Here is a 54,094-nt window from a genome sequence, read left to right on the forward strand (position 1 = left end):
ATCCTCGGTGTGCTGCTCGTTCTGGAGGTGTTGGTACTTCTCGTCCTGGCGATCGCCGTGATCGCCCAAGGCGGAGCAAGCGGTCTGAACCTGCAGCCGTTCTACCCCGAGAACGTGTTCACCGGGTCGATGGGAGCGGTACTCGCCGTATCGTTCGCCGCGTTCGTGGGGTTCGAGGCAACTGCGCTGTTCCGCAACGAGGCCGTGCGTCCGGACCGGACGGTCCCGCGGGCGACGTATGCCGCGGTGATCTTCCTCGCGGTCTTCTACTGCTTCGTCGTCTGGATCGCGGTCATGGCGTTCGGTGCCGAGAACGCGGTCGCTGCTGCAGCGGCCGACCCCGCCGGGTTCTTCTTCACCGCAATGCAGACCTATGTCGGCAGTGCAGCAACGGATGTGATGCGCGTTCTGATCGTGTCCAGCGGACTCGCAGCTCTGTTGGCTTTCCACAACGCGATCACCAGGTACGGATACGCACTCGGTCGTGAAGGAATCTTCCCGGTGCGGCTGAGCTCCGTGCACAGCAAGCACCTGTCGCCCCACATCGCCAGTATCGTGCAGACGGTGACCGCAGTGGTGGCGATCCTGTGTTTCGGAGTCGCAAGCGTCGATCCCGTCCTACAGTTGGCCGCCTGGACAGCGAGTACAGGAACCGTGGGAATCCTTGCGCTGCAATGGCTCACCTCGCTGTCGGTAGCCGTGTTCTTCCTGCGAGGTAAAGAGGTGGCGCGCGATCTGGGCGCGGCGATCGCCGGGATCGCTGCCTTCGTGCTTATCGGCATCGCTCTGTACCTCGTCATCGACAAGATCGAAATTGCCACGCTGACGACCGATCCGGTGGTGAACACCGTCGCGTCCATCGGTTCTGTCGTGGTGTTCGCGCTGGGCTCGGCGCTGGCTCTGTGGATCCGAGCGCGTCGACCCCAGGTGTATGCACGCCTGGGCACCACCGACATCGATTCCGAAATACTTCCCGATACCCAGGCCGGCCCGTCGACCACATCGACCAGGACACGCGCCGACGATGCACGAGGAGTGCGACATGACTGACGCCACCCTGATTCTGATCAACGCAACCGTGCTCACCCAGGTGGACGGTGCGGAGCCGCAGCAAGCCGTCGCAGTCCGAGACAACCGGGTGATCGCGGTCGGCAGCACCGACAACGTCCTGGGATGCAGCGGTCCCGGAACGCAGATCATCGACCTGGCCGGCAGCACCGTGACGCCCGGATGGGTCGACGCCCACACGCACGTGGTGCAGGGCGCGTTGATGTCACTCGGGGTGGACTTCAGTCGATGCGAAACTCTGGACGACGTTCGTCGGGTGCTGCACGACGCGCAACCGACGGACGGCTGGATTCGCGGCTGGGGTCTGAACCACAACGTGTTCGGTGGGCAGGCTCCGAGTTTCGCTGCCATTTCCGAGTCGGTCACGACTCCGGTACTGATTCGGTTCTACGACGCGCATTCGTCACTGGCCAACCGGGCCGCACTCGATATCGCTGGAGTGAGCGGCCGAGAAACCTTCGACCACGGCGTTGCCCGAGTGGCGGTCGACGGTAGTGGAATCCCCACCGGTCACCTGATCGAAGAACCGGCCATCCATCTCGTCGAGCATGTGATGCCTGCGCAGAATGTCGGAGCGGCAAAGTCGCTGCTGCACAGCGTGACCGAAGAGATGGCGTCGGTAGGGCTGACCGGAGTGCACGTCATGGACGATCTCCCCGGGACCGTGGAGATGATTCGGGCGCTCGACCAGGACGACGCCGGACTGCGGTTCTGGGTGTACGGCTGGGTGCAGCCGGATCATCCTGCCGAACGGGTCGAGCAACTGGCTGCGCTGGTACACAGCACCGCCGGGACTCGGTGGCAGTACGCGGGCGCGAAACTGTTCATGGACGGCACCGTAGAAGGTGGGACGGCCTGGTTGTGCCACCCGGACCTGTACGGCGACGGGACCCGGCCGTCGTGGACCGACCCGGATCGCTACGCGGCCGTGGTGCGCGAACTCCACAGCCGCGCAGTGTCGACCACCACCCATGCGATCGGCGATGCCGCTGTGCACCACTGCGTGCAGACCCTGGCGGCCCTCGGTGACGGTGGGGTGAGGCATCGACTCGAACACCTCGAAACCGTCTGTCCCGACGATCTGACATCGATCGCCGCCGCCGGTATCGCTGCATCTATGCAGCCGACCCACTGCACCAGGTACACCCGGGCCGACGAGGCCGACGATTGGTCTCGGCGCATGGGCCGCGATCGGATCGACCGGGGCTGGCCGGTGGCAGAGCTTCTGGATCTCGGTGTCACCGTTGCGCTCGGGTCCGATTGGCCGGTAGCGCATTTCGATCCACGAGTCGTCATGGCCGATGCCCGGTTGCGCCGCCCGGCAGACCGACCGGAAGATCCTGCTCGTCAACCCCGGCAAGCGATCTCGGCGCGCCAAGCGCTTGATGGGTACACCAGTCACGCGGCTGCAGCGGCCGGTCTCACCGACGGCACCGGAACCATCGTGGTCGGCGGCCCCGCAGATTTCACTGCAGTGGGCGGAGACCTGATGGGCCCGGCGGACGGGATCCCCGAACTACCGATCATCGCGACGATCGTCGGTGGAAGCGTGGTCTACGAACGCTGATCAGCGTTCATGGCTCTACTCCCGTCCGGGGGCGATCGCTTGCAACGTCTGTCGTAGCTCTCGAACGGCGCGGTCGCCCAGGGCGGCCAGTATCTCGGACTGCGTCGACGCCAGCGCACGCTGCGCGTCGACGCACAGCGTGCGGCCGGCGTCGGTGGCGTCGATTCGCTTGTTTCGTCGATCTGCGGGGTCGACCCGTCGGCTGATCAGTTCGCGGGCCTCCAGATCGTCTACCAACGCCACGATCTGACTCGGGTCCAGGCCGAGTTCCTCGGCGAGCTGCCGTTGCCCGAGTCCGTCCGCATGCTCGCAGGCAAGTGCCAGCACGGAATACGACCGTACTCGCAGCTCGAAGGGTGCCAGTGCCGTTTTGGCGGCGGCGGTCAGCGACGTTCCTGCGCGCGTCAGCAGGAATCCGATGTCGTCGGACAGGGGGGCGATGTCGGTCATGGGGCTCCTCGTATCGACGACGATCCTAGCAAAAGTAAATCATTGACTTTATCAATTATTGATGGTTTTCTCAGTTCGGAAACCACGAAGAGGAGAGAGCTATGAATCTCGACAACAAGGTCGCCGTCGTCACCGGGAGCGGGCAGGGGCTCGGTCTGGCGTACGCCCAGGACCTCGCGCGCCATGGCGCAGCCGTCGTGATCAACGATGTGGACCAGGCGATCGCGGACGCCGCTGTCGCCTCGATCGTCGACGCGGGTGGCCGGGCAGTGGCCGTCGTGGCACCGGTGGGCAGCACCGAGACCGCACAGAAGTTGGTCGCCGCGGCGATCGAGTCGTTCGGTCGTCTCGACGTCATGGTCACCAACGCGGGGATCCTGCGCGACAAGGTGCTGTGGAAGATGTCCGACGACGACTTCGACGCCGTGGTCAACGTTCACCTTCGCGGCACGTTCACCTGTGCGCGTGAAGCAGCCGTCCACTTCCGCGCTCAGGGTGAGGGTGGCCGGATCGTGTGCATCGGCTCTCCTGCCGGCCAGCGCGGAAACTTCGGCCAGACGAACTACTCCGGTTCCAAGGCAGGCATCGTCGGCATGGTGCGTACCTGGGCGATGGAGCTCCAGCGTGCAGGCGTCACCGTGAACGCTGTCTGCCCGGTGGCGGCCACAGCGATGACCGAGACCATCCCGTTCCTGCAGCCGTACATCGAGGCCATGCGTAACGGAGATGCGTTGCCGCCCTTCGCCCGTCGTGAACTCGGCTTCGGAACACCCGCGGACGCCGCAGGAATCGTGTCGTTCCTGGCCAGCGACGCGAGTGCAGACGTGACCGGTCAGGCCTTTGCGATCGGCGGCGACCGCCTGGCGCTGTGGACGCATCCCGACATGATCGCCACGAGCTACCACGACGGCGGCTGGTCGGCCGAGGACATCGCCGATGCCTGGCCGGCGACCTTCGGAGACAGCCTCGAATCGGTAGGGGAGAACCTTCCCGTCGAGCCGGCCCGATGAGCGCGAAATACGAGTGCGCCATCGACTTCGACGCGATCGTCGCACTCGATGTGCACACCCATGTCGAGATCGACGGCTGCGGGCACCGATCTCTCGACGACGAGTTGATGGCAGCGTCGGAGAAGTACTTCAAGTCCGGTGAGGAGCGCACCCCCGGCATCGATGCGATCGCCGACTACTACCGGTCCCGAAACATGGCCGCCGTGGTGTTCACCGTCGATGCCGGTGCAGCGTCCGGGCATTCACCGAACTCGGTGGAGGAGATCGCCGAAGGGGCCGCCCGCCACAACGACGTACTGATCCCCTTCGGCTCGGTCGACCCCTGGCAGGGCAAAGCAGCAGTGCGGCGGGTGCATCGCCTCGTCGAGGAGTTCGGTGTTCGCGGCTTCAAGTTCCACCCCAGCATGCAGGGGTTCGAGCCGAACGATCGCCGCTTCTATCCGATCTACGAGGCCATCACCGAGGCCGGAGTGCCCGCGCTGTTCCACACCGGCCAAACCGGTATCGGCGCTGGACTTCCCGGTGGTCACGGCATCAAGCTGCGCTACTCCGATCCGATGCTGCTCGACGACGTCGCCGCGGATATCCCGGATCTGACAGTGATCATGGCGCACCCCGCGGTGCCGTGGGCGGATGCGCAGATCTCGATCGCCACACACAAATCGAACGTGTACATCGACCTGTCGGGGTGGTCCCCGAAATACTTCCCGCCCCAACTGGTGCGGGCGGCGAATTCCATGCTGAAGCGAAAGGTGTTGTTCGGATCCGACTTTCCGGTTCTGACGCCGGACCGCTGGATGAAGGACTTCGCCGCGCTCGACATCAAGGACGAGATTCGTCCACTCGTGTTCAAGACCAATGCACTGGCCGCACTCGGCCTGTCCGCCAAGGAGACATCATGACCACCCGCGTCGCCACTCTCGCCGAGTTGAAGAACCTTGAAGGCACCGAACTGGGTACCAGTTCGTGGATCGAGGTGCCCCAGCAGCGCATAAACACCTTCGCCGACGCCACCGACGACCATCAGTGGATCCACGTCGATCCCGAACGCGCCAAGGCAGAAAGTCCCTTCGGCGGGCCGATCGCGCACGGCTATCTGACTCTGTCGCTGATCATCCCGATGTGGGAGGAGCTGCTGGTGGTCGACAGCGTCACCACGAAGATCAACTACGGCTTGAACAAGGTCCGCTTCACCAACCCGGTTCCCGCCGGCGGCCGAGTTCGACTGGCCGCGACGCTGAAGAGCTACGAAGAACTACCCAAGGGCGGAGCCCAGCTGACCGTTGCGGCGACGATCGAACTCGAAGGCAGCGAGCGGCCCGCGGTCGTCGTCGAGGCCGTCTACCGCATGTTCGACTGAGATCACGGACCCGAGAGGAACAGATTTCAGATGCGTAATCAAGGAGTCGGGTCGTGGATCCGTCGACGCACCAGGCAGTGCCCACGAGCCACCGCGATCGAGTTCCGCGGGCAGAGTTCGACGTACGAACAACTCGACGAGCGCACCACCCGGCTCGCGCACGGTCTGCGCGAGCTGGGCGTGGCCCCCGGAGATCGAGTCGGACTGTTGTCCACCAATCATCCTGCCTATCTCGAAGTGCTGTTCGCCTGCGGCGTGCTCGGAGCGATCTTCGTGCCACTCAACGCACGGTTGACCGCACCGGAAGTTGCTTTCGCAGTAACGGACTCGGGTCTGTCGGTGTTGGTGCACTCGGAGGCGTTGGCGGAGACCGCGACCTCCGCCGTCGGTGACGGCCCCGCGCGCCGTCTGACGTTGGGCGAGGAGTACGAATCGCTGATCTCGGCGGCCCCCTCGACGCGCATCGACGAAGCGGTGGAGGGTGCGGATCTGTGCTTCGTCATGTACACCTCCGGCACGACCGGTAAGCCCAAAGGTGTCGCGATGACTCACGACAACGTGCTGTACGCCGTTCTCAACGCAGTCCTCGATCTCGACCTGTGCAGCGACGAGGTGGCACTGGTCTGCGCACCGCTGTTCCATACCGCTGCGCTCGACATGGTTGCCCTACCGGTCCTGTTCAAGGGTGGCTCGGTTGTGATCGAGGAAGGGTTCGATGCCGGACGCGTGCTCGATCTGGTCGAATCACGTTCGATCACGTATACGTTCGGAGTGCCGACGATCTTGGACTCGCTCGCGTCGCATCCCGCGTGGGACGATACGAATCTGAGCTCGCTGCGACGGGTGGTGGTGGCCGCCGCACCGGTACCGCCGCGCACACTTCGGACGTACTCCGAACGCGGCATCAAGATGTGCCAGGGCTACGGTCTCACCGAAAGTGGGCCTGGTGCAACGATGCTCGCTGCAATCGATGCCGAACGCAAAATGGGTACCGCAGGTGTGCCGCACACCTTCTCCGACGTCAGGATCGTCGACGCGATGTCGCAACCCGTCGGTCCGGGGGAGCGCGGTGAAATTCAGATCCAGGGCCCCAACGTCATGAAGGAGTACTGGGGTCGCCCCGAAGCGACGGCCGATGTGTTCGACGACGGCTGGCTGCGTACCGGCGACATCGGAATTGCCGATGCAGAAGGTTTCGTCACGATCGTCGATCGGCTCAAGGACATGATCATCTCGGGCGGGGAGAACATCTATCCCGCCGAGGTCGAGGCGGCACTTCTCGAAGTGCCCGGGATCGACAGTTGCGCGGTGTTCGGTGTGCCCGACGACAAATGGGGTGAGTCCGCCGTTGCCGCGATCACTGTGGTCGAGGGAGCAGCCGTCGAAATCGATTCGATCGCGGATGCGCTCGGCGGTCGACTCGCGCGGTACAAGATCCCCAAGCGCTACATTCTCGTCGACGAGATCCCGCGTAATCCGACGGGGAAGATTCGCAAGAACGAGTTGCGGGAGCAGTTCTCGAAACCTGCCCCCGCGTCCACTCAGTCTGCCTGAGCTTGCGGCTGATTCTGTGTGATGCAGTGAATTCCGCCCCCGCGGGCGAAGAGCGGCCGAGCATCGACGGTGACGACGGTGCGGTCCGGGTAAGCCGCAGAAAGAACGGCAGCAGCCTCTTCGTCCGCGGGATCGCCGAAGCTACAGGCGATCACGCCGTCGTTGACGACGTAGTGATTGATGTAGCTGTAATCGACGAAACCCTCCTCGTCGCGGAGAAGCTCTGGTGCCGGCACTTTCACGATGGTCCATTTTTCGCCGCGTGCGTCGGTACTGTTCTCGAAAATCTCGAACACGGTCTTGCTGACATCGTGATCGGGATGTTCCGGGTTGCGCTGGTCGTGGATCAGGACGACACCGGGCGAGGGGATGGCAGCGACGATGTCGACGTGACCCCGTGTTCCGAATTCTTCCGCGTCACGGGTGAGTCCCCGGGGAAGCCAGATCACCGTGGTGGCACCGATCGTGCGTGCCAGTTCCGCTTCGATATCGGCCTTCGACAGCGTGGGATTGCGGCCGGGATCGAGTTGCACCGTCTCGGTGACGAGAACGGTGCCCAGTCCGTCCACCTGAATACCGCCGCCCTCGTTGACGATCGGTGAATCGATCGCGTCGACACCGGATTTGTCGATGACGAGCGCGCCGATCTTCGAGTCCTTGTCCCAGCGCGCCCAGTCCTGCGCGCCCCAGCCGTTGAACACCCAGTCGACCCCGCCGACACGGCCGTCCTCGGACATCACGAACGTGGGCCCGATGTCGCGCATCCAGGCGTCGTTCAACGGCGCTTCGACGATGTCGATGGGAAATGCGGTGTCGGCGGCCAGATACGTTCGCGCGACGGCACTTTCAGCGGGATCGACGATGACGGTGACCGGCTCGAATCGAGCGACCGCCTGTGCAACCTGGGCCCACGTGGTCCGCGCCTCGTGCTGCTCCTCGGGCGTATCGCCCAGCGAATAGCCCTCGGACGGGTAGGCCATCCAGGTCCGTTCGTGCCGTGCACCTTCGGCCGGCATCGTCCACTGCATCACTGCCTCCCGAGCGTCGACGCGATGTCCGCGGCGGTGCGGTGACCCATACGAACGGCGCCGTCGACGTGCTGGTAGCCCTCTGCGGCAATGTCGGAGCAGGAGAAGTGAATCGGGCCGACGGGAGTGCGGCTGTCCTTGCCGTAACGGTGGAGCCCGCCGAGATCGAAGCTCGCTGCGTACGCACCGCGGGTCCACTCCTCCGAACCCCAGTCCGATTCGTAGTAGACCACCGGCTCGGTTGCCTTGGGCCCGAGGTAGTGCGCGATGGATTCGAGAATCTTCGCGCGGCGATCCTGCTCGTCGAGCTCGAACATCGCGTCGGCCTTGGCGTCGGACACGAAGCCGACCAGTGTGCCCCGGCTGTCCTGGTGGTTGGTGTTGTCGTAGACCTCCTGCACGATTTCGGAGGCACCGAAGCCGGTTCCCGACAACCCGTCCTCGCGCCAGAACGGAGTGTCGTAGACGGCGTGGACCTTGATGACCAACCCCAGCGACTGGTGCTGGTGCATCTGATGCTGTCGACGCGGCAGCGGTGGGTCGTAGGAGATGCGCGAGTACAGGTTCGGCGGAACGGCGAGGATGACACGCTTGGCGTGCACCTCGATGTCTCCGTCGGCCAATACCGTTGCGCCGTCGGAGTTCCACCCCACCGTGCGCACCGGCGCGTTCAGGAAGACGTCGTCGCCGAGCGCGGCTGCCATCCGGATCGACACCTGTTGCATGCCACCGACGACACGCTTGTCGAGGATGAAGTTCTCGTCCACCAAGTGTGAGAACGAACCTGCCGAGGCGGCCATCAGTACTGCTTGTAGAGCCGAGAACGCGTGGGCCGGTTTGGTCAGCATGCCGCCGGCGATGAACATGCCGATGTTGCCTCGTGCTTCGGGATCGTCCGATCGGTCCACGAGCCATTGCTCGAACGAGACCGTATCCAGTTCACGCGAGAGCGGATGTGCCCATGGCTCTTCGGGGCCGATTTGGGCGGCCAAGTCGTCGAGCAGTGCGATGAGCCGGTCCATTTCCTTCTCGGTCGTCTCGTCGACGGGGAAGGAGTCACCCGAATATCGGGTTCGCTCACCCGCGGCGGAGATGTAGACCGATTCGCCCTCGCGATACCGGTCGAACGTCTCGAGGCCGAGTTCGTCGATCAACGCGATCAGCGACTCCTGATCGGGAGAGACCCACTGGCCGCCGATTTCCAGGCTGGCCCCGTCGATGGTGTTCGTCCACGTGCGTCCACCGACGCGGTCCCGCGCTTCCAGCACCGCGACGGACAAGCCCGCCTTGCGTAGTTCGTTTGCTGCGGCCAGGCCGGAAGGGCCGGCCCCGACGATAGCGACGTCGCGTTCGAGGGTGGGCACTGACGAGCTCCTTTGGTTGCGGTACATCGGTTTCGGCCGATAGCACCTCGATTCTGTCCGGAATTCATCCGATGTGCACACGACGAAGTGGCTACTCGAGTACGGTCGTGCGCTCCGTTTCGGACAACCGCCGGTGCGCGATATGCGGTGCGAGTCAGTGCGCAAGGGGCGCAATTGCCTCGAGCACGTCGGCGAGGTGATCGTGCATTGCTTTACGAGCGCGAACCGGATCACGTTCTGCTATTGCGTGATAGATGCTGCGATGGGCATCGACGGAGCGCTGCATCCGTTGCTCGGTCTGAAAACTGGCCTGCCGCGACGGTGCCATCCATTCGTTCGTTTCGGTCACGAGTCTGGTGAGCATGGAATTGTGGGCGAGCCCGGCGATCGCGAGATGAAATTGCACGTCGCACAGTTGCATCACCTGCAGTGACGGTGGCCGATTCGCGAGCTCGCGTTCCGAGGTCTCGAGTGGAGTGCGCAGGGCATGCAGTTCCGACGTACGGTGGCGAACGGCGGCGCGTTCGGCGATGGGCGGTTCGACGACCGTACGTAGATCCATCACCTCGCGAACGGTGCGGTGGTCGCTGCTCATGCTGCCGAAGATGCTTCCTTCGGCAAGCGCGCGCATCTCGAGCGGTGCGACGATACGACCGGCGCGGGGCTTGCGCGTCAGATAGCCGCGTAGTTCGAGGTCCTGTAGTGCGTGACGGATCGAGATTCGCGATGCCCCGAGCATGGTGACCAAGGCGCGCTCGCTGGGTAGTTTCGATCCAGCTTCGACGCGACCGCTGTCGATGAGTTGCGCGATTCTGCCACTGAGCAATTCGGGGACCGACGCCGCCTCGACGTCGATTTCGGACCACGCTGTCATGGATAGCTCCGTTCCCCGGCGGTTACCAACTGGTCCTACCAAAATACCAGATGGGGTCTATTTCCCCAGTAAAGCTCGCTTGACGTGTAAATATCCTGCCCTTCACCTTGACGGTCTGGTCCTACCAGTTTTAGATCAAAGCACAGTGACTCCGGTCACTCATCTACTCGACCCAGCGTTTCTCGAACCCAGAGGTGGACCCGCATGACAACGGACGGAACTCTCGAAAAGCCGAGCGCGAGCGGAAAACGCGGTGCACTCGGCTCCACGTTCAAGGGTCAACCGCGCGGACTCGTGACGCTGGCCGGCACGGAGCTGTGGGAACGGTTCAGCTTTTACGGCCTTCAGGTGATCCTCGCGTACTACCTGTACTACTCACTCGTCGACGGGGGACTCGGACTCGACGTCGGAGTGGCCGTCGGGATCGCCGGATCGTACGGCGGTGCCGTCTACATCGCACAGATGGTCGGAGCCTGGGTTGCCGATCGTCTCGTCGCCCCGCGGACGGTGGTGCTCTACTCGGCCATCTCGATCATCCTCGGCCACGTGGTGCTGGCGTTGATCACGACGACGGCGGGTATGGGCGCGGGGCTGTTGCTGATCGTCATCGGAACGGGCGGACTCAAGGTCAACGTCACCGCGATGGTCGGAATGCTCTATGCGAACGACGACCCCAAGCGGGACTCGGGCTACTCGCTCTACTACATGGGCATCTCGCTCGGCGCCTTCCTCGGCCCGCTGCTCACCGGTGCCCTGCAGAGCTCGGCCGGTTTTCATATCGCGTTCGGTGCAGCGGCAGTGGGCATGCTGATCGGTCTGATCCAGTACGTGGTCGGCTACAAACATCTGCCCGAAGCAACCCGGACCGTGCCCAATCCTCTTCCGCGCTCGCGCCGGGCCACGGCCGCAGCCGTTGCCGTATCGGTCACCGTGGTCGTTGTTGCCGCAGCTGTCAGCGGGATCCTGAATCTCGACAATCTGGGAACCGTGCTGACTGCGATCATCGCCCTCGCCAGCATCGCCTACTTCGCAATGCTGTTGTCCTCCAAAAAGGTCGACGCCACCGAACACCGGCGAGTGCTCGCCTACATTCCGGTCTTCCTCAGCAGCTTGTTGTTCTGGACGTTGCTGTTCCAGTTGTTCACCACCCTGGCGGTGTACATGGACACCCGTGTCGATCTGACGATCGGGTCGTTGACGATTCCCGCGGCAACAGTGATCACGTTGGAAGGTCTGTTCGCCACTGTCATCGCACCGATCTACGCCGTCGTGTGGACTCGAATGGGTAACCGTCAGCCCAGTACCGGTACGAAAATCGTGGCGGGAATCGGTCTGCTGGCCGTGGCGATGGCCATGTTCGCGGCGATGGCAAGCACGTCCGGCGCAACGAACTCGGTCGCACTCGTACTTGTCGCCATGTTGCTGTTCGCTGCCGGTGAGATAGCCGTCGTGCCGTCCGTGCTCTCTGCCACTGCACAACTTGCGCCTGCCTCGCACAAGGCAGGGATGACGTCGCTGTACTTCTTGACGATGGCGGGTGGCTCGACGCTGGCCGGCTTGCTCGCTCAGAAGTACTCCGCAGCAACAGAACTGAGCTTCTTCGGTGCGACGGCGGTGGTGGCGATCGCGGCCGCCGCGGTGCTGTACGTTGCCTATCGAAAGCTCGTCGCACGCGCACTCTGACCCAACGCTTCTGGTCGAAACAGACAATTCTGCCCGGCCCGTCACCCGACCGGCCGTATCCGAAGGAGCTTTACATGTCCGAACATTCGGAATCGACGCCCGCAGTGGCGATCGCCGCGCCGCACACTGCGGCCGTCGACGCTGCCCGTACGATTCTCGAAGCCGGTGGCAACGCCGTCGACGCGGCGGTCGCCGCGGCTGCGGCTCTCACCGTGGTCTACCCGCACATGTGCAGTGTGGGAGGCGATGTCATCGCCTTACTGCGCACGAGCGACGGCAGCACCACCTGCATCAACGCATCGGGTGCGTACGGTTCGGCCGCGTCGGTCGACCAGCTTTTCGAGGCCGTTCCGACGATGCCGATCAACGGGCCGCTGACCGTATCGGTTCCCGGTGCAGTGTCCGGATGGGCAGCTCTGCTCGACGCAGGTGGCTCGCTGCCGTTGCCCAGTGTGCTGGCACCGGCGATCGTGCTTGCAACCGAAGGCTTTCCGGCGAGTCCCGGGCTCGTCGAAATGATCGAACTCGACCGAGATGCGCTGATAACGGACCCCGGTCTGCGCGCTGCGTTCTTCGTCGACGGTCACCCCATTCCGGTCGGACACCTGGTGGTCCAGCCCGAGCTGGCCCGAACGCTGACCGACCTGGCGACCGACGGCCTGGACTCCTTCTATCGTGGCCATACCGCGGACAGATTCGCAGCGGGATTGAAGAAGCTCGACGTTCCGGTTTCGCGAGAAGATCTCGATCGTCATCGTCCGAGCATCGAAAAGCCTCTGGTGAGAGAATTCGCCGGCTTCTCGGTAGCCACTGCACCGCCTAACTCGCAGGGATACACGCTGATTCGATCTCTCGGTGCCGCCCTCGCGGGTGGTACGTCTGCGGCCGATGTCGACGCCGGGGTGTTGGCCGAGATCTTCTACGACTCGGACGAACATCGCGACACCTATCTCGCGGATCCACGCTGTGCCACTCTGGAATTAGACGATCAACTTTCGACTGCCGGCTTCGCGGCGATTCACGGCGCGGCGGCTGCCCGGGTGGCGGGTGCCGAGCGACAGACATCGACGGCGTCGCCGCGTCCGGGCGGCGATACGGTCGGAATCGCTGTCGTAGCACGAGACGGCACAGCAGTGTCGTTGATACAGTCCGTTTTTCACTCCTTCGGCGCGCAGATTCTCGAACCCGACACCGGGCTGGTATTGCACAACCGCGCTGCATTCTTCACCCTCGATGCTGCATCGCCGAATCGCGTCGCAGCAGGCAAGCGGCCCGCGCACACCCTCGTTCCGGTCATCGTGGAATGGGCGGACGGAGCGGTGTCCGCCCATTCCACGATGGGAGGCAAAGCACAGTCGCAGATTCATACCCAGCTGATCCTGCGGGCCCTGAGTGGATGCGATCCGCAACAGACTGTCTCTGCGCCCCGATTCATCGTCGGCGGGCTGGAAGCAGGTACGACCAATGGTTCGGTGCTGTTGGAGCCGACACTGGAGGAGTCGGCCGTCGAGCAGATCTCGCGGACCGTGTTCACGGTGAAGCACGGCATCGAAATGGACAGCAATGCTGGACATTCCATGGTGGCCAGGGTTCGGGCCGATGGAACGCTCGAAGCCGGTGCAGATCCGCGTAGTGACGGCGGCGTGTCGGTGACCGAATGAGTGTCGACGAGTCGTTATCGGCTGCAGAACAATCTATGCCCACTACCGCCAGGCAACGTCTGCACAAGGCAGTGAGCAGCAACTTTCGGCTGTGGTCGATGATGGCGCTGACAATGGTGACCGGCATGCTCGACGCCGTCGGCTACCTGGGACTGGACCGAATCTTTACCGGGAACATGACCGGCAACATCGTCATCCTCGGTCTGGGGGTGGCAGGCGAGGACGGGCTGCCGATCGTCGGTCCGCTGGTAGCGCTGTTCGCATTCGTGCTCGGAGCCGCGCTGGCCGGCTTGACGCTGCGTTCGGCCGCCCCAGGATGGAATGTCCGGGTGACCGCGATCTTCACCGCGGGGACGGTAACGCTGGTGGCCGCAGGGGTGGTGTTGCTGGTGGTCGATGTGGAGGGCACCTCGCCGTTGGGTATCGCGATAGCCAGCATCATCGCCGTCGACATGGGGGCTCAGGCGCTGGCGGCGCGCTTTCTGGCGGTCAAGGACATGACGACCGTCGTCGTGACGTCGACGATCACCTCTCTTGCCGGGGAGTCCTTCGTCGCGCCCGGACCCGGCCGACTGTTCAACCGCCGTCTCTGGGCGATCCTGGTGCTCTTCGTCGGGGCCGTGCTCGGAGCACTTCTGATGCAAGTACACATTGCGTTGCCGGTGCTCCTTGCGGCCGCGCTCACCGGGACCGTTGCCGCACTCGGTCATGCTGGGTGGGAACGCGTGTCGAGCTGAGCGTCGAACCACACACGAGGGAGCCGCTTGCTGTGCGCGAGCGGCTCCCTTCCCTGTCGGCCAGCAACCCGGTTGGGCGGCTCTGCCGAGTTCGACGGACTCAGCCGCTCACACTCTGCAGGTCCATTCCGGCCGGTTTCTTCAGTGGAGTGAACGTTCCGACACTCTGCTCGACTGCTCGTGCCGCAGCGAGTGCGATGTGGTCGCCGTTGCGCGGAGCGATCAGCTGAACCCCGGACGGGATGCCGTCCGAGTCGAGCCCGGTGGGCACGGCCACGGACGGTAGGCCCAGGAGGTTGACCGTCACCAACAGGCGGTGATCACGCCACAGTTGGGTGGTTGCTTCGGGACCCGCCAGGTCGTAACCGACGGCCGTCATCCGCCGGGCCGACACGGGGCCCAACACGATCGGGTACTCGGCGTGGAACCTTTCCCACGCTGCCGCAATCAACAAACGCTGGCCCCACGCTGCCTTGTACTCCGCGATCGACTCGTAGACCTCGGTCTCCGAGGAATTGTCGAGAAAGTACTGCGTCGCGCCCGCGCCGAGGGGAACGGCACCGCTGTCCGGCTGGAAATTTCCGACGAACTCGGTGACCGAGAGCCGACGCCACAGCACCGCAGCCTCTTCGATCATGGGTGCCTCGCTCTCGACGACCTCCCACCCGGCAGCAGCCAGAGCCCCCGCGGCCGCCGAGATCGCTTCGGCCACTTGCGGATCCACACCCCAGCCCGCGGGATCGCGCGTCACGGCGACGCGACGTACCCCGTCGTAGGTGGCGGGATGCGGAATCGAGGTCGCCATAGGATCGAGGCCGTCCGATCCGTGCATCAGCGAGAATGCGGTGTCCAAGTCGTCGACGCGACGAGCGATCGGTCCGTTGACCGCAAAGAACTGCTCTGTCAGGGGCCAGGCCTCGATGGGTGAGGGTGCCGGAACTCGACCCGCCGAGGGACGCAAGGCGCAGATGCCGGCGGCGTAGGCCGGCAACCGTAGAGATCCGCCGTAGTCGTTGCCGAGTCCGATGACGGACATTCCGGTGGCCACGGCGACGCTGTCTCCGCCGCTGGAGCCGCCGGCCACTCGGTCGCGGTCCCACGGGTTGTAGGTCCGTCCGAAGAGTTCGTTGTCTGTGTCCCAACGTAAGCCGGTGTCGGGCATGTTTCCCCGGCCGATCGGAATTGCTCCTGCCTCCATCAGTCGGCGGACCATCGTCGCATCCGACGAGGGAATCGCATCAGCGAGATAGGTCCAGCCTTGCGTCGACGCAGACCACGTCAGGTCGATGTTCTCCTTCACCGAGATCGGTACTCCGGCAAGCTCTCCGATTTCTTCACCATCGAAGATTCGTCGATCGATGGCGTCTGCGAGTTCGCGTGCGCGGTCGTGGAATACGACCGTGAGTGCACCGAGGTGACCGTTGACCTCGGAGATGCGGTCGAGATGTGCCTCGATCACCTCGCGTGCGGTCACGGCGCGAGTGCGAACGAGTTGGGCGATCTCGCGGGCGCCGAGCGTCCAGAGAGCGGGGTGTGCCTGAGTCATGCTGTGCCTCCAGTGGAGTGGGACGGGCCGTCGTGTCGGGCACGAATGCGGCACCGAGCGGAGTGATCAGGCCAGAACTTCGAAGACGTCGATCGTCGTTCCGGTCGCGGCAGTTGTTGCGCGGCCCACGAAAACCGAGCGCGTGAGCCACTGAAGTTGCGGTGACGTCGTACGGAACCGAGGAGTGGACTGGAAATAGCCCATCTCGTCGCTGGACTCACCGGGCAGATGTCTGACGATTCCGAGGTTGACCACGTCGATGATCTCGTCCTGATCGGTACGGATCAGATATCGCGCTTCGACCTGGTAGGCGTCGTCTGCGCGGGTCAGGCACCAGTCGCCACCGCCGGCAATGATCGTTCCCGAGACATCGCCTTCCATGGTTCCGCCGGTGATCGGGATAAACTCGAGCAGCTCGGTATCTCGTTGTTCGAGGGGTAGGTAGGGGCCGGTGTCGGCAACGATGCGGAATGCGAATCGCAGCTCGGGTGCCGTGGGGGAGTCCATCGCTCGTCCAATCTCGGGTCGTGCCTTTGGGTATTGAAGTGACTATGGTCATAGTCAGCGCTATAGTCAATGGCATTCACTAAATGCTGCCGTCTGAAGCAGTTTGAAATACTCGGTACGCGTCGGTCGCGAAGGGAGATGCCGATGAGTTCGGACGAACGCAAGCGCCGTAAGAGGGGATCGCTGTCGCAGGAGGAAATCGTTGGAGCGGCGCTCGCGATCCTGGACACCGAGGGCGCGCCGGCACTGAAGTTCTCGCGATTGGGGGACGAGTTGAAGTCGTCCCCGACGGCGGTATACCGGCATTTCGCGAGTCGCCACGACGTCCTCACCGCCGTGGCCGATCACCTCGACGAGTTGTCCCTGGACGGGTACGAGCCGACCGACGAGTGGCGTGCAGATCTCGAAGATCTCGCCTGGCGTGCGTGGCGAACGACGACTGCGCACCCGGCTGCAGCCGCTGCCACGTTCTCCTTGGTCACCAACGGGCCGAACGAATTGAGGGCCGTCGAATGGGTGCTCCGAGCAATGCACATGGCAGGTTTGCGAGGCCGCGCCGCCGTGATCCAATATCAGGTCTTCGCGAATCTGGTTCTCGGTTCGTCCAGTGCCGAAGGTGCTCGGCTCAGTGCATCGGACCCGCGTGAAGTGAAGGACGGATGGGTGCAGGTGTACGCCCCGAAGCATCCCGAGAATTTCCCTTATGCAGAGCAAGCCAAAGCCGAACTGGCACTGATGAATTACGAGGAAGTTTTCGCCAAGCAGGTCGAGATGTACCTCGATGCCCTCGAGGCACTCGCCTCGAAAGGCCGAGAGTAGTTCAGGCTGTTCCCGGTTCGGTTGTTCCATATTGGAGGTACTGACTCATGATTTCAACCAAAGCTGGAACCGATAGGCCGGTGGCGGTGGTGACCGGTGCAGGTGGTCCTGACGGTATCGGGTTCGCGTGCGCCCGAGCGTTGGCGGCGACGCATTCGCTCGTCATCGCGGCAACGTCGTCGCGGATCGAATTGCGCGTCACGGAGTTGACCGAGATCGGGGCTGACGCGATCGGCTTCATCGGTGATCTCACCGACTCGTCGACCGCCAAGCGCTTGGTGGACAGGGCAGTCGAACACTTCGGCCGCGTCGACGTTCTGGTGAACAACGCGGGAATGACCGCGACGACGGGGAGCGAAGAACAGACCCCGGCGGATCTCACCACGGACGATCGATGGCACGCCGCGATCTCACGGAACCTCGACACGAACTTCTTCGTCACCCGTGCCGCGCTCGCGCACATGAAGCAACAGCAGTTCGGCCGGATCGTGAACGTCGGTTCGGTATCGGGTTCGGTCATGGCCTACGGGGGAGATGCCTCCTACCACGCCGCCAAGGCGGCACTGGTGGGTTTGACGCGGTCGATCGCGATCGACAACGCGCGGCAGGGGATCACCGCAAATATCGTTGCCCCGGGCTGGATAGCGACGGGATCGGCGACCGAACACGAGAACGCGATGGGAGCGGCAAGCCCACTGGGGCGGTCCGGTCGACCGGACGAAGTGGCAGCACTTGTCGAATTTCTCGCGTCCGCATCGGCGTCGTACATCACCGGCCAGGTTTTCCTCGTCGACGGAGGAAACTCCATCGCCGAAGAGCGCGGCGTCAGCACACACCCCGCGAACTGACGTGCCGCGCGACGAACCCGCTGAGCTCTACCCGGCTACCTGGTCGTCAGATCGCTCTCGTCCCGCAACGCGGAGGTGCTTCGGTCGAGTGTCTTGCCCTCGAAGAATGCGGGACGTCGGAACCTCATGACGATCATCAGCACAGCGCCGAAGACGAGGATGCCGAAGCCGAGGAAGAACACGAGTCCGATGCCACCGATCGATGCTCCGCTGGCGTTCTCCGGATCCATGCTTTCGCCGAGCGATATCAGGAACACGGCGAGCAGCATGAGTCCGCCGAGAAGCGGGAATACGAAGCGGAAGACCGTGTTACGCACGCTGTCGAACAGGCGTCCGCGGAAGTACCAGATGCAGGCGAAGGCGGTGATGCCGTAGTACCAGCAGATCATGATGCCCAGGGCCGCAATGGTATCGATCAGCGTGCGCTCGGACAGGAAGGTGACCACTGTGTAGAACCCCGCGGTGACTGCTCCTGCGACCACGGTTGCGAACGACGGCACCAGGAAGCGGGGTGACACTTCTGCGAACTTATTGGGGAAGGCACCGTAGGAGCCCATGGCCAGCATCGTTCGCGCTGCAGGCAGGAACGTCGTCTGCAGGCTCGCCAACGAGGACACCAGTACTGCGAGGAACAGCAGCATTCCGCCCCATTTGCCGAGTACCGGGTCGGCCAGAGAGCCGAATACGTTCTCGGCGTTGTCCGGGTTACCCAGGCCCAGGCCGTCCTCGCCTACTCCTGCGTACATCATGGCGGCAACCGCGACGAGGAGGTATGTGAGCAGAATGGTTGCTACGCAAAGCAACCCGGCGCGGCCAGGCGTCGTCTTCGGGTTCTTCGATTCCTCGCCGAGCGTCAAGCACGTATCCCAACCCCAGAAGGCGAAGATCGACCCGGTCAGTCCGATCACGAACGCACCGACGGCCACGCCCGTGAACGGGTTGAACCAGTCCAGGTCGAAGGTGACTCCGCCCGGAGCGTCCCCTGCACCGACGTGTATCAGAGCGACGACTGCGAAGATCACGAGCAGAACCATCTGGAAGCCGACCGTGACAATCTGCAGTTTCTCACTCGTGGTAATTCCCCTACTCGCAATCCAGGTGGCCGCTGCGATGAACACGAGCGTCGTTCCTACGTTGACGAACTTGTTGCCGGGCAGATCGGCGATGGACGGTGTATCGAACAACTTCGCCAGGAACAGGTAGAAGAACTGCACTGCGATGGCCGCGAGGTTGGACAGCACGATGATCGTCGCAATCACCATGCCCCAGCCGCACATCCATCCGACATAGGGCCCGAAAGCTTTGGTCGACCACGTGAACGACGCGCCGCAATCCGGGGACTCTGAGTTGAGCTCGCGATAGGCGTACGCGGTGAGAAACATGGGAACGAATCCCGCGATCAGGATCGCAGGCATCTTCAGGCCGACGGCAGCGACGATCAGGCCGATGCTTGCCGTCAGCGTGTAACCCGGTGCCACAGAGGAGATTCCGAGTACGGCACCCGAGAAGGTGCCGATGGTGCCTGTGGCCAAACCCTTGGCGCTGACTCCATCGGAAGCGGAAGAGGGCCCGCTCACGTTCTTCTCCATATTCGAGCCTTCCGTCGACGGATTCATGATTCGAACTCCTGCTTGGGGACTATCACCATGGGGACCGGCAAGACGCGAAGCATCTTCGTTGCCGTCGAACCGAGGAAGAGTCGGCGGGGCTGAGCGAGGCGGCTGGAGCCGACCATCACCAGATCGCCGTCCTGCCAGTCGAGCGTCCGAACCGCAGATTCCACGGACGATCCGTCCGCAATGGTCACCGACAGTGGAAAGTCATCCGACAAAGTGGATTTGGCTTCGTCCACCAGCTCACGTGCGTGCACGACGGCACGCTCACGCGCGGTGTCGAAACTGTCCCGGGCATCGCGCAGGTCGTTGCGGGGATCGAGCGCAACCAAAGACACGAGCCGCAGTGGAGTGTGCATTCTTTCGCAGGTCCGGACCGCCGTCCGCAGCAGTATGTCCGCGCCCGTCCTGGTTCCCAGCGCGCAGGTCACCTCACGAATCTCGCGAGCAGACGAGTGCCGGGTGCCGCGCGGTGCGAGTGCGAGCGGCACGTGCGCCGAATGCAGCAGTTCGGTCGACACCGAGCCGACGGCATGACGTCCGAGCAAGCCGTCCCCCGACGCACCGACCACGATGGCTGCAGCCCCGAGCCGGGCAACCTCGTCGAGCAATCCCTGCGCGAAGGACTCGTGGAAACTTGCATGCACGGCGACGTCGATGTCGGACGGCACCGTCGATTTCGCCTCCTCGAGCCAGCCCTGCGCACGCGTGGCCAGGACGTCCTCATAACCGGTCTCGGCGGGGACTCTGGACGCAACGGTGCGGTCCGGTGGCAGAACCATGCAGATGTCGAGTTGTGCACCCAGACTCCGGGCGAGCTGTATCCCGAGAGTCAGACCGTCCTTACCGCTGGGGGTGGCGAGATATCCGACGACCAGGCGCATGCGCACGGCTCCTTCGTTTCGATAAAACAGGTGGAGGATTTGAACGAAATGGTCACAGCAGGCTCCGCAGTCTCCCCTCCTGCGTGATCATCGGCTCCGAGACAGGGCGAGCGAGAGCTCTGCGCTCACCACGCAGACTTGGGAATTGCTGGGCATGTCGACGCTGCGGAGTTCACCGACCATCCGGGACAAGCGTTCAGCGGACGTGGTGTTGACAGACTGCCACGCGGCGACGGCGTCGGCAGCAGAAATGGCGTGCGCGGCGTCGCGCAATACCTGTTCGGTCATGTCGTGCCAGTGCTCGCGAAGTGCATCGACCAGAACGGTGCCCGCCATCGCCTCCCAGTAATCGGCTCCGCCGGAGGCGACGGTGGACCGTTCCACCAATTGCTCGAGACCCATGACCCGGCCGAATTCGAGATAGGTGTCTGCGACGTCGGTGACCGGTCGAGCGAGGGACCGAGCCGTGGCCGCCACTGCGAATGCCTCGGAGAGGACGCGCAGTGTGCGCCGGTCGACGGCGAGGTCCCCGGTCAAAGGCGGAAGCGCGGCTCGAAGTTCGCGTACCGGTCCGGTGAAGCGTTCGATCGTCGCCAGCGGCGTCATGTCCTCATCGCGGTTCTGCAACAACCACGAGGTGGTCCGTTCGATCAGATCCTGTACGCCGCAGTGCAGCACGAGTCTGGTGCTGTGCGACACGCCGGGTAGGTAGGCAACGACGTTCCACAGGTGGTCGATGTCGAAAATCTGTCGCACGACGGCATATGCAACCGCGATATCGGCCGTGTCCACGCCCAGGCGCTCTTCCAACCGGTGAATCATGCCTGGCCCGACGCGGTCGATCATGTGGCCGGTCACCACGACCGCCACTATCTCGCGAGCCAGGGGATGCCTGCGGATGTGGTGGGGAACCAGGAAACGGATCGATTCCGGAAAATAGCCGTCGAGTACCCCGTCGAACACCGGGTCGTCCAGCAGGGGAGAGGCGAGCAGCTCGGTGGCCACCAAACTCTTCGACTGCGCCAGCAACACTGCGATCTCGGGTCGAACCAACCCCTGCCCCAGGCGGTGTCGAGCCCGGAGCTCTGCGGGTGAGGGGAGAACCGCAGCGGCTCGACTGATTCCCGCGTCGCGTTCGAGGTTGTCGATCAGCCGTTCGTGACGGCCGAGCAGGAACGGGGCGTGAGCCTCGGCGAGGCTGATCGCGAGGGTCTGCGATGCGGCGTCGGCCAGCACCGACTCGCCGATCTCGTCCTGCACCAGGGACAAGGCACTGTCGCGTTCGGTCACGGACAGTTCGCCGTCCGCGACCGCGGCATCCACCGCGATCTTCAGATTCACCTCACGGTCGGAGGTGGCAACACCCGTGGCGTTGTCTATGAAGTCGGCATTCACGGAACCGCCGGCGAGGGCGTACTCGATCCGGGCACGCTGGGTGAGACCGAGGTTTCCGCCCTCGCCGACCACCCGGGCCTGCAATTCGGACGCGTCGACGCGAACGGAGTCGTTGGCCGGATCTGCAGAGTCGGCGTGCCCCTCGGTCGAGGCCTTGACGTAGGTGCCGATTCCTCCGTTCCACAGCAGATCCACCGGTGCGGTCAGCAGCGCCTTGACGAGTGCGTTGGGCGAGAGAGTGCTGACGTCTACTCCCAGTAGTTTCTGCATGGGCGGCGACAGTTCGATGGACTTGACCGACCGGGGCCATACTGCACCTCCTGAGGAGAGTGCGTCGGTGTCGTAGTCCGCCCAGCTGCTCCCGGGGATCGAGGCCAGTCGCGTCCGTTCACGGTAGGAAATCTCGGGATCGGGATTCGGGTCGAGGAAGATGTGTCGGTGATCGAACGCGCCGACGAGTCGAATGCTGTGGCTCAGGAGCATTCCGTTGCCGAAGACATCTCCGGACATGTCACCGATACCGACCACGGTGAACGCGTCGGTGTCGACATCGACTCCCTTCTCGGCGAAATGCCGTCGTACCGAGACCCACCCACCCCGGGCGGTAATTCCCATGGCCTTGTGGTCGTAGCCGGCCGAGCCTCCCGATGCGAACGCATCTCCGAGCCAGAATCCTCGGCGCATGGCAATGCTGTTGGCGAGGTCGGAGAATCGGGCAGTCCCCTTGTCGGCGGCGACCACGAGATACGGGTCGTCGCCGTCGCGGATCACCGTGCGAGTCGGATGTACCACCGCACCGTCGACGACGTTGTCGGTGACATCGAGCAGCGCCTCGATGAAACTCGTGTAGGCACCGCGGACTCCCTCGGGCGTCGGCGTCGATCGAACCACGAAAGCACCCTTGGCTCCCATCGGCACGATCGGCGAATTCTTGACGTGTTGCGTCTTCATCAGATCGAGCACTTCGGTGCGGAAGTCGTCGTGTCGGTCCGAATGCCGCAGACCCCCACGTGATGTGGGCCCGCTCCGCACGTGGCTCCCTTCGACGATCGGCGAGTGTACGAAAATCTCCCGATACGGGGTGACGGCGGTAGTCAACGACAATCGCGCCGGGTCGATCTTGAACGCCGCGGGTGGGGCACCGACCGTGCGGTTGTGCCGAAACCAATTGGTACGCAACACTGCCGCGAGGAAAGACCTCAGCCCGCGTAGCAATCGATCCTCGTCCAGCGCCGACGTGCGCTCGATCTCGGTGTCGAGAGTCTTCTCGGCAACTGCGGTCGGGGCGTCGCGATCGGTTACGTCCGGATCGAATCGTGCATGAAAGAGAGCGCAGAAGCTTCGGACGAAGTCGGGGTGCCGCAGCAGGATCGAGACCACAGTGGGTTCGGAGAGTTCCAGCCCGACCTGGCCCAGATAGCGGGCCGCGGCGCGAACGAGAACGGCGTCGCCGAACGGAATGGACGCCGCGGCGATGAGTCGCGTGAAACCATCGACCTCGAGGACACCCGACGCAGCGGCCTCGAATGCATCGCGCACTAGGCCCGGAGTTGTCGCAGACCAGCCGATGTCATCGGTATCGAAACCGAATCTGTGAACGGGCGCATCGCTGTGGTCACCCGGGGGCAACAACTCGTGGTGTGCCACCCGCAACCCGAGATCGGCGTACAGCGACACCAGATCGGCGAGAAGTGGAGCATCATGCCGCCACTCCATGACGGCAACGGGCATCTTTCGGTTCGCGGTGTCGATGAAGCGGAGTCGAACACCGCTGTTCTTCTCCGTCGTCGCCGAGGCGATCCCCTTGTGGGAATCGGAGGAGGCGGACGCGTCCCGAACCGCACGGGCATCACTCATGTTCTTCTCCTGACCATGTTCGACGAGAGCTGCGCCGTTCGCCATAGGGGCCAAGTGTGGCTGTGCGAGACGCGCGACACACCTGACGAAATGGATATCGGACTGTCGTCGAACGCTCCATTACGGACTTCGCGGGATCAAGAGGTGAGCCGCGTGCAACAGTTCGGGGATCAGACGCATCAGTGCGGTGGATATGTCCTATCGCAATTTCCGTCTGGTGCATACCTGGTGAGTTCGGAAATATGACGTGGACCACTCGGGCGAACAGGATTCGCCGGGCAAGAACTTCCGCAGACTTGCCACCACAGAAAGGCTGTTCCGTGCACGAACGCAGTGCCCGTGTCGATACCGATACGCCCGCCCGCAGTGAGCTCGCAATGAACTGGAAGGTGCTCGCGTTCGCGACAGTGGGTGCCGGACTGGGATTCAGTGCCCTCGGCTACACGCTCGGTCCCTTGATCGTGCCCCTGCAGAACGAGTTCGGTTGGGGCAGAGGGCAGATCACGCTGGCGAGTCTGTGGAGCTCGCTCGGCATGGCAATCGCATTGCCGTTCGCAGGTCCGTTGCTGGACCGGTTCGGTGTCAAACGTGTCGCAGCAGTATCCATTCCCCTGTTCGCCGCGACAATCTTCGCGCTCAGCCGATTCGACGGGGGACTCGGCTTCTTCCTCGTTCTCTACGGCATCACCGGGGTGCTCGGAGTCGGCACCTCGGCAGTGACCTACGCAAAAGCGGTGATCGAGCGCTTCGATCGCAGACGGGGCCTGGCCCTGGGAATCATGGCGACCGGACTCGGACTCGCCGGTCTCGGTCTGCCTCCGCTGATCGCCACGGTCATCGCTGCGGGTGGCTGGCGCGATGCCTATCTCACCCTGGCCGTTCTCACGCTCGTGCCCTTGCTGCTGCTGGCCGTGACGAAATTTCGTGAGCCGACCGGCAGCACGAAGTCCCTCACCTCGAGCCGAGCAGTGGCTCCGAGCGTCCGACAGTCCCTGGCGACGCGTGAGTTCTGGACCCTGGTCGGGTCGTTCTTCCTCCTCGGCTGGGCACTGCTGAGCATGGTCCCGCACTTCATTCCGATGCTGATCGACACCGGTGTGAATCCGGTCCGGGCTGCTCTGCTCGCGTCGTTCGTCGGAATAGGAACAGTCGTCGGACGCCCTGTCCTGGGCTGGTTGATCGACCGGTACTACGCAACGCACGTTGCCATACCCATGTTTCTCGCGGCCGCGTTCGGATGCGTTCTACTGCTGGTCGGGGGAGCGGGGTTCGCTCCGGTGACCGCACTGTTGATCGGGATCGGGTTCGGTGCCGAGATAGACCTCATGTCGTATCTGAGCTCGAAATACATTCACCCGTCGAACTTCGGCACGCTCTACAGTTACATCTACAGTGCGTTCATGATCGGATCGGCGATCGGTCCGGTGGCAGCCGGGTACATCTTCGACAGCAACGGCTCCTACCGTGTCGCACTCGTCATCGCCGCGTCTTTCCTCTGCCTGGGGTCGCTCACACTCGCGTCACTGCCCCGATACGACAAGGGCACCGAGACCACCTCTTCGGTGCGCACAACCGAGGTGCCCGCCGCGGGGCGGTAGGTACGAACTGCGAGACGGTGCTGTAGAAGCCGGCGGTCATTGCGCCGTCACCCGTTTCGCAGTGCGTCGTCGATTCTTGCTCCCACAGCGGCGGCACCGACCGCAGTCATGATCGTGCAGGCGTGGTCGAGACACATCAGCGGGGTGACCGATGTCAGGTCGAGAACATCGATGTCCCGAGGTGAGTACATTCGGTGCCGAATCCGCTCCAACGCTCCACTGCGCGTGCAGGAGTCGTATCGGCATCGTCAGTTCTCGGAACCGTGAAACGCCGAAGAATACGTCCTCGGCGTCGGCGACCACTGCATCGGACGACAGCCGCACCGACCCGTCCACCAGGTCGTGTTCGGCGTACGCACGCAGGAGTGGGTCGCCGCGGTCCAGCAGCGGCAGCGACGTCGACACCAGGAAGTCGACGTAGTCCTCGACGGCGTCGAAGCGCTGCCGAGTTCGCGCGATCCTGTCTGCGAACACCGCTGCCACCGACTCTCGGGTGAGACCGGCGGGCGGTGCTACCGGAACGCCCCCGTCGAGGTCGGCTGCGTGTCGAGCGAGCGACGACGGCCCCGTGACGTCGACGCTGTCGCCTCTGCCGCGCAGGTCGGGTGCAACCAGTGTGAGGTGTGGTGATTCCGCTCGTAGCCAGCCCCACAGCCTGCGTTGGCTGGATACTCCGTGCACCACGACGATGGGCTCACTGGTACCGGTGTGTGTTTCGACGACGAGGTCACCACCGCATACCGCAACGCGACCGACGGTCATGGTGCCGAGACTAGTGAACCCGGCCTCATCCGGGATGAATCCGACGGACGGCCGAGCGGTACGGTCGAACGGTGAACAATTCGACGGTCGACGTGCGCGCTGGCGCGCTGTGAGCATCTCCCCGAGCGACCGCACTTTCCTCTCGCGTGCCGTGGATCTGGCGGCGGAGGCAGCCGATACGGGCAACGATCCGTTCGGTTCGCTACTGGTGTCGAGCAGCGGGGACGTGCTGGCGGAGGACAGGAATCGGGTCGGTGACCGACACGATCCCACGCAACACCCCGAGATCGCTCTCTCGCGATGGGCGGCCACCAACTTGGCTCCCGATGAACGCCGGTCGTCGACGGTCTACACCTCCGGCGAACACTGTGTGATGTGCGCAGCAAGCCACGGGATCGTCGGGCTCGGACGCATCGTGTACGCCACCTCGACCGCCCAGCTGCTCACCTGGCTGAACGAATTCGGAGCGACACCGCTGGCCATCACGCCGGCATCGATCGAGCAGATCGTGCCCGGGATCGTGGTGGACGGGCCGGTCGCCGAGTTCGTCGACACCGTTCGCGATCTGCACAGACGCCGTCACGCACCTGCGGACTAGGTGTGTGAGCGGTGGTGGCGTAATTCCGGTCAGCGAACCGCTCACCGACGGTCCGAAATGGTCGATACTGCAAGCTCACGGCAGGTTCGGAGTCGGTCGAGGTCGGCCCGGTGTCGCTGAGTGGACCTTTCGCGTGGCGACGAGATGAATATCTCTCCACACTGATCGCTATTCGACGGCGCTCGTCGTCCTTTGTGTTCGCAGGAGGAGTTGAAATCTATGGTGCCACGTACGCAGAGCAGTGCATCCACGGCTGAGGGTTCGACCGAGCTCGCGCAGGGAAGCCTCAATGTCGCGCACATCGTGTTCATGGTCATGGCCACGGTCGCGCCCGCCGGAGGCGCGGTTGCGATTCTGCCTCTTGCCATCGGGCTGGGGGTAGGTGTAGGCACACCCGGAATGTACGTGTTCGTACTGGTGATCATGCTCTTGTTCGCCGTCGGTTTCACACGGATGGTCCCCTATGTGCAGAACGCGGGAGCCTTCTTCGCCTATATCGTGCGAGGTCTGGGGCGTCCTGTCGGCTTGGCCGGTGCATACATCGCTACCAGTGCGTACATCGCGCTGGCATGTGCCACCGGCGGCGCGATGGGCTTCTTCGCAGCCGGTAGCGTGAACAAGCTTGTCGGCGTGGATCTTCCATGGTGGTCGTACACCGTGGTGGGTCTGTTGGTCGTGTTCCTGCTGGGCTATCGCAAGATCACCCTTGCCGCGGGCGTACTGGGCGTTGCTCTCGTCGTCGAACTCGTTGTGATTCTGGTACTCGACATCGCCATCATCGCTCGAAACGGAATCGGCAGCTTTCCGATGGAATCGTTCAGTCCCAGCGCAGTCTTCGTTCCCGGAGCCATCGGAGTCGCGATGATCTTCGCGTTCTCGTGCTACCAGGGCTTCGAAGGCACCGCGATCTACGCGGAGGAGGCACGCGATCCCCAGCGCACGGTGCCGCGAGCAACGTACATTTCGATGGGGTGCATCGGCGTATTTTTCGTCCTGACCTCCTGGGCCTTCCTGGCCAGCTCGAGTGGTGCCACCGCCGCGGCCGCCGAAAGTCCGGGCACATTCGTCTACGACCTCAGCGACGAATTCGTCGGTCCGGCATGGACGACAACCCTCGAAGTGTTGATCGTGACCAGTTGCTTCGCCGGAATGCTTGCCTTCCACAACGCAGCGTCACGCTACCTGTTCGCACTGGGCCGGGACGGATTCCTGCCACGGTCGATGCGGACTCTCCATCCGCGTCACCAGTCTCCTGTCGTCGCCGGTTCGTCGAGCTACGTCGTCGAAACGCTCGTTGTCGTGGCATTCGCCATCGCGGGTCTCGACCCGCTGACGAATCTGTCGTCGGCGTTGACCGGCTTCGGGGCGGTGGGCCTGATGGCACTGATCACCACCACGTCCCTCGCAGTCCTGGTGTTCTTCGCTCGACAGCGTGAATTCGGTTGGGCGCGAACAGTTGCGCCGGCTCTTGCGTTGATCGGGTTCGGCACGATCACCTATTTCGCACTGTCGAACTTCCCGGCCATCACCGGTACCGATTCGGCCATCATCAACGGTCTGCCGCTGCTGCATCTGCTCACGATGGTGGTAGGAGTCGGCGTTGCACTGTATGCGCGCAAGAACCGTCAGGAGACCTACGCGAACATGGGACGAACCCTTGTCGACTGAATCCATGCTGCACGACACCGTGACCCTGGTGCGCTTCGGGTACGCCGATACCCCGCTCGGTCAACTGCACTATGCAGAGGCGGGGGTCGACGGTGTGCCGTTGATCTGCCTGCACCAGACCCCGCGTTCGTGGGACGAATTCGCCGAGTTGATGCCGCTCGTCGGGCCGTCCCGTCGCATCATCGCCATGGACATGTACGGGTTCGGTCAGTCGGCCAAACCTGCAGGGCCGCAGACGATCGAGCAGTATGCGTCGGGTGTGCTGCATCTGGCCGACGCGTTGGGTCTCGAACACTTCTCGGTCATGGGTCACCACACCGGCGCCGTAGTGGCGGTGGAGGTTGCCAGTGCGGCACCGGGGCGGGTGAAGTCCGTGATTCTGTCGTCTCCGTCGTATACCGGGCCCGAATACCGCGCCGGCCACGCCGACGGCCCCGGGGTCGACGTCGCGGAAATCGACGATCACGGCGGCCATATCGCGACGTGGTGGGGGCAGCGAGAGCCGTACTACCCGCCGCACCGTCCGGACCTGCTCGATCGCTTCGTCCGTGATGCGCTTGCGCCCGGGGTGGATCCGGCCGAGGGACACATCGCGTGTTCGCGCTACGTCATGGAGGATCGCATCGGTCTCGTGACGGCTCCGGTTCTCATTCTCGGCGGAGACGCGGACCCGTTCTCCTTCCCCGATATCGGTGTCGTTCGAGACGGTCTCGCGAAAGCATCGACTGTCGACATCGTGGTCGTCGAGGGCGGCACCATTCCCATGGTGGAGCAACTCCCGGCACCTGTTGCCACCGCCGTCGTGGGTTTTCTCGACACCCACACGCCCAAGGACGCCTGAACAGATACCGACAAGCTCGAACGCTGGTGTATCGGAAACACACCAGCGTTCGAGCTTTTTCGCGCTCCGAGGAGTCTGCTCAGATCATGGCTGAGTCGAATCCCACTAAGCCGAATCCCACTCCTGCACGATGAATTCCGCGGTGCGGCGTGCGTAGGCTTCGATCGACACCATCGGGTTCACCCCGGGTGCAGTGGGTAGTGCGCTCGCGTCTGCGACGTACACTCCGCAACAATCGTGCAGGCGACCGCGCCCGTTGACCACCGATGTCTCGGGGTCGAGACCGGTTGGGCAGGAGCCGCTCTGGTGGGCCGACAGTGTCAGGATGTCCGCGGCGTCCAAGCTGCCGAGCGTATCGAGAAAGGCATCGAAGTCTTCGCCCTGACGCCAACGAGGGTCGGACGGAAGGAACGTGAAGATCTCCTTGGCACCCGACGCACGGAGGATGCGCGCGAGTTCTTGATGAGTGCGACGGACCACCGCCAGGTCGACTGGGTCGTCGAGACCCCATGTGACGACTGGCATTCCGTGTGCATCGCCGTCCACACGTCCGGAGCCGTGATCGCGAACGAAACCCCAGACCCCGGAGACGTGCTCGAGGCGCAACTGCTCCTGCTTGTGTTGCTCACCGGAGTGCCACGGTGTGAGACCTGTCCAGAAGCCGAGACCCATGGGCGCGGCTTCCACGACGAACCCGTGTTCGCCTTCCACGTGCTCGAAGTCGTGACTGACGCTGGTGAGAATCTGCCCGGCCCAACCCTTCACGACCTCGTCGTAGACTCCGCTGACGAAGTACGAGGGGTGAACGTGCAGGTTTCGACCGACGCTCGGCCCGCCCAACCCTGAACGTTGCAGCAGTACGGGTGAGGCCATTGCACCCGCGGCCACGACGACGATCGGTGCCTCGACGACGATGTCGCGGTCTCCGTCGGGCGTGCTCACCACCGCACGGACGCCGACTGCTCGACCGTCGGCGTGCACGATTTCCCGGACGTCGCAATTGGGTAGCAGCTGGCCGCCCGAGTCGCTGGCATCCTGAAGGAATGTCTTCATCGTGGATTGTTTGCATCCTACGAGGCAACCGGCATTGCACTCCCCGCAGAAGCGGTCGTCGTCGTCTTGTGCGTTGCGTGCCAACGTTTTTCGGTTGAGTCCGGCAGCGTCGAGCCCACGATTGAGAATTCGGTTGACGCTGTTGTGGACGGTGTTGGCGGGTACCGCGTTAATCCGCGCCATCACCGATTCGATATGCGGGCCGAATTCGTCCGAGGACGCGCCCTCCATGCCCGCCTCGGCCCACTCCGCCAGTACGTACTCGGGTGTCGGGAGGCACGCCATGGAGTTGACCGTGGTTCCGCCACCGACGGTCGAGCCCGCCAGCAGGCCGACGCTGGCGTCGGTGGACCAGACGAAGCCGCCGCCGAGATACAGGTTCGGGAACGACAACGCCTCCAGCTGAGGCAGATCGGGCTCGTTCCGATAGGCACCTTTCTCCAGTACGAGAACCCTCATACCCGCGGCCGCAAGACGCGCCGCGACTACGCCGCCGCCCGCACCGGAACCCACCACCACCGCGTCGACCGACAGCGTGGTCGACCCGGATTCGGATAGTTCCGCCACGGTCAGGGTCTTCGGAAATTGCACTGCGGTCGGCGGTTCGAGCAACGGACCGGGGAAGCCGAGTGCCGGCCACGTCGGGTTGCGCGAGGCAGCGTCCGGCACGGTGTAGAACATTGCCAGCACAGTGCTCTGCAGTACCAGGGCACCGGGACGCGTCGACGGGTCGGCGAGCACCGTCAGCCATTGGTCGGCGCGTTGGTGAGCCGGGCTGTCCGCGAACGATTCCGAGAGTCTGTCGAGTACCCGTGCTACGAGGATGCGTACGTGCGGGGCCCAGAGGGGAAGGACGGAGTCGAGAATCCGATCCACCGCGAGATCGGACGCACTCGTGCTCCAGAACACGTGTTCTTCGGTCGTCGCCGCTGGGGGCGGAGAGATCTGCGGAACCAGAGTGTCGCAGAGTGCGGCCAAGATTCGGCGGTTCCAGGATGGTTGTGCGGAATCGACAGTCACCAGAACTCCTTACAGGTCAGAATTTGCCAGTGTTCACCTCGTCCCTCGATCGCAGGCTCGTGCGGTTTCGGTGAGCGAACCACTCGCAGCAGTCCCCACTGTGCTGCTGCCCAGCTGGAGGTGGCGAAGAGGAAGCCGAAATCTCTCGAGGACCGCTGAGCAAAACATCGGGCTGCGCGCTCGACCGCGCGCTGGTTGTGTGGGTAGCACACGCTGGCGACTCGAGATCTCGACCAGATGAATGCTATGAAAGGAACACCAGTGCGTCATCCGCTGTTCGATTCCCTGACATCCGACGAGTTTCGCCGCGTCGCAGATGTGGTTCGTCGTGAAGCCATTGCAGAAAGGCCGGGGTTCGCCGCGGTCTACACCGACGAGCCGGACAAGCGACTGCTCCGTGAAGGTCACGAGATCGCCCGTCGCGCAAGGGTTCTGTTGGTCGATCGGGCATCCGGCACCACACACGATGTCGTCGTCGATCTCGATGCCGACGCCGTCGTGTCGTCTTCGGTGATCACCGACGGGGCTGCACCCGTCCTGCTCGAGGAGTTCGATCTCGCTCCCGACCTGATCAAGCAGGATCCGCGGTACGTCGAGGCGCTTGCGCTGCGCGGCATCACGGACATGGACAAGGTCCAGATCGATCCGTGGGGCGTCGGCAACATGGCCGTTCCCGGTGTGCTCGATTACCCGGTCGACGGCCGACGCCTGGCCGGTTCTGTCTCCTACTACCGCGATTTCCCCGACGACAACGGATACGCGCACCCCATCGAGGGTGTCATCGCTGTGGTCGATCTGGTTGCGAACAAGGTCATCGACGTCCACGACTTCGGTGTTCGTCCGATGAACGTCGAGCAGGCCAACTACACGGCGGACGCGAACCAGCCGATGCGCTCGGACGTCGCCCCGCTCGTCATCACGCAGCCCGAGGGCGTCGGCTTCAAGATCGACGGCCGCGAGCTCACCTGGCAGAAGTGGCGCTTCCGGATCAACTGGCATCCGCTCGAGGGCCTGGTGCTGCATGCAGTGGAGTACCTGGACGGAGACGAGTACCGCTCGGTCCTGCACCGCGCGTCGCTGGGCGAAATGGTCGTACCCTATGGCGATCCGTCCAAGGAGCACTTCTGGCGCAGCGCATTCGACGCCGGTGAGTTCGGCCTCGGCAAGCTCGCCAACTCGCTTCGACTCGGCTGTGACTGCCTCGGTGAGATCGTCTACCTGGACGCGGAGAACGCCGGCGAGAACGGTGAACCCACCACTATCGAGAATGCAATCTGCATCCACGAAGAGGATGCGGGCATCCTGTGGAAGCACACCGACTGGATGACCGGCAAGGTCGATGTGCGTCGTTCGCGTCGCCTGGTCGTCAGCTTCATCGCCACTGTCGGCAACTACCACTACGGCTTCTACTGGAACTTCTACCAGGACGCGTCCATTCAGATGGAGGTCAAGCTGCTGGGGATCGTGCAGACCCGCTCGGTCGAAGAAGGCGAGACCTCTGCGCACGGCACCCGTATCGCGAAGAACATCGTCTCCAGCTACCACCAGCATCTGTTCTCGTTCCGGCTCGATACCGAAATCGACGGATGGCAGAACACCGTCGTACAGAACGATGCCTACGGCGTGCCGGTCGGTCCGGACAACCCCTACGGCAACGCAATCGGAGTCAAGAAAACGGTCATCGACCGCGAGCTGACCGGTGACGACCACACCAACACGCAGTCGTCTCGCAGTTGGCAGATCATGAACACCGCCAAGAAGAACGCATGGGGCAATCCGGTCAGTTACAAGTTCCTGCCCGGTTGGTCGTCGGCCACGATGCTGGCGCAGGATCCCTCACTGATCGCCAAGCGAGCCGGATTCGGCACCCGCAACATGTGGGTGACGCCGTACTCGCCCGCAGAAATGCGCCCGTCGGGTGACTTCCCGAACCAGAGCCGCTCCGGTGACGGTCTTCCCCGATGGACTGCGGAAAATCGCGCGACCGACAACACGGACGTCGTGCTCTGGCACACCTTGGGAGTGACACACATTCCGCGCGCCGAGGACTGGCCCGTCATGCCGACCGAGGTCGTGGGATTCCATCTGCTGCCGGTGAACTTCTTCGACAAGAACCCGGCCTTGGACGTGCCTGCTTCGTCGAGTGCACACGGCGGGAGCACTGCAGGCGACCAGCCGGGCGAAGCGTCATGTCACTGACACTCGGGCCTCCGGTGAACGCGCCGGTCGGGCGCGAAAAGAGCTCGGCCGGAGTCGATTCTGCCCTCGCAGCAGTTGCGATTCTGTGCTTCGTCGTGCACGTTGTGTTGTTGATCGTGACGGGCACGTCGATGCTCGTCATGGTTGTGTCGATGCTCGTCCTGTCCGGCCTGTGCGTGGCGTTCACGTGCAGGAAGGGCAACGGCCACCGGGTACGCGAGTATGCGGTCACCGCCGGTTTCGGTGTCGCGATGCTCACCGTGCACTGGGCGCTCATGTCGACGTCGCTGGGCCACCACAACCACACGTCGGCGGATCCCGCTGCAATGGATCATGCGGCAATGGGGCACGGGGCGATGGACATGGCCGGCTCCGGCAGTGTTCTGTCGGCGGGATCGTTCGAGGGATTGATGCAGGCCGGGTTGTTCTTCGCAGCTCTTCAGGTCGTGTTGGCAGTGGGCGCATCCGTGCGTGCACTGCGTAGCAGCGGTGAGTAGACCCATCGCCGCGACCGACCGCGAACTCGGAAACTCCGGTGCCGACGGCACCGGAGTTTCCGCGTCCACGGTGTCGGCACCATCGGGCCGAGGCCGTCTTCGCTTGGTCGTGATGCTCGGTGCGCTCACCGCACTCGGTCCGTTCACCGTCGACATGTATCTGTCGGCTTTTCCCGTCATCGCAACCGAATTCGCCATTTCGGAGACGGCGGTGCAGTTCACCCTGACCGGCACTCTGATCGGCTTCGCCGTCGGCCAACTGGTGATCGGTCCCATGTCGGATGCACTGGGTAGGCGACGTCCACTGATCGTGGCGTCGCTGCTTCACGTTGCGGCCTCTCTCGGGTGTGTGGTCGCGCCGGGTATCGAGGTGCTGGCCACGCTCCGGGTTCTGCAGGGTTTCGGAGGTGCCGCCGGGGCCGTCCTGGCCATGGCCGTGGTTCGAGACCTGTACCAAGGCAACGCCGCTGCGGTCATGATGTCGCGGTTGATGTTGGTGATGGGCGTGGCGCCGATCCTGGCCCCGTCGATCGGCGGCCTGGTGGTCGAATTGTCGACGTGGCGCGTGATCTTCGTGATCCTCGCGGCTCTGGGACTGGCCGCCGTCGCGATCGGCGCGTTCGCCATGCCCGAAACATTGCCCCCGGCCGCGCGGCAACAGAACGGTGCGCGCACGGTATTGCGGAATTACGCGCGACTCGGCACGGATCGAGCCTTCCTCTCGATGGTGCTCGTGTGCGGCTTGGGCCGAGTGGTGATGTTCTCCTACATCTCCGCCTCGCCGTTCGTCCTGCAAGGTAGCTTCGGGCTCACACCACAGCAATTCGGCATCGCCTTCGCTGTAGGCGCAGTCGTATTGATCGGCTCCTCGCAGCTCAACGTCGTCGTTCTTCGTCGATGGTCGACCCGGACCGTCCTGCTGTCCGCGCTGCTGATCGGCACTGTGGTGGCGGTCGTGTTCGTCGTCCTGGCCGCCACCGGCACCGGCGGATTGGCCGGTTTCGCGGTGCCGGTGCTGCTGATATTGGCCGTGATGGGAACGGTCCTGCCGAACGCCCCGGCACAAGCGCTGGCGGGTTACGGATCCGTGGCCGGTACTGCGTCGGCGTTGATAGGCGGCGTGCAATTCGCCTTCGCCGCGGCAGCCGCGCCGGTCGTCGGTCTGCTCGGCAACGACGCCCTCGCGGTGTCGTTCATGATGGCTTTCGCGGCTTCGGTTGCGTTGCTGCTGGTTCTCTTCGGTACCAGGCCCTCGGTGGGGACCGCTGAGCGAGACACAGTGGTTGTCGGCGACGCCCCTGTGGCCGAAGCTTGCGTCGTGACTGTGAGCCAGAACAACATCGAGGCCGCCGCCGAGCGGTTGAATCACGCTGTGAACAGCGGCGAGACCTGTGAGCCGGTCCGCGACCTGATCGGCCGTGACGACGTGACCGCGGCCTATGCGGTACAGGAAATCATCAACAATCAGCGCTTGGATTCCGGCAAGGTCGTGGTCGGCCGAAAGATCGGTTTGACGTCGAAAGCTGTTCAGGCGCAATTGGGTGTCGATCGCCCCGACTTCGGAATGTTGTTCGACGACATGGCCTACGGTGCCGATGCCGTCATTCCCGCCGAGCGGGTGTCGCAGCCGCGCGTCGAGGCCGAGATCGCCTTCGTGCTGCGCGAGGACCTGGCCGATGGGCCTCTCGACGCAGATCGCGTCAGACGTGCCACCGATTACGTGGTCGCGGCGCTCGAGGTCTGCGGTAGCCGAATCAGCAACTGGGACATCAGTTTCGCAGACACCGTGGCCGACAATGCGTCGGCGGGTGCTTACGTACTCGGCGACCGGAAAGTACCACTCGAGGATCTGGACCTGACCGAGGTGGACATGACCATGTCGATCGATGGCACTCAGGTGTCCGAGGGCAACGGTGCTGCCTGCCTCGGCGACCCGGTCGCAGCCGTGGTGTGGCTGGCGCAGACCGCGGCCGATCTCGGTCGTCCGTTGCGTGCCGGACAGGTCGTTCTGTCCGGGGCCTTGGGGCCGATGCGGGCTGTCGCCGCAGGGCAGTCGGTCACGGCCACCCTGACCGGTCTCGGATCGGTGAGCGCTTCCTTCCAGTAGTCAACCGAGTCGACCCGTTCTCCGTGTATCGCGCCGGAAGCGGATTGCACTCGCAACGTGTCACGTCAGAAGGAGAACAATGTCGTCGATCAGCCTCCCGGAAACCGCACGCGCGGCTTTCGTCCCCAGCGGGGATTATCAGCAGTTCATCGGTGGCGACTGGGTGAGCGGCCGCAGCACCTTCGAAGCCATCGACCCCAGTGTCGGCAGTGCCTGGGCGGCTCTGCCGCAGGGCACGGCCGCCGACGCGGAGTCCGCCGTGGGGGCGGCGGTCCGTGCCTTCGGTCAGTGGCGCAGGACGACTCAGGATCAGCGCCAGGCAATCCTGCTGTCGATCGCGGATCGATTCGAGTCCGAGGGCGAGCGTTTCGGTGCCTTGTTGGCGACCGAGAACGGCCGACCGGTCCGCGAAGCAGGCATCGCCGACATTCCTACGGTCGTTGCAATTTTCAGGTTCTACGCGGGCGTGATTCGCGCCTTCAACGGCGAGCAGATTCCGCTGTCGAATCCCGATACCTTGCTGTACACCAAGCGCGAGCCTCTCGGCGTGGTCGCCGCGATCATCTCGTGGAACTCCCCGTTGATCACGTTCGCGAACAAGGTGGCACCCGCACTCGCCGCCGGCAACACCGTGGTCGTCAAGCCCTCGGAGTACGCGTCGGCGAGCATTCTCGAATTCACTCGTCTGATCGGTGACCTGCTGCCGGCCGGTGTACTGAACATCGTCACCGGTCTCGGCCCCGAGACCGGAGCGGCTCTGGTCTCGCACCCCGACGTCGCCAAGATAACGTTCACCGGCGGTCCGGAAACTGCACGGGCAATCCTCGGCTCCGCAGCCCGCACACTGCGACCGAGTCTGATGGAGCTCGGCGGCAAGGGACCGATGATCGTCGCCGCCGACGCAGAACTCGACCTCGCAGTTCAGGACGCGCTGATGGGGATCTTCCTGGCCAATGGTCAGGCGTGCATCGCGGCGTCGCGTCTGTTGCTGCACGAGGACATCCACGACGAGTTCATCGAGCGGTTCGCTGCGGTGGCTCGAAAGATCAAGGTGGGCGACGCGACCGATCCCAGCAGTGAGATGGGTCCGTTGGTGTCGAGTCGTCAACTCGAACTGGTCAGCGGTCACGTCGAACGGGCGCGCGCAGAGGGCGTCTCGGTTGTCGTCGGAGACGAGCCCCTCGATCTCGACGACTCGTTGCACGGCGGCTTCTATCATCGGCCGGTGCTGCTCGCCGATCCCGAGGGCCACGCGACGATCGTGCGGACCGAGGTTTTCGGTCCGGTCACCGTCGCGGAACGCTACCGAACCGACGACGAAGCCATCACGCGCGCGAACGCATCGCCGTACGGCTTGGCGGCCGGAGTCTGGACGCAGAACCTGCGTCGCGCACACCAGTTCGCCGATCGCTTGGACGCGGGGATCGTGTGGGTGAACCGATGGTTCGATCTGCCCCCCGGTATGCCGATGGGCGGCCGAGGCGACAGTGGGTTCGGACGTGAATTGTCGTTCGAGACGCTGCGTGAATACTCCGCAGTCAAGTCGGTCAACATCGATCTCGGAAGCGATCGACCACCGCTGTGGGGATTGGCCGGGCAGTAGCGACGAAGTCGTCGGTGGCGTGATTGGCTGTGGGTATGAACGTTGCCGACGACTCGACGGAACACGACTCCGATCAGTCCACCCGGGATCGACTGCTGGATGCGGCCATCGACATCGCCGGTGAGACCGGGGTGCAGGCTGTCACGTACCGCGCAGTCGCTGCCCGCGTCGGCATGGCGCACGGTTTGGTCCGGCACCACTTCGGCACCCGGGAACAGCTACTGATCGAAGCGTTTCGCCGGGCTGCAATTCAGGATTCGGACGAAGTAGGTCTGGAGGCGAACTCGATCGACGAGTTCGCCTCCAATCTTGTTCCTACGTTGAACAATTCGCGTAAGCGTCAATTGTTGCAATACGACGAGACCACCCAGGCCGTCCGCGGGAATCTACCGATCGAGAACGTGCGTGGGTTGTATCGGCGATACGCCGCTCAGGTCCGCAGCACCCTCGACAATGCCGGCGTGCCCGACCCGGACGGTAGCATCTCCGAGCTGGTGTTCTCCGCCCTGGACGGACTGGTGATGCAACACATGGTGTTTTCCGACGACGCCCGGACCTCGCAGCTGCTGGAGCAGCTGCGAGAGGTCCTTCGACGCCTGGCGACGAACCGATCGATCAGTGATTCGCCGTGAACTCGGTGTCCACGCCCAAGGGTCCCAGTTTCTGAGATCCACCCGGATCGCCGATGGGTTCGCTTCGTCCCGGCAACGGCTCGTTGAAAAAGGCGATGGAATCTGCGACGAATTCTGCGAGCGCGGGATCCTTGCGTGCCTTGCGGTCCACGAAGACGGCGTCCACGGGGCACTCCACTTCGCATGCGCCGCAGTCGATGCACTCGTTGGGATTGATGTAGCTGCGACGGTCGCCGATGTAGATGCAGTCGACGGGGCACACTTCGATGCATGATCGATCGAGTTGATCGATGCAGTTGATTCCGATGACGTAGGACATGCTGGTTCCTCCTGATGTGGTGAGGTCTGGTGTGGTGAGGCGCTCAAGCGCCGTCGGTCGAATGCCCGGGGAAGAGCACGAGGTCGGGGTCGAGGTCGACCGCAACGTGGTTCATCGCGGTGGCAACCTCGCCGAATCCGACCGACATGAGCTTGACCTTGCCGTCGTAGTCGGTCACGTCGCCGGCGGCGTAGACGCGCGGCAGGTTGGTTCGACCCGCACGGTCGACCGCAATGGACCGGCCCCGCAGTTCGAGGTTCCAGTCGCGAATGGGGCCGAGATTGCTGATGAAGCCGAGAGCCGCGATCACGTGATCGGCCGCGACGACGGTTTCCTCGCCGCTCTTCGCCTTGAGCGCCACCTTCGACAGAGACCCGGATTCCAGATCGCCTACGAGAGAGAGGACTTCGGTGTCGGTGTGGATGGCGACCTTGCCCGAACGGACACGCTCGAGGGTTGCAGCATGACCTCGGAACGTGGCTCGTCGGTGTACCAGCGTGACCGATCGTGCGATCGAGGCCAGCGCGTCTGCCCAGTCGAGAGCGGAGTCGCCACCACCGACGATGACGACGTCCTGATCGGCGTGGACGGTGGGATCGGTGACGAAGTAGGAAAGCGCAGATCCGAGCCACTCGGTCCCGGTTTCCATCGCGCGCGGCGTCGGCGTACCGATACCGGCGGTCAGCACCACGGCACCGGCACGAACGATGGTGCCGTCGTCGAGTGTCAGGACCGGCAGCCCGTCCTCGTGGGTCAGCTCGAGGGCCTGACGGCCGAGCAGGTACGTCGGGGAAAAAGCACCGGCCTGCTCCACGAGATTGGCGACGAAGTCCCTACCCCGAATCGACGGCAGTGCGGCCACGTCGCGAATCTGCTTCTCCGGGTACAGGGCCATCACCTGACCGCCGGCCTGGGGGAGTGCATCGATGACTACGGTCTCCAGCCCGCGAAAGCCGGCGTAGTACGCGCCGTAGAGTCCGGTCGGGCCAGCGCCGACGATAGCGACGTCGGTCGTGACGACCGAGGGCTGAATGGTCATCGGGTCTCCTTCGAGTTCGTTGATGTTCTAGGGACAGTAGGCAGCAGCGTCGGATACATCACGTGAATTGGACCGCTGAGCGGAACCGTGCGGTGTTCTCGGGCCGAGGACGCCGGCCGCGGCGGCAAATTCCGGTAGGCGGACCGCTTCGATTGTGGTGTCCACTGCGCAGTGATGTGCTGTGGCCACTCGGAGCGATCAGTCGAGAAGTCGATCGCTTCCCACGACACGAGTGAACTGCACCTGGAGAGCACATATGAGCGAGACGCTGGAACCTCGCGCGGCGTCGACGGTATCGCGCCCTACCGTCGCGACACCGCCGAAAGAGGCGGATCAAGTGAAGACGCCGGCCCAGAAGAAGAAGGACGGCAACCTGCCCGGCAGGCAGGACTGGTCGAGTTGGCCGCTGTATCAGGCAGCCGGAGCCGGTTTCCGTGGCTACTGGTACCCGGTGGTGTTCTCGTCCAAGGTCGGCGAACGCCCCGTGCGGGTCAAGCTGCTCGGCGAGGACATCTTCGTCATCCGCGACCGCGGCGTCGTCCGAGGCATGGCCAACCGGTGCCCCCACCGCGGCGTGCCACTGAGCTACGGCAACAAACAATTTCCCGGCACGATCTCGTGCGTGTATCACGGCTGGACCTTCGACCTCGAGACCGGTGACCTCAAGGCCGCCATCACCGACGGACCCAAGTCGCCGATCTGCGGCAAGGTCACCCAACCGACCTACCACGTAGAAGAACGACTGGGAATGGTCTGGATCTTCGTCGGCGACGGCGAAGAGCCGCACCCCATCGACGAGCAGCTTCCCGAAGAACTGGTCAGCAATGCGGCCGTCATCGGTTCGCGGATCATGCCGCGAGAAGGTAACTGGCGCTTCGCCTGCGAGAACGGTTACGACGAGGGGCATGCGAAATACCTGCACCGAACGGCGCTGTGGCGTCTGTTCAAGGCGATGCCGGTGTGGAACACCACCAAGATCGTCAAGCGAGGTCGCTGGATCTACCGAGTTCAGCTCGAGCAGTTCTGGGATGCGGACTTCCCCGGGCTCGGCAAGTGGACCGGCAAGGCCTGGTTCAAGAGCAATCCGCCGAAGACCACCACGAACATCGGCAACACCGGTTCACACCGTGAGGTCAATGCAGTGATTGCGGCACAGGAGTTCCCGGGTTTCGCGTCGGTGAGTATGCCGGGCGTCCTGCGGATCGCCTACCCCACCTTCATTCACTACGAGTTCTACGTACCGGTCGACGAGGACAACCACCTCTACGTGGGAGTGATGGCGGACTTCCAGAAGGGGCTCAAGACCATTCCCTTCTACTTCAAGTACCTCGGAGCGGTCCGTTGGCTGTTCCACGGTCAGTTCTCCAGCCAGGACAAGTGGATGGTCGAGGTGACCGATGCTCCGCCGGAGAAGCTGTACCGACCCGACGACTCGCTTCTGCAGTGGCGCAAGCTCGCCGAGGACACGACAGAGGATCGGATCGACGCGTTGGCCGAACAGGGCATCGACGTGCCGACCCCGAAATGATCTCATCCTCTGATCCGAGCTCGACCTAAGGAGCAAAATATGTCAATCGTGCTGGGAATCGGGGCATCTCACTCCACGTTGATGAACACGCACTGGGACAAGGTTGTTCACACCGAGCGCGCCGAAGCGTTTCGAGACGGCCTCGCGACTGCCCGCGACCGCATCATCGAGGCACGTCCGGATGTCGTGGTTCTGGTGGGATCCAATCACTTCCGGGGTTTCTGGCTGGACCTGATCCCGTCCTTCACCATGGGCGTCGGTGAAGTGATTGCCGCAGGTGACGGTGGAACACCGAAGGGTCCGCAGAAGACCGATCCGGAGTTCGCTCGTGCGCTCGCTCAGTACCTGGTCGATGCCGGCACCGAGGTCGCGATCTCGGCGCGCCTGCAGATCGATCACGGGCAGTCGCACGCAATCCAGTACCTGCTCGACGGAATCGACGTCCCGGTGGTGCCGTTGGTGGTCAACGTCTTCGCTGCACCCCTGCCGACCCTGCCTCGGGTCGCCGAGCTCGGGCGCAATATCGCCGCGGCGATCGAGAGCCTCGGTGACCGCCGCGTCGTGGTGGTCGCATCGGGTGGACTGTCGCACCAGTTGCCCTGGCCGAGTGACTGGACCGCTCCCGAGGGGGAGGACGAGGAGTTCCTGGTCGAAGCCTGGTTGAACGGACGCGGCGAGTGGGAGCGATACGACAAGCGGCGGCGGGAGATCATCGTCGGTGCGCAGCCGACCATCTTCCCGGAATTCGACGAGCAGTTTCTGCGCGATCTCGAACACGGTGATCTGCAGAAGTACACACAATGGACGTCCGAGCAGATTGCCGAACACGCAGGAAACGGTGGCCAGGAGCTGCGTACGTGGCTGATGATGGCTGCTGCTCTCGGCTTCGCGCCCGGTAAGACCCTTGCGTATTCGCCGATGCCCGAATGGTTGACGGGCATGGGCGTGGCCGTGATCGAACCCGAATCCTCGCCAGGAGAGAAGAACTCATGACTGTCGCAACATCGGCTGCGGTCGGGAAGTCGCCCGCCGCGTCGGCACCCCCGGAAAGCCGCTTCATCGAAGCGGACGGTGCCACCTACCACTACTACGACATCGGCACCGGACAGGACACGATCTTCCTGCACGGTGGCGGGCCAGGATGCACCGCGTGGAGTGACTTCGGTCCCGTAGCACCGTATTTCGAGGCAGACCGACGCTGCGTTCTGGTCGATATCCTGCAGTACGGACAGTCGGAGAAGTGCCTGATCAACGGCCCGATGTGGGACTTCCATGCGGCCAAGACGGTGGCGCTGATGGACGCACTCGGCATCGAACAAGCCGACTTCGTGTGCAACTCGTGGGGTGGAACGATCGCGCTCAACGTGGCGGCCCTCTACCCCGAACGTGTTCGCTCACTGGTGATCACCGGCAGCATGCCGGTGTTCTACGGTCCGCTGGCACCACTTCCCGAACGTGGCCACCGAGGACGAACCGCTCGTGACGTCTACTACGGCGGCGAGGGACCCACCCGCGAGAAGATGCGGACTCTCATCACCCGTCTGGAATGGTGTGATGCCGACCGTCTTCCCGAGGAGACCCTGGACATGCGCTACCAGCAGAGCCTCGATCCCGAGGAAACTGCGCTGGCCGCGATGTCGGACAGCCCCCGCGGCGAATGGCAGGACCTGACACAGCAATTGGGCCTGATCGAGGCACCCACCCTGTTCATCTGGGGGCGAGAGGATGCATTCCTCACCCCCGATTATCCGATGATGCTCGCGCGCATGATCAAACGCGGCAATCTGCATGTGATGGACAACGTCTCGCACCATCTGCAGGAAGAGCGGCCCGCTGCGTACCACGCGGTGGTGTCCGGATTCTTCACTGCCAGCCAACATCCCTGATCGAGCGAACAAGGACACCGTCGTGAAGATTCTGTACATCCCACTGGCCATCGGTACGGGGATCGGCGCGCTGCGCTACTTCAGCGGGCGCCTGGCCACCCACCAGCGTCTGATCCCGAACCCGTTGGCGCACGTCAACACCCAAGTACATCGCATCAACCAATAGCCCCGTATCGACTGAGTAGGAGCATCCAACGTGACGCAGGAACTCGCACGAACAATCTGGACGGAACTGGCCGGGCTGGACTTCAGTGTCAGCACCATCGACGCAGGTGGAATCCCCACCCGATCGCTTCGGGCAGGTAACGGTGCCGAGCACATCGTGTTCTTGCACGGCACCAGCGGTCACCTGGAAGCGTTCATCCAGAACATCAAGCCACACGCAGAGCGCTACACCGTGCACGCCATCGACATGCTCGGCCACGGCTACACCGGAAAGCCGGACTACCCGTACGAAATTCCGCGCTACCGCGATCATCTGCTCGCGTACTTCGACGCCGTCGGAATCGACAAGGCGCACATCGGTGGAGAGTCACTGGGTGGTTGGGTCGGCGGCAGGACCGCAATCGACAACCCGGAACGTGTTGCCTCGCTGCAAATGATCGCGGCCGGTGGAACAGTGGCCAACCCGGAGGTCATGGACCGCATCCGGACGAGCACACGCAAGGCCGTCGAGACCGACGACGTGGAACTGACGCGTCGTCGGATGCAGTTGCTCATGCACGATCCGGCCAACGCGACCGAGGAACTGATCTCGGTTCGGCACACCATCTACCACCAGCCGGACTTCATCGCCGGTATCGACAATCTTTTGTCTCTGCAGAACATGGAGACGCGGCTGCGGAACATCCTCACCCCCGAGGATCTCGCCCAGATCACCGTCCCCACCCTGGTCGTATGGGGTCGCAACAATCCGTTCGGCGATATCCCGGAGGCCAACGCGATGCACCAGAACATCGCCGGTTCCGAGCTGCTGTTGTTCGACAACTGTGGCCACTGGCCCCAGCGTGAGCACGCCGAGGAGTACAACGCCGCCAGTCTCGCGTTCCTCGAGAAGCACCCGGTCGCATGAGTGGGACGATGCGCGCAGCCCGGGTGCACGCGTGGGGCCGGCCTCCGGTCGTCGAGGACGTCGACGTGCCGGTGCCGGCAGCGGGCGAGGCGCTCGTCCGCGTCGAGGCCGCCTCGGTAGCGCACCTGGACGTGACCGTCGCCAGTGGTGAGTTCGGTATCAAGCCGAACCTGCCCTACACCGGAGGCGTGGAGGGCAGCGGCGTCGTCGTCGAGTCCGCCGTCTTCGAACCCGGCACCAAGGTAGTCCTGCGCGGCGGCGGCCTCGGCCTGTTCAAGAACGGAACCTGGGCCGAGTACGTCGTCGTCAAGGACAAGGCGTTGGTCGAGGTTCCCCACGGACTCTCACCGGAGGTCGCTGCCACGTTCTGGGTGCCGACGACCACCGCCCGCGCCGCACTCGTCGACGTCGGCCGTCTCGGCTCGTGGTTGCCCGATGTCGGCAGCGCTGCCGAGGAACACGTCATCGTCGCCGGTGCCGCCGGGGCCGTCGGTTCGATGGTCACCCAGTTGGCCCTGCGGTACGGCGCGAAGGTGACGGCCCTCGTGGCCGACCGCGAGCAGGCTGCGCGGGTCGCCGACGGTGCCACCGCGCTGGTCGCCGACGACGAGGAGCAGTTCGCCGAACTCGCGAAGGAACGCCCGGCCACCTTGCTGGTGGACACACTGGGCGGGTCGAATCTCATCGTCCGGTCCCGTTGGGTGCGTCCCGGGGGACGCGCGGTGTCGATCGGATACGTCACCGGAAACGACGTGTCGATCGGGTTGTCCAACTGGCTGCTCGACGACGTTGCACTGTTGCCGGTCAACATGATTCGGCGCGAAGAGTCCGCTCGTGCCACGGTTCCCGAACTCGCTGCTCTGCTGGCGGCGGGAGATCTGACGCTCGATTACGAGAGCTTCACTCTGGACGAGACCGGCGCTGCGCTCGACAAGCTCGGCGCGGGAAAGGTCCGTGGACGAGCGGTGGTCATTCCCAAGTGACGACCGCGAGCAGAAGGGGCTCCGCCGACGAGGCCATCGAGCGCGTTCTCGCACATCTCACGCGAGGACGTCTGCTCGCTGCCGTCCGCGCGATGGTGGACATCCCCAGCCCCACGGGCGGGGAGGCACAGTTGGCCGAGTGGATCGCGTCGGATCTGGCGTCGGCGGGAGTCGATGCCGAGGTTCAACGCATCGACTCCAGCCAGGCAAATGCCGTCGCGACCGTCCCCGGCGGCGACGGACCGTCCCTTCTGCTCTACGCCCCGATCGATACGTTCACCACCGGAGACCCCGCGCTCGACGTCCCCGGAGCGTCGGTGACGTGGCGGCCCGATCTCGCACCGCGGTCGGTGGTCTCGGGCGACATCGTCGAGGGCCTGGGAGCGGGTAATCCCAAGGGCCACGGCGCAGTGGTGCTGGCTGTGCTGCATGCGTTGCACGCCGCCGGCGTCACCCCGCCTGGCGATGTCGTGGGAGGCTTCGGAGCCGGCGGCATGCCCAGTTTCGCAGTGTCGGGAGTAGGCGCGCCGGACCGCACGAACACCGGCCACGGGGTGGGCGCGGGGTTCATGCTCGAGCGCGGCTACACCACCGACTTCGCCGTCATAGCCAAGCCCGGTTGGACGGTTCTGCACGAGGAAGTGGGGCTCGTGTGGATCGACGTGACCGTGCACGGCGGGCATACCTACGTCGGCAGTCGCCACCGCATTCCGTACAGCAATGCGGTCGCATCTGCCGGCCGCGTGGCCATCGCCCTCGAAGACTGGCTCGACGGTTACGCGCAGCGCCACCGATACGCAACCATGACGCCCCAGGGAATCGTCTCGTCGATCAGCGGCGGCCTCCGACGGCTCGCGGCGTCGACCCCCGCAGCAGTGACGCTTCGACTCGATCTGAGGCTGACGACTCGACAGACGCCGGCGACGGTGCTGCGCGAAGTTCGCGCCATGCTGGCCGGTGTCAGCGAGCAGATCGGCGTCGAGGTGTCGGCACGAGCGGTGGCGGCCATTCCGGCGACCCACACGCCTCCCGGCTCGCCGGTGATCCAGGCGGTAATCGACGCATTCGAGACGGTGTCCGGCTCGCCGCACGAGATCGTCATGGACAACAGTGGGGCAACGGATGCGAATATCCTACGCATGCGCGGCCTACCCACTGCCCGGGTAGGAATGCCGAAAGTACCTGCAGTACCCGACGGTTCGGACATCGACTTCACCCGCGGCATGAACCTGGTCGACGTACGCGAGATGCAGCGGCTGGGCGAGATCCTGGTTCGTACCGTATTCCTTCTGCCCTCGAAAGCCGACCGTGACCAAGCAGGATGACTGTGCCGCACCAGGCGGTGCGAACTCGGTGCTGGGGAAGACGCGGTTGATTCTCGAGGCGTTTCGACTCGACGACGACAGTCTCACGTTGACCGAACTGGCGCAGCGCACCCAGATCTCGAAAGCATCGGTGCACCGGCTGAGCCAGGAGCTTCTCGAATGGGGAATGCTCGAGCGGTCCGGCCTCGAATATCGCCTCGGGATGCGAGCTTTCGAGTTGGGTAGCCGCGTCCCGAGATTGCGGGTCCTGCGCGACGCCGTCAGGCCGTTCATGGAGACACTGCATCACCGCACCCATGAGACCGTGCATCTGGCGGTGCTCGACGGACACGAAGTCCTGTACCTGGAAAAGGTGGCCGGCGGCCCCACTTCTGCTCGTCCGTCACGGATCGCGGGTCGACTTCCGTTGCACTCCACTGCCACCGGCAAAGTGCTGCTTGCGTTCGGGCAGACCAAGCTGTTGAACGATGTGCTAGCCAGGGGCCCGCTCGAGCGCGTCACACCGGCGACGATCGTATTGCCCGGCATGTTGGCCGAGCAGCTTCGTCGGGCACGGGCAGACGGATACGCCTCCGAACGGGAAGAGATGACCGCAGGCTATTGCTCGGTCGCAGCGCCGATCTTCGGGCCCACAGGCCTGTTGTTGGCGGCGGTATCGTTGACCGCGTCGGCTGCCCGATCGGATCTGGCGCACTTGGCGACTCTCGTGAAGTCGTTGAGCGACAACGTCTCGGCTACCGGCGCGGTCAACTGAACCGCTAGCTCATCGACCCTCGAACTGAGCCGTGCGCTTGTCGAGGAACGATCCGATGCCCTCTGCGGCGTCACGCAGGCCGAGATTGGCGAGTACGTGCTCCTCTTCGACGGCCATGGCGTCGTCGATGGACAGATGCAGACCGCGATCGATCACGGATTTCACCAAACCGATTGTTGCTGTGGGGCGATCGGCAAGGCGGCGTGCCTCGCGGGCAACGACTTCCTCGAAATCGTCTCCAGCGACCACGTCGACCAAGCCCTCTCGCAAGGCGTCGTCCGCGGTGAACTTGGTGGCGTCGATGATGAATCGCTTGGCCCGATGCGCACCCACCAGTCGGGGCAACCGTTGCGACCCGCCGGCACCGGGAAAGATCCCGAGATCTGTCTCCGGAAATCCGAACAGGGCCTTCGCGTGCAGGATTCGTAGGTCGCAGGCCAACGACAGCTCGGCGCCTCCGCCGAGAGCATGCCCGTTGAGAGCGGCAATCACGGGCTTGGGAGCCAATTCGAGCAGGCGCTGCACCACCACCCATCGGCGCATGTCGCGGTAGGTGTCGGGATCGAGTCGGTGCATGACGCGCAGATTTGCTCCGCCGACGAAGATCCGGTCCTTGCCGCGCACCACCACGCACCGAACCGTCGGATCGTCCAGGACGGTAGGAAGGTGAGTGATCATCGATTCGATGAGTTCCGGATCGACGATGTTGATCGGTCCGTGGTCGATCACCACGGTGACGATGTCGCCGTCGCGCTCGTAGCGGTGGCCGGTCGGTTCGATGCTCATGAAAGAACTCCTTCGTTGTGCAGGTCGGCCAGCTCGTCCGCAGTCAGACCCAGCTGTTCGACGAGGATGTCGTCGGTATGTTGGCCCAGAAGTGGTGCCGCTGTGCGTAATCCACCCGGGGTAGCGGACAGGTGTGCCACCAACCCTTCGTGCGCAACGGGTCCGGCCAGGGGGTGTTCGAGGGTGGGGTAGAAGTTGCGGGCTCGCAGCTGTACGTCCGTCTCCACCAGGTCGCGTCCGTCGCGTACGGGATAGGCCGCGATGCCCTGGTCCTGCAGGCTCTCCGCGAGCACCTCGGCGTCCATCGTTGCGGCCGCCTGCGTGAGTGCCTCCCATGGATCGTGCTCGACGGCGGTCCCGATTGCTGTGAGCGCCTCGCGCAGTGCGTCGGAAGTGCAACTCCCGACGGCTATCCATCGGTCTGCGCCGAGACTGCTCAGGATCCTCGCGGTAGCGGTCGGAACATCCTCTGCCATCTGGCCTTCGAGTGCCGCGGAGCCCAAATGGGATGCCATTGCCTCGAGCTGCGACAGATCGACGTGGCCACCTTCGCCGCGATAGAGCAGCTCGAGTGCGCCGATGACGGCCGCATTCGCAGCGACCATGTCGCCGAGTCCGAATGTGAGCCCCTGCGGATCGCGATCGGGCCGTGCTGTCTCCGCCGTCAGTCCGGACATGGCCGCGAGGGTGTCGGCGAAGGTCACGGCGTCACGCCACGGTCCGGTCTGGCCGGTCCCGGCCATCGACACCAACACCACTCCGGGGTTGATCTTGCGGAGTTGTTCGTAATCGAGTCCCCACCGTGCCAGGACGCCGGGGCTGAAATTCTCGACGACGATGTCGACATCCGCGGCAAGGCGACGCAAGAGATCCTGCCCCGCTGCGGTTTTCAGATTCAACGCAACGCTTCTCTTGTTGCGGTTGAAGTTGAGGAAGTAACCACCGTCGTCGAACCCCGCCTCGGGGCGCAGTCTCATCCCCGGCGAGAAGCGGGTCGGATCCTTTCGGTGGTACGACTCCACCTTGAGGATGTCGGCACCGTGTTCGGCAAAGGTCTTGGTGACGTACGGGCCGGCCAGAACCCAGGTCAGATCGAGAACTCTCACCCCGTCCAGTGCGCCGGTGGTGCCGGCCTGTGCGTTCTCGGCGTGATGTTCCTCGGCCGCATCGACGCTCGGGCCAGGGCGCACGACAGTCCATGCTTCGTTTGCCGCGACGTCGCGGGGTTCGTCGAGGCGTACGGGTCTGGGCAACGCGGGTGACTCCCAGCCGAAACCCACGTCTCGGTAGCTGCCCTTGCTTCCACTGTGTACGAAGAACTGCCGATCGATCAGCTGCGGATTGGTAAGCAGCGCGGGCCCGTTCGCCACCTCGGCCCACGGTAGTGCGCGACGGCGAGCCTCCTCGGCGAACGGCCGGGCCGAGCGTCGACCGGTGAAGCGGGAGACCACCGCATCCACATGTGCTCGTTCGCGCCACCGAATCTCGTTGTCCTGCCAGCGTTCGTCGGCCAGGTCCTCGGCCTCGCCTTCTTCGACCATCCACGCCAGCAGGTCCGTCCACATGCGGGGGGATCCGGAGTAGCCGCCGGCGAGGAACCCGTCGGATGCCCGGAACACTCGGTGGGCGACATGGCCGTAGATGCCCGATGTGCGTCCGGGAATCGTCCTGCCGTGGATCCACGAGATAGCGCCGATCTCGAGGGTTGCGGCGACAGCTTCCTGAGCAGAGATCTCGACCAATTGACCTGCGTTGGTGCGACGTCGGGCAATGAGGGCGAGGAGCGCCCCGATGGCACCGTGGGTGCCGGCGAGCTGAGTGCCCTGCTCACGCGGCGGTGGCTCGGGGGCCTGCCCGGCGTCGCCGCACAGCCACGCCATGCCGCCAGCGGCGGTGATCACCGTGTCGTCGCCGAGCCATTCTCGTCGCGGGCCCGAAATTCCGAACGGAGTGATCACCGTGTGTACGACACTGTCCCACAGTGACGGCCGAGTCTCGCGCAGCGCAAGGGTGCGAAGCCTGGGCGAGGGGCCGGATTCGAGTACCACGTCGGCCTGGGCGATCAGCTCGATCAGTGCGGCATCCGAGACGGTGCCGCGAAGGACCCTTTTACCGGCGTGCCAGTGCAGTCGATCGGCCGCCGAATCCAAATCGTCCTGCGGGGATACACGAACCACGTCGGCACCGAGGCCGACGAACACACGCGCGGCCTGATATCCGAGTCGGTCGGTGAGGTCCAGTACGCGAATCGCGGGATCGGACAAGGGAAAGCTCCTAATCTTGTTGGTGCGCCTCGGCATCGAACGCAGCGGTCGGAATGCCGCGATCGCGTAGTGCGCGCCGATTGAGTTTCTTACTGGCCGTGGTCGGCAACGCCGTCTCCACGTTGACGTAACGGGGAACCGCGTGGCGCGGTAGTTCTTGCGCGCAGTATCGGAGAAGATCACGCGGGTGAATTGCTCGTCCCGGCCGGGGGACGACCGCGAGCAGAACCTCGTCCTCGGTCAACTCGGACGGCACGCCGACAGCGGCAGCGTGGGCGACGTCCGGGTGGCAGGATGCCACCCATTCCACCCGTTCGGCGTCGACGGTCAAACCCCGGCGCCTGATCGTGTCGGCGGTTCGACCCTCGTAGTAGAGCCATCCGTCGACCAGGCGCCCACGGTCACCGGTGACGAACCAACCGTCGCGCCAAGCCTTTCGGGTGATCTCGGGCTCTCCGATGTACTCGGTGAACGTCACGTTCTCACCGCACGGCCGCACCTCGATCGAGCCGGCCGTTCCGTCCTCCACCGCACGTCCGTCGTCGTTCACCACGCGCACGCGGTAGTCGTCGACGATTCGACCCGCCGCGCCCGGGCGCGGTGCCGCATCGGTGGTGGCCACATCTCCGAGCTCGGTCGAGGCATATGCCTGCCGTAGCTCGACACCGAATCGCTCCGCCACGCTGTGGAACATCCAGTCCGGTGCCGGGCCGCCGTACGCGCGCGAAATGGTGTGCGCGCGATCGTCTTTGGTGGCGGGGGAGCGCAGCAGTATCGCGCACACCGCACCCATGAAGTTGAAGGCGGTGATGTTCTCTTCCCTGGCGGTGCGCCAGAACCGTCGCGCGGAGAAGTCGTCGACCACCAGGCGAGCACCGGACATCACCGCTGGAAGGAACGCCGCATGACGGGCATTGACGTGTTGCCAGGGAAATACGTTGAGCAGGACATCGTCGGAGCCGTAATCCATGGCGCGGCAGACCCGTCGGGCCTGACCGAGCCCGACGCCGTTGCACAGAAGAGCGCCTTTCGGGCGGCCTCCGGTCCCCGAGGTCACCATGATCGCGGCCGGGTCGCTCAACGACGACCGATGACGAGGCGGCCTGGGCCCGGTGTGGTCCGTCACCGCAGCGAGACCGTCGTAATGGCCGTCGATTGTCATCGTCGCGGCACCGACAGAATCGGCGAGCCCAAGCAGGTGTGGCTCCGCGGCCAACCGTGCCGGTGACGCGACAGTGAGCACTACGCCGCCCGCTGTCATCAGCTGACGAGCGACCTCGGGATCCAGAGCCGTCGGGATCGGGAGTTCGATTGCTCCGAGCCAGGAGATGGCCGTGGTGAGTGTCGCGGCCGCGGGTCCGGACGAACACGCGGTCGCGACGACGTTACAGACCCCGACGGTGGTGGCCAGCGCGGCGGCCATGGCCACCGCATCGTCGAGAAGGCCACCGGCGCTGATGCTCTGACCTCCGACACGGCGGATCACCTCTCCGTCTGCGTCGGCGTGTGCGCGGAGCTCGACCGCCTCGGCCCACGAGGTCGGGGCGATCACGCCGGCTGTGCTTCCCTTTCGGCCACGAGACCGAGAGCGATATCGATGATCATGTCCTCCTGGCCACCGACCAGTCGGCGACGGCCGCATTCCATCAGCAGGTCACGAACGTCGACGCCGTAGGCGCTCGACGCGGCCTCCGCATGCCGGAGGAAGCTCGAGTACACGCCCGCGTAGCCCAACGTCAGCGTCTCGCGGTCGACCCGGACCGGTCGATCCTGAAGCGGGCGGACGATGTCGTCCGCGGCATCCTGAAGTGCGAACAGGTCGCTTCCGTGAGTCAATCCGGACAGGTTCGCGGCGGCGATGAAGGCTTCGATGGGGCAGTTGCCTGCTCCGGCTCCGTGACCGGCCAGCGACGCGTCCACTCGGTAGGCACCGTTCTCGACCGCAACCAGCGAATTGGCAACGGACAGTGACAGATTCTCGTGGGCGTGAATGCCGATCTGGGTGTCCGGTTCGAGTACGTCGCGATAGGCGCGAACGCGCGCCTGCACGTCGGTCATCGTCAAACGACCACCCGAGTCGGTCACGTACACGCAGTGGGCACCGTAGGACTCCATCAACTTGGCCTGCTGAGCCAGTGCCTCGGGCTCCGCCATGTGGGAGAGCATCAGGAAGCCGGACACATCCATGCCGATCTCGCGGGCCGCCGCAATGTGCTGCGCGGAGATGTCTGCTTCCGTGCAGTGAGTGGCAACGCGAACCGACCGCACCCCCAGGGAGTACGCCCGCTTCAGATCGTGGATCGATCCCACACCGGGGAGCAGCAGGGTGGTGAGGGTGGCTCGTTCGATCACCGACGCGGCAGCCTCCAACCACGCCCAATCGCTGTGCGATCCCGGACCGTAGTTCAGCGAGGAACCCGCCAACCCGTCGCCGTGTGCCACCTCGATCGCGTCGACGCCGGCAGCGTCGAGCGCGACGACGATGCGGGCAACGTCGGTGGGTGACATGCGGTGCCGGACGGCGTGCATACCGTCACGCAATGTGACGTCCTGGACGTAGATGGGTGTGCTCATCGGAGTGCCACCTTTCGGCTTGCGATGCGTTCGGCGACCTGGATGCCGGCGGAGGTCATGATGTCGAGGTTGCCCGCGAAGGCGGGAAGATAGTCTGCGGCACCTTCGACTTCGAGGAATACCGAGACCTGATGGGTGGGCCGGGGTGCGGACGGGTCGGCCAGCAACGTCTCGACTGGCTGATCATCGGGGACCGCGACAACCTGGACTTCCTGCTTCAACCGATAGCCGGGCACGTAGGCGGCGACATCGGCCACCATCGCGGAGACGGACTCGCGGATACGTTCGGTGAGGCCGCCGCGACCGTCGTCGCTCACGAGGGCAAAGACTGTGTCACGCATGATGAGTGGCGGCTCGGCCGGGTTGAGGACGATGATCGCCTTGCCGCGTGCTGCGCCGCCGACCGTTTCGATCGCGGCCGACGTGGTTTCGGTGAACTCGTCGATGTTCGCACGTGTTCCCGGTCCTGCGGACCGGGAGGCGATCGACGCGACGATTTCGGCATACGCAACGGCAGCGACCCGGTTGATCGCCGCGACCACCGGAATCGTTGCCTGCCCACCACAGGTGACCATGTTGACGTTTCTCGCATCGATGTGGTTCTCGAGGTTGACGGCCGGGATGACGTACGGCCCGATCGCGGCCGGGGTCAGGTCGATCATCGTCTTTCCCAGCGGTTCGAGCCGAGCGGCATTGGCCTGGTGGGCTTTTGCTGACGTCGCGTCGAACACGATCTCGATCTCGTCGAACCCGTCGAGCTCGATCAACCCCTCGACGCCACGATGGGTGACGGGTACGCCGAGCGCCCGCGCACGGGCGAGGCCGTCGGAGTCGGGATCGATTCCGACCATGGCACCCATCTCGAGGACCTCGGAGCGAGCGATCTTCATCATCAGATCGGTCCCGATGTTCCCAGATCCGATGATGGCGACTCTGGTGGCGATTGGCATGGGCTTACCTCACTCACGGACTGCGGCGTCACTGCCGTTGTGGCAGAACTGGTCCAGCTTCACAGCTGAACGGCGATCGACGCACGAATCGGGTCCGTTGAGCGATACGGCCTAGGTGTAATGACCAGGGACGTTGTGGACGGCGTGGCAGCGACAGATAGGTGAGGACCTCCGGTATCGGTGTGGTTACCACAACTGCACCGACAACCGA

At 64.1% G+C, this 54,094-nt stretch carries 46 protein-coding genes and 1 pseudogene (1 of these 47 cut by a window edge); 29 read left to right on the forward strand and 18 right to left on the reverse strand.

The window, feature by feature from the left end:
- Both ACIGGF_RS08090 and ACIGGF_RS08095 read left to right on the forward strand, forming a co-directional pair.
- Positions 1–1,050, forward strand: partial view of an APC family permease gene (locus tag ACIGGF_RS08090; RefSeq protein ID WP_397520861.1) — the 3' portion only. 480 nt of this gene lie to the left of the window's left edge; only the last 1,050 of its 1,530 coding nucleotides appear in the window; its start codon lies off the left edge, out of view; its stop codon occupies positions 1,048–1,050.
- Positions 1,043–2,635 carry an amidohydrolase gene (locus ACIGGF_RS08095; protein WP_397520862.1) on the forward strand — a complete coding sequence of 531 codons (1,593 nt, stop codon included), beginning with the start codon at positions 1,043–1,045 and terminating at the stop codon, positions 2,633–2,635. The genes ACIGGF_RS08090 and ACIGGF_RS08095 overlap by 8 nt, the downstream gene beginning before the upstream one ends.
- 15 nt (positions 2,636–2,650) lie before the next feature.
- Here the strand turns inward: ACIGGF_RS08095 and ACIGGF_RS08100 are convergent, their stop codons facing one another.
- On the reverse strand, positions 2,651–3,085 hold the full coding sequence (locus ACIGGF_RS08100; protein WP_222092595.1) for a MarR family winged helix-turn-helix transcriptional regulator: 435 nt from the start codon (positions 3,083–3,085) through the stop codon (positions 2,651–2,653).
- 101 nt (positions 3,086–3,186) lie between these two features.
- Here ACIGGF_RS08100 and ACIGGF_RS08105 point away from each other — a divergent pair, with 101 nt between their 5' ends.
- The 4 genes from ACIGGF_RS08105 to ACIGGF_RS08120 are packed head-to-tail and all read left to right on the forward strand — an operon-like array spanning position 3,187 to position 7,009.
- Positions 3,187–4,095 (forward strand): SDR family NAD(P)-dependent oxidoreductase, encoded by a 909-nt coding sequence (locus ACIGGF_RS08105; RefSeq protein WP_397520863.1) that lies wholly within the window; start codon positions 3,187–3,189, stop codon positions 4,093–4,095.
- On the forward strand, positions 4,092–4,997 hold the full coding sequence (couO, locus tag ACIGGF_RS08110) for a 4-hydroxyphenyl-beta-ketoacyl-CoA hydrolase (protein ID WP_397520864.1): 906 nt from the start codon (positions 4,092–4,094) through the stop codon (positions 4,995–4,997). Before ACIGGF_RS08105 ends, couO begins: the two co-directional genes overlap by 4 nt.
- Entirely contained in the window at positions 4,994–5,455 is a 462-nt protein-coding gene (gene couM, locus ACIGGF_RS08115) for a p-hydroxycinnamoyl-CoA hydratase (RefSeq protein WP_167328302.1), read from the forward strand. Before couO ends, couM begins: the two co-directional genes overlap by 4 nt.
- Positions 5,456–5,485: 30 nt before the next feature.
- On the forward strand, positions 5,486–7,009 hold the full coding sequence (locus ACIGGF_RS08120; protein WP_397520865.1) for a long-chain fatty acid--CoA ligase: 1,524 nt from the start codon (positions 5,486–5,488) through the stop codon (positions 7,007–7,009).
- On the opposite strand, the gene ACIGGF_RS08125 is transcribed toward ACIGGF_RS08120, so the two are convergent.
- The 3 genes from ACIGGF_RS08125 to ACIGGF_RS08135 form a co-directional block, all read right to left on the reverse strand.
- A complete protein-coding gene (locus ACIGGF_RS08125) occupies positions 6,997–8,037 on the reverse strand; it encodes an agmatine/peptidylarginine deiminase (RefSeq protein WP_397520866.1) in 1,041 nt (346 codons plus the stop codon). The genes ACIGGF_RS08120 and ACIGGF_RS08125 overlap by 13 nt on opposite strands.
- Positions 8,037–9,428, reverse strand: a complete 1,392-nt coding sequence (locus ACIGGF_RS08130) for a flavin monoamine oxidase family protein (RefSeq protein WP_397520867.1) — start codon at positions 9,426–9,428, stop codon at positions 8,037–8,039. Before ACIGGF_RS08130 ends, ACIGGF_RS08125 begins: the two co-directional genes overlap by 1 nt.
- 127 nt (positions 9,429–9,555) lie before the next feature.
- The gene (locus ACIGGF_RS08135; RefSeq protein ID WP_222092602.1) at positions 9,556–10,275 is read right to left on the reverse strand and encodes an FCD domain-containing protein; all 720 of its coding nucleotides are present in this window, start codon (positions 10,273–10,275) and stop codon (positions 9,556–9,558) included.
- A gap of 204 nt (positions 10,276–10,479) precedes the next feature.
- On the opposite strand from ACIGGF_RS08135, the gene ACIGGF_RS08140 reads away from it, so the two are divergent.
- The 3 genes from ACIGGF_RS08140 to ACIGGF_RS08150 all read left to right on the forward strand — a co-directional run bounded on the left by ACIGGF_RS08140 (position 10,480) and on the right by ACIGGF_RS08150 (position 14,356).
- Positions 10,480–11,958: a peptide MFS transporter gene (locus ACIGGF_RS08140; protein ID WP_397520868.1), complete on the forward strand. Its 1,479-nt coding sequence runs from the start codon at positions 10,480–10,482 to the stop codon at positions 11,956–11,958.
- A gap of 74 nt (positions 11,959–12,032) precedes the next feature.
- Positions 12,033–13,619, forward strand: coding sequence for a gamma-glutamyltransferase family protein (locus ACIGGF_RS08145; RefSeq protein ID WP_397520869.1), 1,587 nt, complete (start codon positions 12,033–12,035; stop codon positions 13,617–13,619).
- A gap of 35 nt (positions 13,620–13,654) precedes the next feature.
- Positions 13,655–14,356, forward strand: coding sequence for a YoaK family protein (locus ACIGGF_RS08150; protein ID WP_397520870.1), 702 nt, complete (start codon positions 13,655–13,657; stop codon positions 14,354–14,356).
- Positions 14,357–14,456: 100 nt separating this feature from the next.
- Here the strand turns inward: ACIGGF_RS08150 and ACIGGF_RS08155 are convergent, their stop codons facing one another.
- Together ACIGGF_RS08155 and ACIGGF_RS08160 are read right to left on the reverse strand one after the other, a co-directional pair.
- Positions 14,457–15,902, reverse strand: a complete 1,446-nt coding sequence (locus ACIGGF_RS08155) for an amidase (RefSeq protein ID WP_397520871.1) — start codon at positions 15,900–15,902, stop codon at positions 14,457–14,459.
- A 66-nt stretch (positions 15,903–15,968) separates the two neighbouring features.
- Positions 15,969–16,409, reverse strand: a complete 441-nt coding sequence (locus tag ACIGGF_RS08160; RefSeq protein ID WP_397520872.1) for a DUF3237 family protein — start codon at positions 16,407–16,409, stop codon at positions 15,969–15,971.
- Positions 16,410–16,553: 144 nt separating this feature from the next.
- Here ACIGGF_RS08160 and ACIGGF_RS08165 point away from each other — a divergent pair, with 144 nt between their 5' ends.
- Positions 16,554–17,228, forward strand: coding sequence for a TetR/AcrR family transcriptional regulator (locus tag ACIGGF_RS08165; RefSeq protein WP_222092607.1), 675 nt, complete (start codon positions 16,554–16,556; stop codon positions 17,226–17,228).
- A 47-nt stretch (positions 17,229–17,275) separates the two neighbouring features.
- Positions 17,276–18,076, forward strand: a complete 801-nt coding sequence (locus ACIGGF_RS08170) for an SDR family NAD(P)-dependent oxidoreductase (protein ID WP_397520873.1) — start codon at positions 17,276–17,278, stop codon at positions 18,074–18,076.
- Between the two features lie 35 nt (positions 18,077–18,111).
- On the opposite strand, the gene ACIGGF_RS08175 is transcribed toward ACIGGF_RS08170, so the two are convergent.
- The 3 genes from ACIGGF_RS08175 to ACIGGF_RS08185 form a co-directional block, all read right to left on the reverse strand.
- Positions 18,112–19,665: an APC family permease gene (locus ACIGGF_RS08175; protein WP_397520904.1), complete on the reverse strand. Its 1,554-nt coding sequence runs from the start codon at positions 19,663–19,665 to the stop codon at positions 18,112–18,114.
- Between the two features lie 23 nt (positions 19,666–19,688).
- Positions 19,689–20,573: a universal stress protein gene (locus ACIGGF_RS08180; protein ID WP_397520874.1), complete on the reverse strand. Its 885-nt coding sequence runs from the start codon at positions 20,571–20,573 to the stop codon at positions 19,689–19,691.
- Between the two features lie 87 nt (positions 20,574–20,660).
- The gene (locus ACIGGF_RS08185; protein WP_397520875.1) at positions 20,661–23,870 is read right to left on the reverse strand and encodes an NAD-glutamate dehydrogenase domain-containing protein; all 3,210 of its coding nucleotides are present in this window, start codon (positions 23,868–23,870) and stop codon (positions 20,661–20,663) included.
- A 275-nt stretch (positions 23,871–24,145) separates the two neighbouring features.
- On the opposite strand from ACIGGF_RS08185, the gene ACIGGF_RS08190 reads away from it, so the two are divergent.
- A complete protein-coding gene (locus ACIGGF_RS08190) occupies positions 24,146–25,423 on the forward strand; it encodes an MFS transporter (protein WP_397520876.1) in 1,278 nt (425 codons plus the stop codon).
- 36 nt (positions 25,424–25,459) lie between these two features.
- Here ACIGGF_RS08190 and ACIGGF_RS08195 read toward each other — a convergent pair whose 3' ends face one another.
- Positions 25,460–26,185, reverse strand: a complete 726-nt coding sequence (locus tag ACIGGF_RS08195) for an alpha/beta fold hydrolase (protein WP_397520877.1) — start codon at positions 26,183–26,185, stop codon at positions 25,460–25,462.
- A gap of 109 nt (positions 26,186–26,294) precedes the next feature.
- Between ACIGGF_RS08195 and ACIGGF_RS08200 the strand changes: the two genes are divergently transcribed.
- The 3 genes from ACIGGF_RS08200 (at position 26,295) to ACIGGF_RS08210 (ending at position 29,292) form a co-directional block, all read left to right on the forward strand.
- The gene (locus ACIGGF_RS08200; RefSeq protein WP_397520878.1) at positions 26,295–26,783 is read left to right on the forward strand and encodes a nucleoside deaminase; all 489 of its coding nucleotides are present in this window, start codon (positions 26,295–26,297) and stop codon (positions 26,781–26,783) included.
- Between the two features lie 219 nt (positions 26,784–27,002).
- Positions 27,003–28,451 (forward strand): APC family permease, encoded by a 1,449-nt coding sequence (locus ACIGGF_RS08205; RefSeq protein ID WP_397520879.1) that lies wholly within the window; start codon positions 27,003–27,005, stop codon positions 28,449–28,451.
- Positions 28,452–28,455: 4 nt separating this feature from the next.
- Positions 28,456–29,292, forward strand: a complete 837-nt coding sequence (locus tag ACIGGF_RS08210; RefSeq protein ID WP_397520880.1) for an alpha/beta fold hydrolase — start codon at positions 28,456–28,458, stop codon at positions 29,290–29,292.
- Between the two features lie 105 nt (positions 29,293–29,397).
- On the opposite strand, the gene ACIGGF_RS08215 is transcribed toward ACIGGF_RS08210, so the two are convergent.
- Positions 29,398–31,365, reverse strand: coding sequence for a GMC family oxidoreductase N-terminal domain-containing protein (locus ACIGGF_RS08215; protein ID WP_397520881.1), 1,968 nt, complete (start codon positions 31,363–31,365; stop codon positions 29,398–29,400).
- A 261-nt stretch (positions 31,366–31,626) separates the two neighbouring features.
- Between ACIGGF_RS08215 and ACIGGF_RS08220 the strand changes: the two genes are divergently transcribed.
- From ACIGGF_RS08220 to ACIGGF_RS08245, 6 genes and pseudogenes are all read left to right on the forward strand, one after another.
- On the forward strand, positions 31,627–33,564 hold the full coding sequence (locus tag ACIGGF_RS08220; RefSeq protein WP_057476461.1) for a primary-amine oxidase: 1,938 nt from the start codon (positions 31,627–31,629) through the stop codon (positions 33,562–33,564).
- A complete protein-coding gene (locus ACIGGF_RS08225) occupies positions 33,555–34,061 on the forward strand; it encodes a hypothetical protein (protein ID WP_397520882.1) in 507 nt (168 codons plus the stop codon). Before ACIGGF_RS08220 ends, ACIGGF_RS08225 begins: the two co-directional genes overlap by 10 nt.
- A 109-nt stretch (positions 34,062–34,170) precedes the next feature.
- A pseudogene (locus ACIGGF_RS08230) lies at positions 34,171–35,283 on the forward strand (multidrug effflux MFS transporter); the annotation flags it as partial.
- Positions 35,284–35,361: 78 nt separating this feature from the next.
- Complete coding sequence (locus tag ACIGGF_RS08235; RefSeq protein ID WP_397520905.1) at positions 35,362–36,168, forward strand: 2-keto-4-pentenoate hydratase; 807 nt, start codon at positions 35,362–35,364, stop codon at positions 36,166–36,168.
- Between the two features lie 79 nt (positions 36,169–36,247).
- The gene (locus ACIGGF_RS08240) at positions 36,248–37,771 is read left to right on the forward strand and encodes an aldehyde dehydrogenase family protein (protein WP_397520883.1); all 1,524 of its coding nucleotides are present in this window, start codon (positions 36,248–36,250) and stop codon (positions 37,769–37,771) included.
- Between the two features lie 35 nt (positions 37,772–37,806).
- A complete protein-coding gene (locus tag ACIGGF_RS08245) occupies positions 37,807–38,403 on the forward strand; it encodes a TetR/AcrR family transcriptional regulator (RefSeq protein ID WP_397520884.1) in 597 nt (198 codons plus the stop codon).
- Here the strand turns inward: ACIGGF_RS08245 and ACIGGF_RS08250 are convergent.
- Together ACIGGF_RS08250 and ACIGGF_RS08255 are read right to left on the reverse strand one after the other, a co-directional pair.
- Positions 38,387–38,722, reverse strand: coding sequence for a ferredoxin family protein (locus ACIGGF_RS08250; protein WP_057476465.1), 336 nt, complete (start codon positions 38,720–38,722; stop codon positions 38,387–38,389). The genes ACIGGF_RS08245 and ACIGGF_RS08250 overlap by 17 nt on opposite strands.
- Positions 38,723–38,765: 43 nt before the next feature.
- Positions 38,766–39,761, reverse strand: a complete 996-nt coding sequence (locus tag ACIGGF_RS08255; protein WP_397520885.1) for an NAD(P)/FAD-dependent oxidoreductase — start codon at positions 39,759–39,761, stop codon at positions 38,766–38,768.
- A gap of 256 nt (positions 39,762–40,017) precedes the next feature.
- Here ACIGGF_RS08255 and ACIGGF_RS08260 point away from each other — a divergent pair, with 256 nt between their 5' ends.
- Genes ACIGGF_RS08260 through ACIGGF_RS08295 form a run of 8 tightly spaced genes read left to right on the forward strand, consistent with a single transcriptional unit; the run spans position 40,018 to position 47,309 of the window.
- Entirely contained in the window at positions 40,018–41,289 is a 1,272-nt protein-coding gene (locus tag ACIGGF_RS08260; protein ID WP_397520886.1) for a Rieske 2Fe-2S domain-containing protein, read from the forward strand.
- Between the two features lie 39 nt (positions 41,290–41,328).
- Positions 41,329–42,282, forward strand: coding sequence for a catechol 1,2-dioxygenase (locus tag ACIGGF_RS08265; protein WP_397520887.1), 954 nt, complete (start codon positions 41,329–41,331; stop codon positions 42,280–42,282).
- Complete coding sequence (locus ACIGGF_RS08270) at positions 42,279–43,175, forward strand: alpha/beta fold hydrolase (RefSeq protein ID WP_222092625.1); 897 nt, start codon at positions 42,279–42,281, stop codon at positions 43,173–43,175. The genes ACIGGF_RS08265 and ACIGGF_RS08270 overlap by 4 nt, the downstream gene beginning before the upstream one ends.
- Positions 43,176–43,197: 22 nt before the next feature.
- A complete protein-coding gene (locus tag ACIGGF_RS08275; RefSeq protein ID WP_222092626.1) occupies positions 43,198–43,341 on the forward strand; it encodes a hypothetical protein in 144 nt (47 codons plus the stop codon).
- A gap of 30 nt (positions 43,342–43,371) precedes the next feature.
- Positions 43,372–44,247, forward strand: a complete 876-nt coding sequence (locus ACIGGF_RS08280; RefSeq protein ID WP_222092627.1) for an alpha/beta fold hydrolase — start codon at positions 43,372–43,374, stop codon at positions 44,245–44,247.
- Positions 44,244–45,230, forward strand: a complete 987-nt coding sequence (locus tag ACIGGF_RS08285; protein ID WP_397520888.1) for a zinc-binding alcohol dehydrogenase family protein — start codon at positions 44,244–44,246, stop codon at positions 45,228–45,230. Before ACIGGF_RS08280 ends, ACIGGF_RS08285 begins: the two co-directional genes overlap by 4 nt.
- Positions 45,227–46,555 carry a M20 family metallopeptidase gene (locus tag ACIGGF_RS08290; protein ID WP_397520889.1) on the forward strand — a complete coding sequence of 443 codons (1,329 nt, stop codon included), beginning with the start codon at positions 45,227–45,229 and terminating at the stop codon, positions 46,553–46,555. Before ACIGGF_RS08285 ends, ACIGGF_RS08290 begins: the two co-directional genes overlap by 4 nt.
- Positions 46,539–47,309 carry an IclR family transcriptional regulator gene (locus ACIGGF_RS08295; RefSeq protein ID WP_397520890.1) on the forward strand — a complete coding sequence of 257 codons (771 nt, stop codon included), beginning with the start codon at positions 46,539–46,541 and terminating at the stop codon, positions 47,307–47,309. The genes ACIGGF_RS08290 and ACIGGF_RS08295 overlap by 17 nt, the downstream gene beginning before the upstream one ends.
- A gap of 9 nt (positions 47,310–47,318) precedes the next feature.
- Here ACIGGF_RS08295 and ACIGGF_RS08300 read toward each other — a convergent pair whose 3' ends face one another.
- Genes ACIGGF_RS08300 through ACIGGF_RS08320 form a run of 5 tightly spaced genes read right to left on the reverse strand, consistent with a single transcriptional unit; the run spans position 47,319 to position 53,883 of the window.
- Positions 47,319–48,095 carry an enoyl-CoA hydratase/isomerase family protein gene (locus ACIGGF_RS08300; protein WP_397520891.1) on the reverse strand — a complete coding sequence of 259 codons (777 nt, stop codon included), beginning with the start codon at positions 48,093–48,095 and terminating at the stop codon, positions 47,319–47,321.
- Complete coding sequence (locus ACIGGF_RS08305) at positions 48,092–50,359, reverse strand: CoA transferase (protein ID WP_397520892.1); 2,268 nt, start codon at positions 50,357–50,359, stop codon at positions 48,092–48,094. The genes ACIGGF_RS08300 and ACIGGF_RS08305 overlap by 4 nt, the downstream gene beginning before the upstream one ends.
- 10 nt (positions 50,360–50,369) lie before the next feature.
- Entirely contained in the window at positions 50,370–51,911 is a 1,542-nt protein-coding gene (locus ACIGGF_RS08310) for an AMP-binding protein (RefSeq protein ID WP_397520893.1), read from the reverse strand.
- Positions 51,908–52,933, reverse strand: a complete 1,026-nt coding sequence (dmpG, locus tag ACIGGF_RS08315) for a 4-hydroxy-2-oxovalerate aldolase (protein ID WP_397520894.1) — start codon at positions 52,931–52,933, stop codon at positions 51,908–51,910. The genes ACIGGF_RS08310 and dmpG overlap by 4 nt, the downstream gene beginning before the upstream one ends.
- Positions 52,930–53,883: an acetaldehyde dehydrogenase (acetylating) gene (locus ACIGGF_RS08320; RefSeq protein ID WP_397520895.1), complete on the reverse strand. Its 954-nt coding sequence runs from the start codon at positions 53,881–53,883 to the stop codon at positions 52,930–52,932. Before ACIGGF_RS08320 ends, dmpG begins: the two co-directional genes overlap by 4 nt.
- Positions 53,884–54,094: the final 211 nt, after the last annotated feature.

Origin of the sequence: Rhodococcus sp. NPDC078407, from assembly GCF_044542515.1 — a bacterium.
Classification (GTDB): Bacteria; Actinomycetota; Actinomycetes; order Mycobacteriales; family Mycobacteriaceae; genus Rhodococcoides.

What these genes read in the sequence shown, in the direction of transcription:
- ACIGGF_RS08095 (WP_397520862.1), top strand. Translation starts at nt 1,043, where the DNA reads ATGACTGACGCCACCCTGATTCTGATCAACGCAACCGTGCTCACCCAG.
- ACIGGF_RS08100 (WP_222092595.1), bottom strand. Translation starts at nt 3,085, where the DNA reads ATGACCGACATCGCCCCCCTGTCCGACGACATCGGATTCCTGCTGACG.
- ACIGGF_RS08105 (WP_397520863.1), top strand. Translation starts at nt 3,187, where the DNA reads ATGAATCTCGACAACAAGGTCGCCGTCGTCACCGGGAGCGGGCAGGGG.
- couO (WP_397520864.1), top strand. Translation starts at nt 4,092, where the DNA reads ATGAGCGCGAAATACGAGTGCGCCATCGACTTCGACGCGATCGTCGCA.
- couM (WP_167328302.1), top strand. Translation starts at nt 4,994, where the DNA reads ATGACCACCCGCGTCGCCACTCTCGCCGAGTTGAAGAACCTTGAAGGC.
- ACIGGF_RS08120 (WP_397520865.1), top strand. Translation starts at nt 5,486, where the DNA reads ATGCGTAATCAAGGAGTCGGGTCGTGGATCCGTCGACGCACCAGGCAG.
- ACIGGF_RS08125 (WP_397520866.1), bottom strand. Translation starts at nt 8,037, where the DNA reads ATGCAGTGGACGATGCCGGCCGAAGGTGCACGGCACGAACGGACCTGG.
- ACIGGF_RS08130 (WP_397520867.1), bottom strand. Translation starts at nt 9,428, where the DNA reads ATGTACCGCAACCAAAGGAGCTCGTCAGTGCCCACCCTCGAACGCGAC.
- ACIGGF_RS08135 (WP_222092602.1), bottom strand. Translation starts at nt 10,275, where the DNA reads ATGACAGCGTGGTCCGAAATCGACGTCGAGGCGGCGTCGGTCCCCGAA.
- ACIGGF_RS08140 (WP_397520868.1), top strand. Translation starts at nt 10,480, where the DNA reads ATGACAACGGACGGAACTCTCGAAAAGCCGAGCGCGAGCGGAAAACGC.
- ACIGGF_RS08145 (WP_397520869.1), top strand. Translation starts at nt 12,033, where the DNA reads ATGTCCGAACATTCGGAATCGACGCCCGCAGTGGCGATCGCCGCGCCG.
- ACIGGF_RS08150 (WP_397520870.1), top strand. Translation starts at nt 13,655, where the DNA reads ATGCCCACTACCGCCAGGCAACGTCTGCACAAGGCAGTGAGCAGCAAC.
- ACIGGF_RS08155 (WP_397520871.1), bottom strand. Translation starts at nt 15,902, where the DNA reads ATGACTCAGGCACACCCCGCTCTCTGGACGCTCGGCGCCCGCGAGATC.
- ACIGGF_RS08160 (WP_397520872.1), bottom strand. Translation starts at nt 16,409, where the DNA reads ATGGACTCCCCCACGGCACCCGAGCTGCGATTCGCATTCCGCATCGTT.
- ACIGGF_RS08165 (WP_222092607.1), top strand. Translation starts at nt 16,554, where the DNA reads ATGAGTTCGGACGAACGCAAGCGCCGTAAGAGGGGATCGCTGTCGCAG.
- ACIGGF_RS08170 (WP_397520873.1), top strand. Translation starts at nt 17,276, where the DNA reads ATGATTTCAACCAAAGCTGGAACCGATAGGCCGGTGGCGGTGGTGACC.
- ACIGGF_RS08175 (WP_397520904.1), bottom strand. Translation starts at nt 19,665, where the DNA reads ATGGAGAAGAACGTGAGCGGGCCCTCTTCCGCTTCCGATGGAGTCAGC.
- ACIGGF_RS08180 (WP_397520874.1), bottom strand. Translation starts at nt 20,573, where the DNA reads ATGCGCCTGGTCGTCGGATATCTCGCCACCCCCAGCGGTAAGGACGGT.
- ACIGGF_RS08185 (WP_397520875.1), bottom strand. Translation starts at nt 23,870, where the DNA reads ATGGCGAACGGCGCAGCTCTCGTCGAACATGGTCAGGAGAAGAACATG.
- ACIGGF_RS08195 (WP_397520877.1), bottom strand. Translation starts at nt 26,185, where the DNA reads ATGACCGTCGGTCGCGTTGCGGTATGCGGTGGTGACCTCGTCGTCGAA.
- ACIGGF_RS08205 (WP_397520879.1), top strand. Translation starts at nt 27,003, where the DNA reads ATGGTGCCACGTACGCAGAGCAGTGCATCCACGGCTGAGGGTTCGACC.
- ACIGGF_RS08210 (WP_397520880.1), top strand. Translation starts at nt 28,456, where the DNA reads ATGCTGCACGACACCGTGACCCTGGTGCGCTTCGGGTACGCCGATACC.
- ACIGGF_RS08225 (WP_397520882.1), top strand. Translation starts at nt 33,555, where the DNA reads ATGTCACTGACACTCGGGCCTCCGGTGAACGCGCCGGTCGGGCGCGAA.
- ACIGGF_RS08240 (WP_397520883.1), top strand. Translation starts at nt 36,248, where the DNA reads ATGTCGTCGATCAGCCTCCCGGAAACCGCACGCGCGGCTTTCGTCCCC.
- ACIGGF_RS08245 (WP_397520884.1), top strand. Translation starts at nt 37,807, where the DNA reads ATGAACGTTGCCGACGACTCGACGGAACACGACTCCGATCAGTCCACC.
- ACIGGF_RS08250 (WP_057476465.1), bottom strand. Translation starts at nt 38,722, where the DNA reads ATGTCCTACGTCATCGGAATCAACTGCATCGATCAACTCGATCGATCA.
- ACIGGF_RS08255 (WP_397520885.1), bottom strand. Translation starts at nt 39,761, where the DNA reads ATGACCATTCAGCCCTCGGTCGTCACGACCGACGTCGCTATCGTCGGC.
- ACIGGF_RS08260 (WP_397520886.1), top strand. Translation starts at nt 40,018, where the DNA reads ATGAGCGAGACGCTGGAACCTCGCGCGGCGTCGACGGTATCGCGCCCT.
- ACIGGF_RS08265 (WP_397520887.1), top strand. Translation starts at nt 41,329, where the DNA reads ATGTCAATCGTGCTGGGAATCGGGGCATCTCACTCCACGTTGATGAAC.
- ACIGGF_RS08270 (WP_222092625.1), top strand. Translation starts at nt 42,279, where the DNA reads ATGACTGTCGCAACATCGGCTGCGGTCGGGAAGTCGCCCGCCGCGTCG.
- ACIGGF_RS08285 (WP_397520888.1), top strand. Translation starts at nt 44,244, where the DNA reads ATGAGTGGGACGATGCGCGCAGCCCGGGTGCACGCGTGGGGCCGGCCT.
- ACIGGF_RS08300 (WP_397520891.1), bottom strand. Translation starts at nt 48,095, where the DNA reads ATGAGCATCGAACCGACCGGCCACCGCTACGAGCGCGACGGCGACATC.
- dmpG (WP_397520894.1), bottom strand. Translation starts at nt 52,933, where the DNA reads ATGAGCACACCCATCTACGTCCAGGACGTCACATTGCGTGACGGTATG.
- ACIGGF_RS08320 (WP_397520895.1), bottom strand. Translation starts at nt 53,883, where the DNA reads ATGCCAATCGCCACCAGAGTCGCCATCATCGGATCTGGGAACATCGGG.